Below are 56152 nucleotides of genomic sequence, written 5' to 3'. Positions count from 1 at the left end.
TGTTTCACGGTGCCAAAACCCTGTTCGGTGCCTGGCGCGGTGGCATGGCATTGGCAGCGGTAACATCGTGCGGCATTTTCTCTGCGATCTCCGGTTCTTCACTGGCAACCGCCGCGAGCATGTCGAAAGTTGCCTTGCCGGAAATGAAGAAGAATGGCTACGCCGATTCTCTGGCCACTGGCACTCTGGCCGCAGGCGGCACCCTGGGCATCATGATTCCGCCTTCCATTGCCTTGCTGCTGTATGGCCTGTTGACTGAACAGTCTGTCGGCGACATGTTCATTGCCGGCATTATTCCCGGCTTTATGGGCCTGTTGTTGTACATGGCTGCCATTGCGATAACGGTAAAAATATTTCCGCATCTGGCGACGCCCGGTGAAGCCACAACACTGCGACAAAAACTGTCGGGCCTTAAAGGGCTTATCCCTTTCGGTGGTATCTTCGCACTGATTATTGGTGGCATTTACGGTGGTATTTTCACCCCCACCGAAGCTGCTTCAGTAGGTGCCTTCGGTGCCCTGATCATCGCTCTGTACCGGGGCATGAACTGGAAAGATTTTGTCGATGCCGTAGCGGAAACCCTGGTGGTTTCCACAATGATTTTCTTCATGGTGATCGGCGCAGAAATCTTCAGTGTCTTCCTGTCGGTATCTCAGGTGTCGAACAGCCTGGTGAATACGGTCACGGCGCTGGAACTGTCGCCGTTTATGATCCTGCTGTGCATTCTGGCGCTGTACATTGTGCTGGGTATGGTGATGGACAGTATTGCCATGCTGCTACTGACCGTACCCATCGTATACCCGCTGGCGATGGCGGCCGGTTTCGATCCGATCTGGTTTGGCATTGTGACCGTGATCACCGTTGAACTGGGCCTGATTACACCACCCATTGGCATGAACGTGTTCGTCATCAATTCCGTCGCCAAAGACGTGCGCATCACCTCTATCTTTAAAGGGGTTATTCCTTTTGTGCTGTCAGACATCGTGCGTCTTGCATTGATAATCGGGTTTCCGGTGCTGGCACTCGGGTTGTTGTAACTCAGGTTTCAGCGCTCGGGTTTGTTGTGTGCAAGGAGTCCGTGCCGGGTTCCGGGTGAGCCTGGCAGGGGTCGGCGTAAACCCATCCATGGGGCCTAGACCGCATGATATGAATCCCATCCATGGGATTCACCCTTCGGGCTCGCTGCGCTCATGCTAAAACGCTCCAGGCGTTTTAGTCCATGTTGCGGCCTACCCCTGAAAAGCTAACCCGGCACCTGGCACTAAAGTGGGTGCCCTTGCCAAATAAAACAATTCATCGGGGCTGGTTTTTCAGACTCCGGTGCAATGAATAATGGAGGCTACTATGTCTACTTTGTCCCAACCCAACGTTGTTGTACAACACATTGAACGCGCCGACCAGGCGATTATCGACGGTCTGGCTGAATGTGGCGTTGCCACCGTTCATGAATCCCAGGGGCGCAAGGGCCTGCTGGCCGATTACATGCGACCCATCTACAAAGGTGCCCAGGTAGCGGCTTCTGCCGTTACCATTTCAGCTCCGCCGTGCGATAACTGGATGGTGCATGTGGCCATCGAACAGGTAAAACCCGGCGATATTCTGGTGCTGGCACCGACCTCGCCTTCCAACGCCGGCTACTTTGGTGACCTGCTGGCCACCTCCATGCAAGCACGCGGTGGCGTTGGCCTAATTATCGATGGCGGTGTACGCGACACCAAAGATCTGACCGAAATGAACTTCCCGGTCTGGTCAAAGAATGTGTTTGCACAGGGCACCGTGAAAGAAACTCTGGGTTCGGTCAACGTTCCAGTGGTATGCGCTGGTGAACTGGTCAACCCGGGCGACATCATCGTCGCCGATGACGATGGCGTTTGTGTGGTGCGCCGCGAAGAAGCCGCCGAAGTGCTGGAAAAATCACGCCAGCGCATGGCCAACGAAGAAGCCAAACGCCTGCGTCTGGCCGCCGGAGAGCTGGGTCTCGACATCTACAGCATGCGCGAACGGCTTGCTGAAAAGGGCCTGAAATATGTCTGAGATCGCCTGCATGTGGATGCGCGGCGGCACCTCCAAGGGTGGCTACTTTCTGGCCAATGATTTACCCGAAGATACCGCCAAACGCGACGCCACCTTACTGCGCGTCATGGGCTCGCCCGACCCGCGCCAGATCGATGGCATGGGCGGGGCTGACCCGCTGACGTCCAAGGTCGCCATTGTTAAAAAGTCCGACCGCGACGACTGTGACGTTGAATACCTGTTCCTGCAGGTCTACGTGGATCAGGCACTGGTTTCCGACGCCCAGAACTGCGGCAATATGCTGGCTGGCGTCGGCCCGTTTGCGATTGAACGCGGCCTGGTTAGTGCAACCGGTGATGAAACCGACGTGCGCATCTTTATGGCCAACACCGGTCAGGTAGCCGTCGCCCGCGTCATGACACCTAGCGGCCAGGTCAACTATGACGGCGATGCCGCCATCGACGGCGTACCAGGAACCTCCGCACCGGTTCTGATTACGTTTAAAGACACCGCCGGTTCCAGCTGCGGCGCGCTGCTACCAACAGGCAACCCGTACGACACCGTCGAAGGCACCCGCATCACCTGCATCGATAACGGCATGCCCTGCGTAATTCTGCGCGCCCGTGATTTCGACATCACCGGCACTGAAACCCGCGAAGAACTGGATGCCAACGACACGCTGAAAGCCCGCCTGGAAAAGATTCGTCTGCAGGCTGGCTACCTGATGAACCTGGGTGATGTAACGGATAAAACCGTACCAAAAATGACCCTGGTCAGCGCACCAACACAAGGCGGTGTACTTTCTACACGAACGTTTATTCCACACCGCTGCCACGCCTCCATTGGCGTGCTGGGCGCGGTATCGGTCGCCACTGCCGCCGCCATTGAACACAGCGTTGCACACGAAGTAGCCGAGCTGTCCGGTGATACCATGGCGATTGAACATCCAATTGGCGAGACGACCGTTGTACTGACGCGGGATGAAAAAGGCGACATTGAAAGCGCAGCGATTTTGCGTACCGCCAGAAAATTGATGGACGGCCAGGTGTTCGTTTAACCACCCGGCCAAGGGTCGGGCGCTGGCTTTCCAATAAGGGGGTGTTCGCAGCATGGATGCTGCGACCAAGGCTACAAGGACGTATTCACGCCGACCCCGTTCGGGAAGACAGCGTCCGACCCGACCCCATGCCACCCGAACAACCACGACTGCCAACGAAAGCCGCAGTCAGGAGATCAGACTATGACCATGAGTGAAGGCTATTTGCCGTTTCATCCGAATCCGAAAAAACCAGACTATAAAGCGCCTGAAGGTGCCGTCGATGCGCACTGCCATGTGTTTGGCCCGGCCGATCAGTTTCCCTATGCGCCGGAACGCAAATACACACCTTGTGACGCCGGTAAGGATCAATTATTTGCTTTGCGCGATCATCTCGGCTTCAGCCGCAATGTCATTGTGCAGGCATCCTGCCATGGCAAGAATAACGATGCCCTGGTCGATGCATTGGTCACCGCTGGTGACAAAGCCCGTGGCATTGCCTTTGTAGGTAAAGAAGTCACCCATGAAGAACTGAAAAAGATGGACAAAGCCGGTGTTCGTGGCGTGCGTTTCAACTTTGTTAAACGCCTGGTCGACACCACGCCCTGGGAAGATTTTCTGGAAATCGCCGAGAAAATCAAACCCTTCGGCTGGCACATTGTTGTTTATTTCGAAGCGCCTGATCTTGAAGGCTTGAAGCCGCTGCTGGCTAAGTTCGACACCACCATAGTGGTCGATCATATGGGCCGGCCCGATGTCAGCAAGGGCGTCGACAGTGCCGAGTTTGCATCGTTCGTTGGCTTGCTGGCCGACAACCCGAACATCTGGGTCAAAGTCAGCTGCCCGGAACGCCTGACCATCGACGGACCGCCGTACACTGATGTGATTCCGTTTGCCCGCAAGCTAGTCGAAACTTTTCCCGAGCGCGTGCTCTGGGGTACCGACTGGCCGCACCCGAACATGTCGTCGCATGTACCGGACGATGGCCAGCTGGTCGACGTGATTCCGCATATCGCGCCTACCGAAGAACTGCAGCAAAAATTGCTGATCGACAACCCAATGCGGCTTTACTGGGAACGTTGATTGTTATCCGGACAGACGAGGGAGAAGACCATGAACACGACCGATCTTAAACTCTGTTTCATCGGTTTCGGTGAAGCCGCCGAAGCATTCTGGAGCGGAATGGATCACAGCCCGGTCAGTTCGGTTAGCAGTTACGATGTTTTGACTGAAACACCGGGCACAACAGCACAGCAGGCCATGCAAACCCGGTGCGATGCATTACAAGTACCGGTGTGTGCCAGTCTTGAAGTCGCAATCAGTGAGGCCGATATAGTAATTTCAGTGGTGACGGCCGATCAGGCGTTGGCAGTTGCGAATGCCACTGCACCACTGATGCATAAAGGCACCCTGTTTCTCGACTGCAACTCCTGTGCTCCGCAAACCAAGCAGGCCTCGGCTGGTGTGATTGAAGCTGCCGGAGGACGCTATGTCGACGTCGCCGTGATGGCGCCGGTTAACCCGGCCAGGAATCGTACGCCGTTGTTACTCAGCGGGCCGCATGTCGACGACGCCAAAGTGGTTCTGGACGCCCTGGCGATGAATGCTACGATTGAACCGGGCCCGGTAGGCACCGCATCCTCAATCAAAATGGTGCGCAGCATCATGGTCAAAGGAATGGAAGCCCTCTTTGCCGAGTGTGTACTGGCCGGGCGACTGGCCGGTGTCGACACTCAGGTGCTCGCCTCGCTGGAACATTCCCACCCGGGTTTCGACTGGGAAAAACGCGCCGGTTACAACCTGGAGCGCATGACCCAGCATGGCATTCGCCGCGCCTCGGAAATGGAAGAGGTGTGCCACTTTCTGAACCACCTGGGCCTTGAAGAGCCGTTGTCGGCGAGCACTGTTCGCTGGCAAGACCGCCTGGGACACTCGGGCATCGTTGCTGACCCGGCGAACTACGCCGACACCACCGATGCCATGATCAAGACCTTTCAACTCACTCCCATGAAGGAGGTTCAACGATGAAAATTTGTATCGCCGGTGCCGCCGGTGCCTTTGGCATGAAACACCTGGATGCAGTCCGTAAGATCGACGGCATTGAAGTTCATTCGGTCGTTGGCCGCGACGCAGAAAAGACGGCAGCATTCGCTAAAGAGCAGAACATCCCCCATTCATTCACCGAACTGGGCGATGCCCTCGCTCAACCCGAGTTGGATGCCGTTATTCTGGCCACACCAACCCAGGTTCACGCCAGCCAGGCGATTGCCTGCTTGAAAGCCGGTAAGCACGTCATGGTCGAAATCCCGATGGCCGATAACATCGACGACGCCCGCGAACTGGTCAAAGTCCAGAAAGAAACCGGGCTGGTTGCAATGGCCGGTCACACCCGCCGCTTTAACCCCAGCCACCAGTGGATTCACGATAAAATCCAGAAGGGTGAGCTGAAGGTTCAACAGATGGATGTGCAGACCTATTTCTTCCGTCGCAGCAACAAGAATGCGCTGGGCCAGGAACGCAGCTGGACCGACCACCTGCTGTGGCACCACGCTTGCCACACCGTCGACCTGTTCCAGTATCAGGTTGGTGAACGCGCCAGCAAGCTGCAGGCATTGCAGGGGCCGATTCACCCGACCCTGGGCATTTCGATGGACATGAGCATCGGCATGAAGGTGCCCAGCGGCGCCATCTGCACCCTGTCGCTGTCGTTCAACAACGATGGTCCGTTCGGCACTTTCTTCCGCTATATTTGCGACAACGGCACCTACATTGCCCGTTACGACGATCTGGTCGACGGCAATGAAAACCCGGTCGATCTGAGCGGTGTTGCGGTATCGAACAACGGCATCGAACTGCAGGACCGTGAGTTCTTCGCCGCCATCAAGGAAGGCCGGGAACCCAATGCCAGCGTCGAGCAATGCCTGCCAGCGATGGAATCGCTGCACACTCTGGAGCAGTTGCTCGAAGCCGAGTAAACGCCAGCCAGATCCTACCACTCAGCGGTGACCTTGTTCGAAAACCAAGGTCACCGCAAGTTTTGTTACCCCATCGCCTGAACCCGCGAGGGGAGGTAGGATTGCTCTCCCAATATTCTTTTAGTTAGTCAGTCAGGCAGCCATTCCTGCCTAGTTCGCCAAATCAGGTATGATTAGCGCCTGTTTTTGGTTTCAGGTTGAGAGTGCATGTTAGCGTCCCCCGACTGGCTGAGTAGCCTTTCCCGCCGCATAGGCGCCCTGGTCATTGATGCCGCTGTGCTGGTTTCGGTTGGTTTTGTGCTGGGCTTGGTATTCGAATCCTATTTTGTCGAGCTGTCTGTCTGGGCTCGCGCCATTGGCTTTGTGATTGCGCTGCTGCATTTCGGCATACTAAACAGTGAACTGAACAACGGCCAGACGATTGGCAAGCGCCTGCTGGCGATTCGCGTGGTGAATCTGCACAACGAGAGCGTCAAACTCGATGTCTCGCTATTGCGCAGCCTGATTCTGATCACCCCGTTTTTTGTACAGGGCTCCGGCCTGCCTTCGGCCCTGCTGCCCACGCTGTGGATCTATCCGCTGTCCCTGATACTGTTCGGTGGCCTGGTATCAACAGCTTATCTGATGCTGTTCAATCGCCGCACCCGCCAGGGCCCACACGACTGGATTTGCCGCACCTTTGTCGTCAATCTGGAAAGCGACCCGAACCGGCCGGAACCCATCTGGCTTGGCCATTCGGTTGTGGTCGGTTTTATTCTGGTACTGGCGTTGTCGTTGCCGGCGGCGGTGCTGCAATCCAACATCGCCCAGCCACAACCGGACCTGGACCGCAGCGCGGAGCTGCTGATGCGTCTGGACACCATTAGTCGTGTGCAAATGACCCGGGTAGACGCCGGACGGGGTGATGGTGATGCTGAAAATCGTTTTACCAGTGTGCAGGTAATGCTGACTGAAAACCGGGTGAACGATGCAGACCTGGCCGCCGCCATCGCCGAGCGTTTATTACAGGAGAATGATCGAGTTCGGACCCAGGGGCCGTTGATGATTAATCTGACGTATGGCTATGACATTGGAATTTTCAGTCGGTGGGACAGCCGGATGCATCGGTTTAATGTGGCGGAGGATTGACCACCCGTGGCACATAACCCGTAGGAGGGCAGTCCTCTGCGCGACCTGAGAGAATCCTGGCCGGTGTAAAAAACCATTGGCAATGGTCAGTTTCACCGGTTGGTTTTGCTACCGATCGCCCAGAGGACCGGACTCCTACAAAAGACTCCCTTAACTCAACCACTGCCAGAACGCTTCAGTCATCGCTCTGGGTTGTTCCATGGTACTCATATGGCCCGCGTTCTCGATGATCTCGATTCGACTGTGCCGCACCTGATCCGCCATCGCCTGATGCTGCTCAGGCGTGCTCCAGGCATCCTGTCGGCCGACGATGAAGGTGGTTGGGCAGTCGATGCTGGCCAGTACCGGCGTTGCATCCGGGCGCTCTATTAACGCTTTGATCTGGGCTTCGAAAATCGCCGGGTTTTTGCGATCGAACATGGTGATGATGTCGTTGATCAAAGCTGTGTCGTTAAGCCTGTCCGGGTGGATCATGCCAGTCACCCAATCGCGGGCCATAGCAGCCACCCCCTGATCATGAGCGGTTTTTACCCGGGCCATCCGGCCTTTCACTTCTTTCTCACCTGCCTCACCTTCTGCCAGTGCCGCATAGCCGGTATCGAGCAGCGCCAGGCGCTGTACTTTTTCCGGGGCCAGGCGCATCACTTCCAGCGCGACGCGTCCGCCCATGGAGTGACCTGCCATGGCGAAGGTATCCGGAGCCTGGTTAAGCACGCGTTTGGCCATGGTGACCAGGTTATCGTCGCTTTCGTAGTCGACAACGATGCAATCCCAGGCTTCACTTAGTGCCGCGATCTGGTCTTCCCAGACGGTGTGATCGCACATCAGCCCAGGCAGTAACATAAGGGTCGGTTTCATGGTTGCTGACTCGCTATCGGTTGATTCAGAACAAACAGCGCCCGGCGTTCCTGCAAACGCCAGCCGGCGTCGGTTAACACACAGCGGTCATGGTACTCGCCAACGAGACTGCGGTGAACCGGTGCACCGAAGACCTCGGATTCCAGTTCACCGGCTTCACTCGAATACAACGTTACATAAGCCAGTGAATCTGCCTCGGTTTCGGACACCAGTGTGACTCGCTGGTTGGTTACCAGGTGGCGGTTCAGTCGGTTTGGTGGGTTCTTCAGATAGGCCTGCAGTATCGCCTCTCGCCCGATCAGTGGGTCGGGCGTGGTGGGCCGGTAGAGGCGACCCTCGGGCGTAAACAGTTGCACAAAATATTCAAACTGTTTGGTATCCAATGCATGCTGGGCATCGAGTACCAGGCGGTGAATGGCGTGCTCTGCCAATAAAGTGTTCAGCACTGCCGGGTCGGTTGTCATTACGAAAACTCTCTCAGGTAATCATGGTGTTGGGTAAAAACAAAACGATCTGCGGGAACATCACGTAGAGTGCGATAGCTACCAGCATCATCAGCCAGAAGGGTGCAACGCCGATGAAAATATCACCCAATGGTACTTTAGGCGCCACTGATTTGACGATAAACACATTGATGCCCACCGGTGGACTGATCAGCCCCATTTCCAACGTCAGTACCACCAAGACACCAAACCAGATCGGGTCGAAGCCCAGGGCGGTAATCACCGGAAAAAAGATCGGCATGGTCAGCACCAGCATGGCAAAGCCTTCCAGGAAACAGCCGAGCACCAGATAGGTTAGCAGAATCAGCAACAGTATGCCGTAGGGCCCCACGTCGAGCCCCATCAGCATCTCACCAACAGCGGTCGGAATATGGCTCAGCGCCAGAAACGGGTTAAGCATGTGGGCGGCAATCAGAATCAGCATGACGGTCGTGGTGGTAATCACCGCACCACGCGTGGAACGCCACAAGGTGCCCGGCGTCAGAGTTCGCGTTGCAAACCCATAGACAATAACCAGGCCCGCACCGACAGCCGCGGCTTCAACCGGCGAAAAAATCCCGCTGTAAATGCCACCGATAGTCAGCATAATCACTACAGTAATGGGAATTGCGCCCAACAGACCTTGCGCCTTTTCCTGCAGGTTGGTTTTTGGACCCTGCGGTGCTAGCTGGGGTTTTATAAACGCCAGAAAGGTGATCATCAGCACAAACAACGACATGAGTACCAGGCCTGGAATAACGCCAGCCAGAAACAGCTTGCCGATCGATTGCTGTGTCAGAATCGCATAGATCACAAAGCCCGTTGAAGGCGGAATCAAAATACCGAGTGTACCGCCTGCGGCCACGGCCCCGGTCGAGAGTTTCGGACTGTAATTGAAGCGTTCCATCTCACCAATGGAAACACGGCCCATGGTCAGTGCAGATGCAACCGACGAACCGCACAACGCCGAAAAACCAGCACAGCCGACGACCGTAGCCGATGCAAGGCCGCCGCGAATTGAACCAATAACCGCGTAAGCCGCGTCGTATAATTTACGGCTCATACCGGTTTCGGTGGCGACATTGCCCATCAGAATAAACAGCGGGATGACAATCAGTTCGGCATTGGACGCAACGGTGTAGGTTTCACTGGCCAACAGGCTCAATGCATTACCCGGCGACGCCAGGATAGACACCCCGACAAAGCCCACGGCAAAGATCGCGAACGCAACCGGTATGCGCAATAACAACAGCACAAGCAACGCCAGAACACCCAGCCCGCCGATTAATTCATTACTCATTACAAATCCCCTGGCAGGGTGTCCAACACCCGGTCACGACCGAGCAAAATTAAAGCCACTCGCAACACCATTGATAGGCCCGCTAGTATTGAAAAAGCAGCGATGATGTATTGAAACGGTGCTTTTGGAATGTTCAGAATGTTGGTACTTAAATTGAGCATCGAGGAGATGGCCGCACTGTCGACCATGGTCCAGGCGATGCCGAAGAAAATCAGGGCGCCGGTCAGGCGACCCACTACGGTCAGCAGCAGATTAAGCTGTGGAGAAAACTGATGTTCCAACAGGTCGACGGCAACGTTAGCGTCTTTGCGGTCCACCATGGCGACCGATCCAAAGATAATAATGATCAGCGCCATCTGCACCAGATCCTGGGTGCCCCTTAGCGGGGCCCCCATCAGGTTTCTGCCGGCGACATCGAACAGAATGGTAGCGACGATACCGATCAGGGCCAGAGCGGCGATGACCGCAGAGAACCTGACCAGGTGATCGGTCCAGACTTGCAGAAACCTCAGCATGACAGCTATTCCTCAGCTCAGCGGTTTTGCATATCGTTCAGTACATCGCGCGTCTGGTTAGACGACAACTGACGGCTCAGGAAGGTTCCCGCAACATTTTCAAACGCGGCCACTTCGTCTTCGCTCAAATCAATCACCGTATTGCGGCTGTCGGCACGCACGCTTTCCAGAGTGCTGTCAGCCAGTGCATTCCAGGTTTCCTCACCGCTCTGCGACAAACCACGACCGCTGTTGGCATCTATAATGGCCTGATGTTCAGCGGACAAGCCATCGTAGCGTTGCTGGTTCATCACCAGGTAAAACATGATGTGGCCCAACGGGGCGCCCAGCGTATAGCTGTTCGCCACCTCATCCAGTTTAAAGTCAGTAATGGCACTGGAACCGGTGATGATGCCGTCGATCAGGCCGGTTTGCAGGGCGTTATACATTTCACCAGCAGGCATCTGCACCGGGGTGCCGCCCATTTCATTGACGAATTCACCCGCCACACTGCCGGATACCCGGATTTTCAAACCGCTCAAATCCGACGGCGAGCGAATCTCGTGATCTTTCATAATGAACACATTGGGCTCACTCACCCACAACGCCAGCGGCTTGGTGCCGGGGAACTCACTCTTCAGGCTCGTATCGTAAGCGTTCCACAGCATGTCGTAGCCGGTCATGCCTTCGGGAATCGCACCCGGCAATTCCACCACCATCGACTTGCCAAATTGCGATGAGGTATAGCCCGCCAGGCCCCAGGTAATGTCAGCTACGCCCTGCAGTGCGCGCACATACTGCTCCATCGGGCCAGCACCCAGTTCGCCACCCGGATACACTCGGACCGTCAGCTCACCGTTTGAGTCGGCTTCGATACCGGTTTGGAACGGCTCAACAACGGCACTGGTCACCACGTGGGCCGGTGGTACAAAGTGGGCAAGTTTCAATTCTTCTTCTGCATGCACGGACAGAAACGGAGTGGTCAGGGCGAGAGTAGCAGCAACGGCCTTAACGCCGTTTCGCAATGAATGGGCCATAGAGAGCCTCCTGTGATCGTAATCATTGTTGGTTTTATAGTGGTATCAAGGTCGATCTGCTGTCTTTATGAAACAGTGATTCATACGACAGTGCTTGTGCTTGTGGATCCCAAGATAGTAATTACCTTGACTATGGTCAATGAAATTTAATTTTATGGATCCACAAATATCGAGTATGGTGATTTCATCGATTGCCCGCCCAACCACAACAACTGCCGGGGCAGTCGGCATTTTCAGGGGTACCAGGGCATGAGTCAGGTTAATCAGTCGGTCATTTCACAGCTGCGACGCTTTATTCGAGACGGAGCGTTCCAGCCCGGCGCCAAGATGCAGGAGCTACCCATTGCCGAGCAATTCGGGGTCTCCCGCACTCCGGTCAGAATGGCGTTTCGTGTGCTCGAACAGGAAGGCTTGCTGGAACGCAGCGGGAAAAAAGGCTTTGTCGTACGCAGCATTTCCCAAGAGGATGTAGTCTGTGGCATCGAAATACGCGGCGTACTTGAAGGCCTGGCGGCGCGGCGCATGGCGGAAAAACCAGTCACTGAGCAGCATCGTCAGCAGTTAAACGCCTGCTTGCAAGACAGCGAAGTCCTGGTGCGAAAAGGGGATTTCACAGAGGCGCTGATCGCTGACTGGAGCGACATCAACCAGCGCTTTCACAGCATTATTCTCGACGGCGCCGGCAGCCGCGCAATTGCCGATGCCATAGCGCGCAACAACCACCTGCCCTTCGCCTCGGCTGATTCGATCATCATGGACACCCAGCATCCGGATGCCGAGTTCAGAAAAGTGGAAATCGCTCACCTACAACACCAACTGATCGTTCAGGCAATCTACGAAGGCGACAGCGTGCGCGCAGAAATGCTGATGCGGGAGCATGCCTACATAGGCATCAAGTACGGCCAGTTTCTGGGGTAAGGCAGTAAGCCTTTTTCAACAACCTGTTAAGAGACTCGCCAACACCCTCAGATCAACCGTAGCCGAGAAGGTAATGCATTTCGAGCCAGGCCAACCGTCGCTCATCAGCGCCGTGTTTACCTTACCCAGCCTTCGAGCCCGTCTAAACAGCCTTCCCAGCCTGCCTTATGCTCTGCAACAGCCGCTTCACTGCCAATCCGTTCATGGATTACAATCACTTCAGTACCTTCATTCATCGGTTTGAAGTGAACAATCACTCGCTCGGGCGCCGGTTGCTGGTCACTCGATACCCATGAATACACCAGCTTTTCATCCGGTACGATTTCCTCAAAGGTCCCCTCTATCCACAACCAGCGACCATCGGGCATTTCGTTGGCAATGCGGTATTGCCCGCCAACAGTCAGATCGATTTGTGCATCCGGGCAGCCAATGCCTTTTGGCCCCCACCATGACTTCAGCGCCTCGGGCGTTGTCCAGGCGGTAAAGACCCGACTGGGGCTGGCTTTAATGTGGCGCCGCGTGATGAGACTCAGGTCAGCATCGGTCATGTAGAGTCGTCTTCGAGGTAGTGTTGCAAGCCATCCAACTGATTGTTCCAGAAGCCCCGGTAATGCTCCAGCCAAACATCGGCGTCAGCCAGTGCACCCGCCTGCAGGGCACAGTGCTGCACCCGGCCGGATTTCGTGCGCTTGATAAGAGACGCATTTTCCAACACGCGAAGGTGCTTGGAGGCTGCCGGCAATGACATCTGTAACGGCGCGGCCAATTCGCTGACCGACGCCTCACCCTGGGCCAGTTCAGCCAACAGTCGGCGTCGGGTTCGATCCGACAGTGCTTTAAAAAGCAGATCGAGCTGGTCGTCGTCCAGCGCCTGCGGTGGAATAGTCGTTTGCGTCATCATGCGAGAATTGTTAACCATTTAGTTTAGCATTGCAATAGTTAACCATCTGGATTAACATTCACTTACTAAACCAAATGGTTTAGCAAAATAACGAACCCCCGACCGATCCAGAAGGAGCCCGGCCATGACCGCGTTACAACAAGACATCGTCTTCAACACCGACCCCGCGACGCTTTACAACGCTTACCTGAATGCCGACCAACACAGTGCCTTTACCAAGGCACCGGCCACCATAGAACCAACCGAAGGCTCCGCTTTCAACCTGTATGGCGGTGGCGTGGAAGGCCGCAACATCGAATTGGTAGAGAACCAGCTCATCGTCCAGGCCTGGCGGGGCGCCGACTGGGCCAGCGGCCACTACTCACTGGTGACCTTCGAACTGACACCGCACGAGGGTGGCACCCAACTGCGCCTTACTCATACCGCCTTTCCAGAAGGTGCCGGTGACCACCTGGAAGGTGGCTGGCATAAAATGTACTGGGAGCCGATGAAAGCCTGGCTCGCATCGACCAACTGATCGGCTGACTTCCATGATACCGGGCTACTCGGAGCATTGAGTGGTCCAGGCACACTACAAACACCCCTCTGATCAGCGAGCAATTCGGGTGCATCCCGGGATGCTTAGACAACATCACAGGCCTGTCGCAAATCCTCGATCCCATGTCGTGCCCGAGCAGATCAACTGTCGTCAACGGGCTTACCATCGCTGTTACCCCTTTTAATAACCCATGCCTGGTTCGTCAGGTTTGTTTTCACTACCCGGGAATCGCAGCCATGTTCAGCAAAACCAAAACACTGTCCTCTTACGACGAAACCCTCTGGGCGGCCATGCAGGACGAAGCCGTTCGCCAGGAAGACCATTTGGAGCTGATTGCCTCCGAAAACTACACCAGCCCCGCGGTGATGGAAGCCCAGGGCTCCTGCCTGACCAACAAGTACGCCGAAGGTTACCCGGGCAAGCGCTACTACGGCGGTTGCGAACACGTCGACCGGGTTGAGCAACTGGCCATCGACCGGGCCAAGGCATTGTTCGGTGCCGACTACGCCAATGTTCAGCCGCATTCCGGCTCCCAGGCCAACGCGGCAGTGTATATGGCGCTGCTAAACCCAGGCGACACTGTTCTGGGCATGAGCCTGGCCCATGGTGGTCACCTGACCCACGGCGCCCACGTCAGCTTCTCCGGCAAGATTTACCACGCAGTGCAATACGGTTTGAACGAGGCTAAAGGCGAGATTGATTACGACCAGGTCGAAGCCCTGGCAAAAGAACACAAACCGGGCATGATCGTCGCCGGCTTCTCGGCCTACTCCCGCGTCGTTGACTGGGCGCGTTTCCGCGAGATCGCCGATATGGTCGGTGCCTATCTGATGGTCGACATGGCACACGTTGCCGGTCTGGTCGCTGCGGGCGTCTACCCCAACCCGCTGCCGCACGCCCATGTGGTGACCACCACCACTCACAAAACCCTGCGCGGGCCGCGTGGCGGTCTGATTCTCTCGTTAGGCCAGCCAGACCTGGAAAAGAAGTTCAATTCAGCGGTATTCCCGGCCGGCCAGGGTGGCCCGCTGATGCACGTCATCGCCGCCAAGGCCGTTGCGTTCAAGGAAGCCGCCGAGCCAGAGTTCAAGAGTTATCAGCAGCAGGTTGTTCGCAACGCCCAGGCCATGGCCGGGGTGTTGATTGAACGCGGTTACGACATCGTCTCCGGCGGTACCGACAACCACCTGTTTCTGCTCAGCCTGGTCAAGCAGGGACTGACCGGTAAAGAAGCAGATGCCGCCTTGGGTGAAGCACACATCACCGTCAACAAAAACGCGGTACCGAACGACCCGCAATCGCCCTTTGTAACCTCGGGCCTGCGCATCGGCTCACCGGTGATTACCACTCGTGGCTTGAAAGAGCCTGAATGCCGCGAACTGGCCAGTTGGATCGCCGATATTCTGGATGCCTTGCAAGCCGGTGATGCCAGTGCGGCCATCAGTGAGGTTCGTGACAAGGTCAGTCAGCTGTGCCGGGATTATCCGGTTTACGGGTGAAGTGCAAGCAGAGAGCTCTTAACTCAAGTTTTGGAGTTCGCTGGCAAAGGATTAGCACCGGATGCCAGGTAGGGCTATCGAGGGTGGTCCGCAGCAAGGATGCTGCGGTCCAGGCCCCATGGATGGGTTTACGCCGACCCTCGATAGCCCTACCTGGTGGCCGGTGCGGGCGACTGGCAACATTGCCAACCGCGAACTCCGAAACTTGAGTAAAGAGTTCGCAGCTCAAAACTCAAAAAACTTTAAGAGAGAATACCCGTGGCCATCAGTCTGTTTGATATGTTGAAAGTCGGTATTGGCCCCTCCAGTTCCCACACGGTAGGGCCGATGCAGGCGGCCCGTCGCTTTGCATCGGGTCTGAAAAAAGCCGGGCAGCTCGGCGAGGTCGCTCGCATCGACATTCAGTTGTACGGTTCATTGGGTGCGACCGGCAAGGGCCATGGCACTGGCCCCGCAGTGGTGCTCGGGCTCGAAGGCCACCGCCCGGATACCATCGACCCGGCCATTCTGATCCCCAGAATGGAGGAGATTCGCGCTCAGCAAGCACTGAATTTAAACGGGGAACATCGCATCGCCTTCATTGAGGCGACCGACCTCACTTATCACCGCAAGGAATCACTGCCCTACCACCCGAACGGCATGATGTTTACCGCCTTCGATGCCGAGGGAGAAACCGTGCGTCAGCGCACTTACTACTCCGTCGGTGGCGGTTTCGTGGTCGACGAGAAAGCGGCGGGTGCAGACCGGATCGTGGAAGACAAGACGCCCCTGCCCCATCCGTTCAAAAGCGGCGTCGATCTGCTGGTTCAGTGCAAGACGCACGGCCTGTCGATTGCAGGCGTGATGATGGCCAATGAGCAAGTCTGGCGCAGCGAGGCCGAGGTACGGCAAGGCATCTTGCACATCTGGCAGGTGATGCAGGAGTGCGTGCAAAACGGCATCAGCAACGAGGGCATTCTGCCCGGCGGTCTCAAGGTTAAACGGCGGGCGGCGAGGCTCCACGCCTCGTTAATGGACATCAACCGGCAAGACCTGATCTCGCCCTCGCTGAGCGCCATGGACTGGGTCAATCTCTATGCACTGGCGGTGAATGAAGAAAACGCCGCCGGTGGCCGTATGGTCACCGCCCCGACCAACGGCGCTGCGGGAATTATCCCGGCTGTGTTGCACTACTACTGGAACTGGTGCCCCAATGCCAACGAAGACGGCATCATCAATTTTCTGCTAACGGCGGCGGCCATTGGCATTCTGTTCAAGGAAAACGCCTCGATTTCCGGTGCCGAAGTCGGTTGCCAGGGTGAAGTCGGCTCTGCCTGTGCCATGGCGGCCGCTGGCCTGGCGGCGGTAACAGGTGGTACTCCGGAGCAGGTCGAGAACGCGGCAGAAATTGGCATGGAACATCACCTCGGGCTAACCTGCGATCCCATTGGCGGGCTGGTACAGGTACCCTGTATCGAGCGTAACGCAGTCGGCGCGGTCAAGGCGATCAACGCCGCCATCATGGCGCTGCGCGGCGATGGCGAGCACTTCGTGTCTCTGGACAAGGTCATCCGCACCATGCGCGATACCGGCCGGGACATGCTGGATAAATACAAAGAGACATCCCGCGGCGGCCTGGCAGTCAACGTAATCGAGTGCTAAACAAACTTCGGAGTTCAATTTCCCATTGGTGCCAGGAGTCCGTGTCAGGCACCGGGTAACCCTATCTGGGGTCGGCGTGAACCCATCCATGGGGCCTAGACTGAAGCATCCATGCTTCAGACTTCCCCAGATAGGGTTACCCGGCACCTGACACTTAGCTGGTTGCGAACTCTGAAACTTGAGTTAAAAGTGTTTGGAGCATGAACCATCCACCTCAAGCACTGATATGAACAGCCGATGTTGATCCCACGTTTTCTCCCTGTCGCAAATCTTCACCCTGGTGTCGTGGCTAAGCAGGTGTAACCAGAGGCGTGGGCCTACCATCCTAGCAACTTGTCCCATACCCCAGCCTCGGGGCATAGTGGGACCTATTTATATACGTCGAACACTGATTCATCCCTGGCATCCGCTTAACCGATGACCACCTGAGAGGACCCGAACATGCAGAAATACTCCGGTTTCGGACTGCTGAAACATGCCCTTACCTACCATGAGAACTGGCAGCGGGTCTGGCGCAATCCCAAACCGAAAAAGAAGTACGATGTCATCATCGTCGGTGGCGGCGGCCACGGCCTGGCGACGGCCTTTTACCTGGCCAAGGTGCACAACATCACCAATGTAGCGGTGGTCGAAAAGGGCTATCTGGGCGGCGGTAATACCGCGCGCAACACCACCATCGTGCGCTCCAATTATCTCTGGGATGAAGCGGCGCTGTTGTACGAGCACGCCATGAAGCTGTGGGAAGGCATGTCGCAGGAGCTGAACTACAACGTCATGTTTTCCCAGCGCGGCGTGCTGAACCTGGGCCACACCCTCCAAGACATGCGCGATATCCAGCGCCGGGTGAACGCCAACCGCCTGAACGGCATCGACAGCGAGGCGCTGGACACCCGGGGCGTGCAGGAGATCGTGCCGATTCTGGATTGCTCGTCCAACGCCCGTTACCCGATTCTGGGCGCCTCCTGGCAGCCCCGTGCCGGTGTGGCCCGTCACGATGCGGTGGCCTGGGGCTATGCCCGCGCCGCCGATGCCATGGGCGTGGATTTGCTGCAGCAATGCGAAGTCGACGACATCATCACTGAAGACGGTGCCGCCGTCGGTGTCAGCACCAAACAGCACGGCGTCATCTACGGTGACCGTATTGGTTGCGTGGTGGCCGGTAATTCCGGTGTGCTGGCCAAAATGGCCGGTTTCCAGTTGCCGATCGAATCACACCCGTTGCAGGCGCTGGTCTCCGAACCGATTCGGCCGATTCTGGATACCGTGGTCATGTCCAACCAGGTGCATGGCTACATCTCCCAGTCCGACAAGGGCGATCTGGTGATCGGCGCCGGTATCGACGGCTACAACGGTTACGGCCAGCGCGGCTCCTACCCGACCGTCGAGCACACCCTTCAGGCCATCGTCGAGATGTTCCCGATGTTCAGCCGGGTGCGGATGAACCGCCAGTGGGGCGGCATCGTCGATACCTGCCCGGATGCCTGCCCAATCATCTCCGATACCCCGGTTGAAAACCTGTTTTTCAACTGCGGCTGGGGTACCGGCGGTTTCAAGGCGACGCCGGGGTCCGGTCACGTTTTTGCGGCCACCCTGGCCAGGGGCGAGGCCAACGAATTGGCCAAACCCTTTTCCATGTTCCGCTTTCATAACGGGGCTCTGGTCGATGAACACGGCGCCGCTGGCGTGGCGCACTGAGCGAGGTAACGCATCATGTTTTACATTTTTTGCCCCTATTGCGGCGAACACCGGGAAGAAGAGGAGTTCCACCCCAAGGGTCAGGCACACCTTGCGCGCCCCGAAAACCCGGACGACTGCACCGACGAGGAGTGGGGGAACTTCCTCTATTTCCGCTCAAATCCGCGCGGCCTGCACCATGAGATGTGGGTACACGCTATTGGCTGTCGCAAGTTTTTCAACGTCACGCGCGACACCCTGACCTACGAGATAAAGGAAACCTACCGGATGGGTGAATCCCCGCAGGTCACTCAACCCTCCGATGCTCACACCTCCAATTTCCGGCAGTCTTCAGAGGCGACGTCATGACACAATCCAACCGTCTCAACACCGGTGACCGCATCGATCGCGCCCAGCCGGTCAGTTTTCAGTTCAACGGCCGTACCTACCAGGGCTACCGGGGTGATACCCTGGCTTCCGCATTGCTGGCTAATGGTGTCGATGTCGTCGGCCGCAGTTTCAAATACGCCCGGCCGCGCGGCATTGTCGCGGCCGGTGCGGAAGAGCCCAACGCCATTTTGCAACTGGGGGCGACCGAAGCCACCCAGGTGCCCAATGTGCGCGCCACCCAGCAGGAACTGTTCGATGGCCTGGTCAGCCAGCCTACCAGTGGCTGGCCGAGCCTGGAGTTCGATCTGATGGCAAACTTCAGCAAAGTCTTCGGGCGCGTGTTGCCGCCCGGGTTTTACTACAAGACCTTCATGTTTCCGCAGGCGGCCTGGGAATTCTATGAAAAGTACATCCGCAAAGCGGCCGGTCTGGGTCGCTCGCCCAAGGTCGCGGATGCCGATACTTACGATCACCTGAACCAGCATGCCGATGTGCTGATCGTCGGTGCGGGCCCTTCCGGTCTGGCGGCAGCCTTGTCGGCGGCTCGCGCTGGTGCGCGCGTCATATTGGCCGACGAACAGGCTGATATGGGCGGCTCTCTACTGGGCACCCGGTCCGAACTCGATGGTCAACCCGCCACCGACTGGGTCCGTGCGACACTTGAGGAACTGGCCGGTTACGACCACGTTCTGCTGCTGCCCCGGTCTACCGTCAACGGCTATCACGACCACAACTTCCTGACCATCCACGAGCGTCGCACCGACCATCTGTCGGACCAGGCACCGGCCAATACCTCGCGCCAGCGCCTGCATCGGGTGCGGGCAAAATGGGTGGTGCTCGCCACGGGCGCACATGAACGTCCGCTGGTGTATGGCAACAACGACCTGCCCGGCTGCATGCTGGCCTCGGCCGTTTCCACCTACATCAACCAATACGCCGTGGTACCGGGTCGGCGCCTGGTGGTGATGACCACCAACGATCAGGCCTACCGCACCGCGTTCGACTGGCAGGATGCCGGGCGGGAGGTGGTTGCCATCGTCGACACCCGACACTCGGTCAGCGGCGCCTACCAGGATGAAGCCCGGCGTCGTGGCATTAGATTGCTAAACGGTCAGGGCGTGATCGAAGCCCAAGGCAGCAAGCGGGTAAACGGTGCCGTGGTGACCCCCCTTAACGAGCAAGGCGACCGTGTCACGGGTAACAGCAAGACGCTCAGTTGCGACACCATCGCCACTTCCGGCGGCTGGAGCCCGGCGGTGCACCTGTCTTGCCACACCGGCAGCCGGCCAGTGTGGAACGATGATGTTATCGGTTTCGTACCAGGTGACACCGTGCAGAAGCAACTGGTCGCGGGTGCCGTGGCCGGTACCTTCAACCTGAACGACTGTCTGATTCAGGGAGCCCAACGCGGCGCCGAAGCCGCTACCAAGGCGGGCTTTGCGGCTGAAGCCGCGGCGGTGCCTCAGGCTAACGACCTGCCTGAAACCAATGCCATGGCCCTGTTCAGCATACCGCATGAAAAACGCACCAGCCGGGCACCGAAGCAGTTTGTCGATTTCCAGACCGACGTCACCGCCGCCGGCATCGAGCTGGCAACCCGCGAAGGGTTTGAGTCGATCGAGCACGTGAAGCGCTACACCGCCATGGGCTTCGGCACCGACCAGGGCAAGCTGGGTAACATCAACGGCATGGCCATCGCCGCCCAGTCGATGAACAAAACCATTCCCGAAACCGGCACCACCATTTTCCGGCCGAACTACACGCCGGTAACCTTCGGCGCCATTGCCGGGCGCCACTGCCGCGACCTGTTCGACCCGAAACGCTACAGCGCCATGCACGAATGGCATGTTAAACGCGGCGCCAAATTCGAGGACGTCGGGCAGTGGAAGCGCCCCTGGTATTTCCCCCAGCCCGGCGAAACCATGCAGCAGACGCTGGATCGTGAATGCGTCGCCACCCGTGAAAGCGTGGGCATTCTGGACGCCTCGACACTGGGCAAGATCGACATTCAGGGCAAGGACGCGCGCGAATTCCTCGGCCGCATCTACACCAACGCCTGGGCCAAACTGCCGGTGGGCAAATGCCGCTACGGCCTGATGTGCAAGGAAGACGGCATGGTGTTCGACGACGGCGTTACCTCCTGCCTAGGCGAAAACCACTTCCTGATGACCACCACCACCGGTGGCGCGGCCGGGGTACTGGAATGGCTGGAGCTCTACCACCAGACCGAGTGGCCCGAGCTTGAGGTCTACTTCAATACGGTCACCGACCACTGGGCTACCATGACCGTTGGCGGACCGAATGCGCGCAAATTGCTGGCCGAACTGACCGACGACATCGATCTGGATAAAGACAGCTTCAAGTTCATGGACTTCCGCCAGGGCACCGTCGCCGGTGTGCCGGCACGGGTGTTCCGCATCTCCTTCACCGGGGAGCTGTCTTACGAAATCAACGTTCAGGCGAATTACGGCCTGCACGTCTGGGAAAAGCTGTTTGAACACGGCGAAAAATACAACCTGACGCCCTATGGCACCGAAACCATGCACATTCTGCGCGCCGAGAAAGGCTTCATCATTGCCGGTCAGGATACCGACGGCTCGGTTCACCCTTACGACCTGGGCCTGAGTTGGGCGGTGAAGGAAGACAAGCCGTTCAGTTTTGTCGGCAAGCGCGGCATGAAGCGCGAAGACTGCATGCGTGAAGACCGCAAACAGTTGGTCGGTCTGAAAACCAAAGACCCCAGGGCGGTGTTACCGGAAGGTGCCCAGGCCGTGGACGACCCGAACCAGCCGATTCCGATGAAGATGTTGGGGCATGTCACCTCCAGCTACTACAGTGCTAACCTGGGGCGCTCCATCGCCATGGGCGTGATCAAAAATGGCCACAAGCGAACCGGCGATACCGTCTACTACCCGCTGGTCGACGGCCGCGTCATCGAAGCCGAGATCTGCAACACCATTTTCCTGGATCCGAAAGGGGAACGCCAAAATGTCTGAAGTCATGAACGAACAGGCCAGTGCCAGCGGAATAGCCATCATGGATCAGATTCCCTCTGCCGATGTTCCCGCGCGCAGTCCGCTGCATCATGTCATCAAGAAGCCAAACCAAACGGACCAGCCAAACCCCGGCGTCCACCTGTGGGAAGACGCACTGAAAGCGCATTTGGCGCTCAGAGGCGATGCCGACAACACCGACTTTCGCCAGGGCATCGAAGCGGCCACCGGGCTGGCGCTGCCGGGGGCTCTGCACAGCGTTCACAACGAGCAATGGTCGCTGAGCTGGATCAGCCCCGACGAATGGTTGCTGGTGGGCCCCGGTGACCAGGCCTTCAACATGGAACTGACCCTGCGCGAGCACCTCAGCGGTCACTACTCGGTGATCAACGTCAGTGGTGGTCAGACCCTGGTGCGCCTGGCCGGCGCTGAGGCTCGCGCGGTGCTGATGAAAAGCTGTCCCTACGACGTGCACGATCGCAACTTCCCGGTCGGCAAGGTCGTCACCACCGTGTTCGCCAAATCCCAGGCGACAGTTCGACGCCTGGCCGAGAACGACTGGGAGCTGGTGATACGCCGCAGTTTTGCCGACTACGCCTGGCGCTGGCTGGTGGATGCCAGTCAGGAGTATGGTGTGCAGCTGAGCGTACCGGCGGCACAGACCCAAGCCTCCAAACGCCACACCAACCCGGTTGCAGGGTGAGAGGGCAAACCATGGGCACCAAAGAAAAACTCTGGATACTGACGGCACAATGTCCCAGCCGTCTGGGCACGGTAGACGTGGTAACCCGCAGCCTGGCCGAGACGGAAAACTACATCGTCGCCATGAATTCGTTCGACGACAAGGAAACCGAAAGCTTCTGCATTCGGGTTGAATTCAGGCCAATCAACGGCCAGTCATCATTGAACGACTTCCGGGAACTGTTCGAATCCCGGGCGTCGGGGTTCGACATGCAGTGGCAGTTAACCGAGCCTTATCACCGCACCCGGGTGGCGATTCTGGTGTCGAAATACGACCATTGCCTGAACGACCTGCTGTACCGTTACCGCACCGGCGAGCTGGCCATCGATATTCCGCTGATCATCTCCAACCACCCGGATCTGAAACATCTGGCCGACTGGCACGGCATCCCCTATTTCCATTTGCCGATCACCGCGGACACCAAGCCACAGCAGGAAACTGAAGTGTGGCGGCTGATCAATGAATTCGACTGCGAACTGGTCGTGCTTGCGCGGTACATGCAAGTGCTGTCGCCGGCAATGGCCGCCCGGCTCGATGGCAAGGCGATCAACATTCACCACTCGCTGCTGCCCGGCTTCAAGGGCGCCAAACCCTACCACCAGGCCTGGGCCAAGGGCGTTAAACTGGTGGGCGCCACAGCGCATTACATCAACGACGATTTGGATGAAGGGCCGATCATCGCCCAGGGGGTTCAGGCCGTCGATCACAGCCACTACCCGGAAGATCTGGTGGCACGCGGCCAGGACATCGAAAGCCAAACGCTGGCCAGCGCGGTTCGCTACCACACCGAGAAACGCGTCTTCCTGATCGGTAACCGTACGGTGGTGTTTAAAGATTAAGCGTTAACGAATGACCGGCTCAAGGATCGAGCCGATTCGAAGTCGTTGTGCCCTTCTTCCGCAACCTTTCCCCGGTTGACAGCACCTTACAAAACACCGCATTCTCTTTATTCAATAACTCCAGTTTCAGCGTTCGATGAGTGGCCATGGTCCGCGTCGGTTACCGGTGGTACCTCTGCGGGGTCGGCGTAAATCCGTCCGTGGAGCCTAGACCGCAGCATCCATGCTGCGGACTCCCCCGCAGAGGTACCACCGGCATCCGACGCTCGCGTTGTGCGAACTCCGAAACTTGATTCCGTTAGCACACTGGTTAGGAGTGTAAGTACCATAGTGTGTTCGTCCTCTACCTCTAGTAGTACAGGCACAGCCTCCACCACCCAGACGCCCTTACGCGTCGGTTTTATCCTGCGCGAGCACTTCTCCATGGTGGCTTTTACGGCAGCCGTTGATACCCTGGTCACCACCAATCTGGTTACACCTGAGCCAGCCTTCGTACACTTCACCATCGGCGCTGAAGGGCGCAACACCCTGAGCGACCTGGGCATCGAAGTCGCCACTCGAATGACGCTGAGTGCATTCAAAGCCAAGCCCGAGCATGTCGACATGTTGGTGATTTGTGGCGGCTATCGCAGTCAGTTGGAGCCCGAACCGCACCTGCTGAGCACTCTGAAATGGGCTGACCAGAACGGCATTCGGCTGGCCGGTTTGTGGAACGGGGGTGTCGCCCTGGTTCAAGCCGGCCTGATGGACCACCAGGCCTGCGCCCTGCACCCGGACAATCACGCCTATGTGCGCGAGCATTATCCGGCGGTTAAGGTCTCCGCCAACGCCTATGAGATCGACAACGAACACGCCACCTGTGCCGGCCCGGTCAGCGCGCTGGAGATGATGCTGAAGTTGATTGGCCGCTTGCTGGATAACCCACACATCGTGCGAGCCGTGCGTGAGATTCTCAGTTGCGACCAGGTCTCCGAGCAGGTCGGCCCGATGCCATTGAACCTCGGCGACGATCCAACCCTTCCCGAATCGTTGCAAACCCTGCTCGCTCTGATGCGGGCCAATATTGAAGAACCGCTGACCCTGCCGGAACTGGCGCATTGCGCCAACATCTCCCGCCGACAGGTGGAGCGCCTGTTCCAGACACATCTAGAGACGTCACCGTCGCGCTACTACCTTGAACTCCGACTGGTCCATGCCCGGCGCCTGCTGATGCAAACCAACCGGAGCATTGTCGATATCTCCCTGGCCAGCGGTTTTGTCAGCAGCAGCCACTTCAGCAATTGCTTCAGAGACTATTATGGCATTGCCCCCTCGGCCGCAAGACAACAACGCCAGTAATAAAAACGCCATCCAAACCAGTTGTCCTACAAGTCTTTAACCAATCTCAGCGCATCGTAAATGGCCGCATGTGTATTGCGTGATTCGACCGCATCGCCGATCCGGAACAGCTGGAAGCGACCGTCTTCGTTACGCACCACGTTTTGTGCTTTACCCACAATCAGGTCATCGTAATTGATTTCCCCGCCGTTGCTGGAATGTGGTTTCAGCTCGAAATAGATGTCGGCCATGGGTGTGATGCCGTAATTGACCACCACCTGATCGATGTGGCGTTCATGGTCCAGGTCGAGGTAATCGCTGGTGATTTTGGCCAGCAGTTTATCGCCATTGCGCTCCACTGATTTCAAGCGATACGTGGGTGTAAAAGTCACATTCGGGCGCTGCAGGGCTCTCATGTAGGGCACCAGATTCATCGCCATAATCTCGGCCGAAAACGACCGGTCCGGCGTCATAATTTCCAGTTCGGCACCGGCTTTGGCAATGATTTCCGCAGCCTGCAAAGCGGGGTGATCGCAGGCGTCGTCGAACAACAGTACTTTCTGTCCGGGTTTGATGTGCCCGGAGAGAATATCCCAGGTGTTCACCACCAAGTCGTTGCCGATGTTCGGTTTATCTTCAATGGGGTAACCGCCCGTGGCGACGATGACGACGTCCGGGTTCTCCTGCCGTACCTCATCTGCTTCTGCCCAGCAGTTATAGCGGATCTCGACGCCCATTTTTTCGCACTGCGCCAAACGCCAGTCGATAATGGCGATCATCTCGCGCCGGCGTTCGCTTTGCGCCGTTAACCGCACCTGGCCACCCGCCTGGCTCATGGCCTCCATGACCACCACATCATGCCCGCGCTCGGCCGCGACGCGGGCCGCTTCAAGCCCGCCCGGTCCGGCACCGATGATCACGACCCGACGCTTCCGGTCGGCTTTGGGAATATCGTGCGGCATGGTGGTTTCACGACCGGTGGCGGCGTTGTGAATGCAATAAGCAGCACCGCCCTGGTAGATGCGATCGAGACAATAATTGGCACCGACGCAAGGGCGTATCTCTTCCTCGCGCCCTTCCATGATTTTTCTGACAATGTGCGGGTCGGCCATGTGTGCCCGGGTCATGCCGATCATATCGACCTTGCCGGATTCGATGGCGTACCGGGCGGTACCAACGTCCTGAATCTTGGCGCCGTGGAAGGTGGGGAAATCGACCTGGCGTTTTATCTCGCCGGCGAAATCCAGGTGTGGGGCACTGGGCATGCCCTGAACGGGAATCACATCAGTCAGGCCCGGATCGGTATCAATGTGACCACGCACCACATTGAGAAAATCGACCATACCGCTGTCTTTCAGACGCCTCGATATATCGAGACCTTCACTGGCGTTCAAACCACCGGGCAGTTGCTCATCGCCGGTGTAACGCACGCCCACTATAAACTCAGGCCCGACCCGCTCGCGAATGGCCTTCAGTACATCGAACGTGAATCGCAGCCTATTATCCAGACTGCCGCCATAAGGCCCGTCGAGGGTGTTGGTCAACGGCGACCAGAATTGATCCATCAGGTGGCCATAGGCTTGCAGTTCAATGCCATCGAGCCCGGCGGCATGCATGCGTTCAGCCGCGTCGGCGTAGTCGCGAATCAGACGGTCGATGTCCCAGTCTTCAACCTGTTTGGGGAAAGCACGATGCGAGGCTTCGCGGTTATGGGAAGAGGACACAGCCGGCAACCAGTCGGATTTATCCCAACGGGTGCGGCGGCCAAGATGGGTCAACTGAATCATCACGGCGGTGCCGTGCTCGTGGCAGGCATCGGTTAGGTCGCGCAGCCAGGGCACCACTTCGTCTTTGTAGGCCAGAATATTGTTGAACACGGGCGGGCTGTCTTTCGCGACGGCGGCAGACCCGGCGGTCATGGTCAGGCCGAGGCCGGCTCTGGCCCGCTCGACATGGTAAGCCCGGTACAGCTCCGTAGGCATGCCATCGACCGGGTAGGCGGGTTCATGCGCAGTCATCATCAGACGGTTCTTTATGGTCAGATGCTTGAGCTGGAAGGGTTGCAACAACGGGTCTTGAGCCATGGTCAGTCTCCTGTCGAATACCGGCTGGATTCTCACGCTAACGATCATGTACACTTGTGTCAATTAAAATGACATAGATGTACAATTATTTAATTGCAGACCATTAAATCGCTCACCAACTTCAGAGAGATAGCATGACAACCGATACTGACAAAGGCCGTGCGGAAGACTGGCTCGATGCCGCCTACCGCCTGCTGATCCAATCCGGTGTGGACGCCGTGAAAATACTGCCACTGGCCAAGGCTCTGAACACATCCCGCACCAGCTTCTATTGGTTTTTCAAAGATCGGGAGGCCCTGCTCGACCGCCTGATCGACCGGTGGAAGGCTCACAACACCGATGGCTTCATTCAACAAACCGAACGCTATGCCGGTACCGTGGTTGAAGCCACACTCAATGTGTTCGATTGCTGGTTGGATGAGCAATTGTTTGACTCGGAATTCGAATACGCCGTGCGCAACTGGGCCATGCAGAACGCCAACGTGGCCAAAGAAGTCGCCGCCGCCGACGAACGCCGGCTAGAAGCCCTGACCAGGATGCTACAGCGCTTCAACTACCCACCCCATGAAGCCAGCGTCCGCGCACGCACCATTTACCTGACGCAGATCGGCTATATTTCGATGCACACTCACGAAACCAAAGCCGAGCGCATCGGCCGCTTTGCCGACTACATCCTGATTTTCACCGGCCACCCCTGCGAGCGGTCGGACCTGGAGCGGTTTGTGTCGCGTCACGCACCCAACCTGCAAGACTGGTTGCAGGCCTACGATCAGCGCAAAACGGCTGAACGCTTGAAATAATTGTCGGCGTCGACCAGCGTAGATTTATACCGCCCTTCCCACAAAGTACCGGTTCGGCTATGCGTGAAGTTGAAGTGCTGAACGTATTTTCGGCCCAGTGCTTGCATCATCCGGCTTGTACCCTGCTCGCTGCCAGGCGTTATCAGTAAATGGACATGATTAGTCATCAGAACAAAGGCGTGAATGGCTACCTGATATTTGGCTGCTGCATCCTTCAAAAACGACAAATAAGCTTTGTAATCCGCCTCGCTGTAAAAGCAGGCTTCCCGATTGTTACCTCGCTGGATAACATGTTGACTGCAACCGGGAAAATATAGTCGGGGCAAACGAGCCATTGCCTTCTCCATGAGTCTCAAGGTGGAATTAGGTGCAACTTATCCAAAAATCAATGACTCTGACCCCTTTGATTGCGGCGAGAGTCTTTTGCCGGGAGCTTTTTGGACTGAGCGGCAGGCTAATTGTTGATGTTAGGAGTTAAACATTAATCTAGCTCAACAAAAAACATTAAGAAATTTATCAAAGACATGAAAGAGAAGATTACTGCTCCAAAAATATAGCTGACACCCAATACCCTTGATTTTCCAGGGCTGTTCACTTCATGCGCAATAACTTGCCCTTTTTTCAATCCCCTAAAAGCAATTACAGCGCAAACGGCCAATCCAGAAAATACTAAAGCAGCAATTAATCTTCCCACCTATCCTCTCCTATTGCTTACACATGTATCCATTTGATCCGTGTGGATCTGTACCTTTACGACCGTCACGAGAAGCACTTCATCCGCTATTTCATAGATGTTCCGATAGACACCCTGACGAATCCGGTATCGCTCCTGCCCTGAGAGTTTCTCACTGCCTACTGGCCTCGGATCTTCCTGCAGCGACTCGATACGCTGAACAATCCGGGCTACATCGTCGTTTGGAATTGGCCGCAGATCTTTGGCAACAGACTTTTTGAAGGCAAGTTTATATTTTGCCATGGGCCTTCAGATCGTCCAGCAACGCCTCATAGCTCATGGTCGGCTCGGCGACTCTGTCTTCAAACGCCGCCAAATCTTCCTGATCCTCAGCAAGTGCCGCACGAACCGCATCATTAACAATATCGGACAGAGAGCGGTGCGTATGGGCGGCCTTGAGCCTGAGGGCAGCATGCAATTGAGGGTCGAAATAGACCGTAGAACGCTTTGATGACTCGCCCATGGTGTTCTCCAGTGATGGGAGGGAACTGACATTATAGCGTCAAAACGTTATAACATCTAACGAAGGCCCCTATCAGCCCTCACAACAAAATCAGTTCCTCAACCAAGCAGTGCGCGCAGCTGCAGACTACCGGTATCCAGTGGGAAGGTTGCTTGTCGGTATCCAGGTCACTGCCACAGGCCGTTGCGGCCGTCTGATGTGAGTGTCTTAAGAGTTGCTGATCTTATTAATTCAACTGCCAAACCTTATACCCCCAGCTTCTCTTTTAGCCGGTCGGTGGTCAGGTGCTTGGCGACGTCGAACGGCTCGCACTCCCCGCTGGCCGAGGTGAACTCGATTGGCCCCACCTGCCGCGCCACCTTCAGAGCCGCTTCGTTCAAGGCAGCACTGCGCTTTCCAATCCCCATAAGCGCCGTACCCATAGACAGACGGACCTTTTCCGACTCACTACCGATCGTCTTTGCGATGCGCTCGACCTGGGCGAAGAAGAACGCCTCACTCGGTGCCTTCCTGCCCGAGAACTTCGACGCTTCATAGAGCAACCCGTAACCGCACTCGCGGCGCACGGCGTCTTCGCTCCGAACCCACTGTTCGGCAAGCTCGACCACGAACGATGTTTTTGCCAATGTTGCATCGCAGGAGGCAAACACATGCGCCAACATACCTCCGGCCAATTCCTCCACCTGTTTCTCGGCCTGATCACGCGTGATGTGCGCGGGATCGTCGATGAGCAAGGCGATGACTCTGGCCTCGTAGGTGTCGGTCTGCCAGAGTGCGTGCGCCAGTTCCGAGTTGCGCCCGACCTGCCTGGCAAGCTTGCGCAGCCGCGTGAGCCCGATTCCGTAACTCTTCATCCCCGCTGTGCCCGAGCCCAGCTTTTCCCAGTTTCTTATGCCCCGTTCATCACGTTCAGCCTCGAGCAAAGCAAGAACTTCGGAAACAGTCATCGGAGGTATCCTCTGTCAGTGATAGTGTGTTTTGGTCCAATGGCGCCCGGCTTTTGTCCGGTGTTTGCATGCGTCATTCCTCCAGTTCACCAACAGTCAATGCACATAGTAATATCGATCGGCATTACCAGGCTGTCAGAACCTCAGCTTGATACTGAAGCCCATGGTGGCCTCAATGGTGGTGTCATCCTACGGAGGGGTTCCTTTGGCTTCAACGTCAACAACCGTCTCGTCAGCACGCAGGTACTGGCCAATTTCACGATCATTGTGCACCTGCAACTGCAGTACTCTGACGTCGGTGTTCTGATCATCACCCAAATAGGCGACCCGGGTTCTGGTGTTTCCATCGCCGATAAAAACCTCCATGCCGTCGATAAAGGATAACGTCTGGCCGTCCGGATCGGTCACCTCAAGTGCAAACTGAGTAACGTAAGAATCACCGATGTTGTCCCGATTGGCGTCATTGTTCTGGAAGGTTTGGGAACTGGACACATCGAAAGACGCAAATTCACTAAAGCCCAGCTCCGAGAAGGTTCCGCCAAGCGGACCTCCACTCTGTACAGTGGTTTCTGAGACCACCTCGACATAAACCGTTCTAAGTGCATCGCAGCCAGTCATCAGAATGAGGGCCATAGCTATCATCAAAAAACGCACCTTACCTCCGGTGTGAATGGTTCCAAACGGTGAACTCGGGTTCGCTGAGAAGCCTACTTACCCCTGCCTTGCATTGAGTTCCCGGTTACTATTCGTTATAACCCTATTATCGCATTGTGGATCAGGGCTCGATCAGGGCAGGGTAATTGATCTGGAAACAATATCAATCTCTCTGACTCAATCGCTTTTAAGAACGCTAACGGCGACATGGCCTCTATAACCGCGCTCAATGCCGCCTAACCAGGCCAGATAGCCCATGAAAAACAAGCCCAAGACATTTTTCGAACAGCAATTGGAGCAAGTGGCCGAAAGCTCGCCTTTAAAAGCCTACCACTACGTACACGTCCGGCAGTCCAGAGCGTTTATTGAGCAATACTACTCAGAGCGAGTCGAACTTGAAAAAATGGCCGCTGCAGCTTTCATGTCACGCGCTCACTACATAAGAATATTTCAGCAAATATACGGTGTGACCCCAAGGCAGCATATGAGGAGTGTTCGAATCGAGAAAGCAAAGGAACTGCTGAAAGCAGGACTTTCTGTTGCCGAGGTTTGTTTCGAGGTTGGCTATGAGAGTTTGCCTACCTTCTCAAAGGTATTTAAAAGCGGTACCGGGTATTCTCCGAGAGCGTATCAAAAAGCCAATAAAAGCAATCCGGAATAAGTAATTAACACTGGCTGTTGCTATATTTGCCTTACATTCATGGTAATCACACGCAAAGAGGCTAAACCAATGATCAGAATCCATGTAACCAGTGTTCCTGTTGATAATCAGGAAAAAGCATTGGCCTTTTATACCGAGAAACTGGGGTTTATTAAAAAAACGGAAATTCCGGTGGGTGAGCATAAATGGCTAACGGTGGTCTCTCCAAAGGAGCAAAACGGAGTAGAGTTATTGCTCGAACCCATGGCATTTGAACCCGCCAAAGTGTATCAAAAAGCACTCAGCGATGCTGGAATCCCCTGGACCTCCTTTGCCGTAGAGGATCTTGAAAGTGAGCACCAACGGCTTTCGGAACTTGGGGTTCAATTCACAATGTCACCAAAAGTAGTAGGCCCAGTGATGATGGCCGTTCTGGATGACACCTGCGGAAACAACATTCAATTGGTGCAGATGCTCTGATCGACCAGAGCGTTTGCACCAATAGAGCCGGAATCAATTAACCATTATGGTCAAAGTCGTCAATTTCGGCGGTCTCTCTGGTGTCTGCCGAACCAGGCTCTAGCTCGGGCGAGATCACCACCCCGAGCCTTTTCACCCCAACACGTAATCAATTGCTGCACATACAGCAGCGACCTGGGCGGCATTGCATTGCGCCGAGGTCGCACGGGGGCTATCGGGGTAAACCTCGGTGGTGGTTTTGTAAGGCGCGCTGGTAAAGCCGGCACACAAGCCAAGCTGCCTGAGTGGGTACTGAATAACACCCCGAGCAATCACGGGTGATCCTATAATCTCGCCGCTATCATCAGCCGGAGCAATATGCGTGACTTGCTCCACCGCGTTGATTACCGCCTGCTGGAACTCAGGCTGCGGGTTCTCGCTGTCATCGACCAGATAGAAACCATCGGGAATCTCGCCTGGCTTAAACGGCTCGCCGTCGCGCGACGCCAGCGCCGGTCGAAACTCGGTTTCGTCGGTATCGGTGGTCTCGTGCAGATCGATATGCATCAGCACCCGTTCGCGTAGGGGCGCTACCAATTCCATCAGTGCCGCAGACTCTTGAGCCGGGCTGTCGTCGCGGAACGACCGGTTCGGGTCAATAGCGTTCGGGTTCCAGCGATGAATGCGCTCATACGCCCAGGGGCTGACACAGGGCACAACCAGCCAGTTAACGCGACCCGCATAGTCCGCCGCATATCGATCAACGAACTGCAGCGCACCGTGCACACCACTGGTTTCGTAACCGTGTACCCCACCGGTTATCAACACAACGGGCAAATCATCACGCCAGTCGCGACTGCGAATCGCCATCAGCGGATACCGTTCAGCGCCATAGTCCAGACAGCCATACTCTTCCACATCGAAGCGCGTGCGCAGGCCCTCGATCACACTCAACACTTCGGCCTCGTAGCTGCGCTGCTGGGTTTGTGCTGCCAACCACTCAGCGCGTTCAGTGTCGCCCCAGGGGGTGCCGGGAGTGCCGATTGGGTAAGGTGTGAGAGTGGTGTTCATGGTGGTTGTTCTCCAGGGATAGACAGTGCAGACAGCGAACTCTAACACGCACGGTAATGTTCGCAATCAGACTTGCTGCAGAGCCGCACAACGACATTACTAAGACGCCTGTCCTATGCGGTCAATGTGGTCTGGTTAGCTGTTCACAAGCATGAAGGCACGAAGCTGTCGCTCCTCTCGCATGACATAAAGGACAAGAACTCGCTTTTCATCTTCGCGATAAAAAATGCGACACGGTGGAATCACTACCTCCCTGTATACCGAATTAGGGAGCTCTGGAGGAATTCGCCCTGATTGGGGGAAATTTTCTAAACGTTCGGTCTTATCAAAAACAGCTCGGACCAGATGACTTGCGGCAACCGGATTATCCAGTGCAATGTACTCAGCAATGGCATCCAACTCTTGAAGTGCAGGCTCCGTCCATATTACTTCAACCATTTGCTCATTTTCTCTTTGGCCTCACTTTGGCTGTACGTTCTTCCCTCAAGTACAGCACGCTCTCCCCGCGAAAGCCCCTCAAGCAGCTCTAGGCGACGCTGCATAAACTCGTAATCCTGCACATCGACAAGGTATGCGGATGGCTGACCATGTTCAGTAATCAGTATCGGTTCTTTAGACACATGCAGATCTGCCAGAATCTTAGTAGCTTGGCGCTTTAGGTTCGTTACAAGCTCAACTTTCATTGGGTCCCCCTTAATCAAACCATTAGTATCACTATAGTATCACTTTCCAACAATGGCAACGACTATGAGCACCGGCACGGTTGGAGTGAAAACCGGATAACCGAGCTGACCAACACTACAGTGCCTGTCCTATTTGGTTCCAAAAAACAACTGGCAAAGACCTGAATCAGAAACAACCGGGAAACTGGGACACCCACCCCTATATCATCAACCAAAGCTATCGTGACCTAACCTTTGATAGCTATCTAATTAACTCTGAGGGTCGCGGTAGGAATGCCGGTCGCCCGGCAGGCACCCCCCGCACAGATCCGAACCGCACTGCTGTGCCTGTCCATTGTGGCTCGTTGCTATTGATTTGCTATGGCCTGGCCGATAAGATGTACGGAAACACCGTACAATTGAGGAAAACCCAATGGACTCTGTCAGCGTAAACCAATTCAGAGACAACCTAAAAACTTTTGTAGAACAAGCAGTTAGCAACCATACCCCACTGAAAGTGACTCGTCGCTCCGGCGAAGCGTTCGTGGTAATGAGCGCCGACGACTGGGAGCGGGAACAAGAAACTTTGTATGTACTTCAAAATACCAGCCTGATGCGCCAGTTGTCAGAATCGGCAGCCACCCATGCCCGAAGCGCTGGGTATACCCCCAAGGATGAGGAAATCAATGAGATCACTGGTCTTTGAAGACAGTACCTGGGCTACCTATGAACAGCTCCGAGAACAGGACAAGAAGCTGCACAAATCGCTCTGCAAACTATTAAAAGAAATGCTCCGCGCCGACCCCGCAACAGGCTTGGGAAAGCCCGAGCAACTAAAGCATAGCCTTACTGGTTTTTGGTCCCGGCGAATCTCCCAAAGAGATCGTGTGATTTACAAATTTGACGATCACTACGTCTATACCTTTGCCATTGGAGGCCATTACGACCAAAAGCCATAACGCCAGTCAGCAGGCGCTGCTATGGAATGGAGGCTACTGAGCTGATCTGACACCCGTCTCATACAGTGGCTGGGCAATCTCGGTCATCGGAGCAAAAAGAAGGTCATTGACGCCATTCCCCATCTGGCGAAAGATCTTCTTCCTGGTTTACAACCGTGGTTGCATGATTTACATTTCCGATGAATCATTGATTTTCGGATATATACCGTGGCTCGTCTTTCTACTCCCCCCCGAACGTAATACCGGAAACAGAAAGCGTTACACGTGGGGCGCAAAACTTTTAATAGTCTCACTGGCCGCAGGTTGCGTCGTCTCACTCTATGCGTTAATCGCAGTGATAACGGGAGATCTGTAATGTCCGATACCCGGCCTTCTTACGATGACGAAATCGACTTGTTTGAACTTTTCGAAACCCTATGGGATGGAAAGTGGTGGATTCTCGGCTGTGTTGCTATCGCCATTTCAATGGCTTTTGGATACACCCAGTTAGCATCCGTCAAATACAGTATCAGTGCTTCTTATTCCATCAATGTTCATTCCGTGGGCAGCCTACAACTGTGCGAGCAAAGCCCAGGGGTAGCGGGATGCTTAAACTCCGAAGGTTCACAACGTGTCCTCAAGGTTGCAGGTTCGGATTGGAGCAAAGGCCAAAACAGTACCCTGATTCAAACCACCCTGAATCCGGACAGCATGGAAGAGTACGAACAGACCCTATCTGGATTTGAAGAATCTGTCACTGAAACTGTCCTGAAACAAGCGAAGGCAGAACTCAACGTCATTCAAAATGAACTTACACCCGCATTGCTTGGTACCGAAAGAGTGGCAGCCAACATGCTGAATGCAAAACGAGTTATTGCAGCGATTGAAGAAAATGACATCAGCGCCGTATCCTTTGACAACCTCTCAATCTCAAAATCCTCCCCGAATATAGCGCTGATTCTGGTCATGTCTGTTTTCCTGGGTGGAATGGTTGGCGTTTTTTACGTACTCATTCGCAATGCGATTTATAAGCGCAAAAAACAACTGGCAAAGACCTGAATCAGAAACAACCGGAAAACTGGGACACCCACCCCTATATCATCAACCAAAGCTATCGTGACCTAACCTTTGATAGCTATCTAATTAACTCTGAGGGTCGCGGTAGGAATGCCGGTCGCCCGGCAGGCACCCCCCGCACAGATCCGAACCGCACTGCTGTGCCTGTCCATTGTGAGCGATGTCTATCCCCGCTGTTTGCCTAACCAGGTTTCATTGGGCTACCCTGAGCGGCTCATCAAACCTGTCAACGACGACCAGCGAGCCCGAGCATGCCCGAAAATCCCCTGAAAATGCTATCTGATGCAGCCAGCGATGCCCATGCTCGCATCCAGGCCAGTCACGAACACATCAACCCGGTCATTGGGGTCCGCCGCAAAATGCGTGACGCCGGAATTCCGGCAGATGTACTGACCATTGACTGTCACCGGACACGTCGCCGTATCATGCTGATTCTCCATGACGAGCAGCCCGGCCAGTTGTTGTATCAGTTTATTACGATCGAACAGGAGGCCGGTGATGATTTTCAGAGTATGGCGTTGTCCGAATTGGACACCCGGAAACTGGTGCAGTGGATGGAGGACTATTTTGGCTGAGTCTCGACATTAAGTGGAGGATTGTTTTCGAACTCGACTGTTGGCTGCCGGCCTCAATCAAGGGAGGTACCGGCCGGCCGCTGTAACCTACACAGGGATTCCTGTGGTTTTCTGACGAATGCTTTACTTCTCCCGCAGAACCTATTTTCGCTAGCTCGCCAACCTGTTTCCATTCGCTTTCAGACTTTTAAATAAGACTGGATTTTTCTACTATTCACTAAGGTGCCTGTCCTATGTGGCTAGCGTGAGCGTCTGATGTCGATCAGCTGGTTCATGAAAGCCCTGAATGAAGACATCGCCCGGCAAGCCAATGCAGAAGACGGCTGTACTTGACGCTTCTGGGAAGCCCGGTTCAAATCCCAGGCTTTACTGGATGAAACCGCCCTGGCAACCTGCCTGGCCTATGTAGACCTTAACCCTGTCCGGGCTTGTATGGCCAGCACACCGGAAGCGTCAGAATTCACCTCGGCCAAACAGCGGATCGATACCGCCAAAGAGGAACCGGAAGCCACAGAACCCAAACAGCCGAAACCCTTATTTCCGTTTGTTGGCTACCCTCGGCAAGACATGCCCGAAGGTTTGCCCTTTCGGCTGTAGGACTACCTGGAACTGCTTGATTGGACCGGTCGACAGATCCGCAGCGGCAAACGCGGAAGCATCACACAGACCCTTCCACCCATTCTCGAACGCCTTAATATCGATATCGAGCACTGGGTCTATAACACTCAGCACTTTGAAAGCCAGTTTAAAGCGCTGGTTGGCACTGCAATCTCCATTAAAGCAAAGTGTCAGCAGTTCGGATACCGACGAACGCCCGGATTAGCATTGGCTGCGCAACTTACTTAGCCAGAACCTCCCGCAATATTAAATCACAGGGCTACCTGAGGCACTTACGTGCCTGAAAATCGTGAAAATCTGCCAATTTTACCCAATTTCCCAGACTGACATGAATCGGCGGTACTGTTTTGCAAACTACTGATTCGATGTATGGCTGTTTTCTATTCCTTCACTAAGTTGCCTGTCCATTCTGGTCCATACTATCCCCTTGAAATTTAACGCTCGCAGCATGCGCGCCCTTGCAATGGAGTCGAAGGCGCAATGGAAAGGGCGTCGCTGTGCCTGCGCTGGTTATAATGAATAGCCCCGACAAAGCTGTTTGAGTGCCTGTCCAGCAGGCGTATTGATAATAGGTTTAAATGATCCGAGGGCCTGCTCTGCACGATCACCCAGTTCTTTTGGAACAAAGATCTCACTCGGTAAACTGGTCAAACGATAGAATTCTTTCTCGCAAGCGTCCTTAATGTTGTCAATCCCGTCGTCAAGAAGACCTGGTACGGTAGGATGACCTTTGGAAGCTCTCAGCCGTTCGACAACTAACTCCTTGGTTAACGAATTTACCGCGTCAACCCTGGCTCTTGCTTTTTCTTGTGCTTGATACCGAAAGAGGTCTAAAGCCCAGGCTCGGCAGTCCTCAGCTTGAATGGCAGCCTCGAATGACTGATCGATTGTATCGAAATGCTCCGAAGATAAAGCTCCAACAAATAGGTGTTTGTTCTTTGTCCATGATTCATATGGAAGAATTGGAGGTGCTGTTTCATTGATCAATGAAAAACTGTTTGGCCCATATCTCTGAATCTTCTCGATATTCTTCGCCCTTATTTTTTCTATGGCGTTTTCAGCTGACTTGATCTCTTTGTAAATGGTTGAGGCAAGTCTCGCCTTTTCATCATCCTGCTTTGCATCAAGCCAGAGTCGCTGAGTTGCTTGTTGAGATGCGTAAATCATCAGAGCAACGACAGCCGTTAATATTGTTGCGAGGCTGGGGGCAAGTATCTGAAAGACCCCTAAAAACTGGGAGCCTAGCTGTGCAGTAAAGGCAAAATAGGAAAGCGCCGAAATCACAACTAAAAGTACTGCAGCAGCGCCTGATAAAAACCACCTCATTTCCGATTCTCCGTAGCCTAGGTCCCGACTTCGTTATAACGCCCCTAAGCAGCGGCATATTTTTGCGTTTTGAGCGCAGCGATGCAAAAATATGTCCGCTGGCTTGGCTGGTTATGCACTTTTAACATACTAGTCGCTTCGGATACCTAATATCTCTTACAACCCAAGTTTCTCGAACATCGTCCCATTCTGTTAGATAGCTTACTAAACAGCCTTCACTATGAACAACGCCGCCACCCGAAGTGATTGAAGTAGAGTTAAACCATGCAGAGTTACCATAAGTGCTTACACTGCCGGTTGTTATGGTAGTGGTAGGGACGCGATAAGTTCCTCCTCCCCACCTAAACTGAAACGCACGTACTCCACCTTCCATATCCATTGCGTTCACCGGAGGCCCAGTGTCTAGAACGACCTCTCTAATATCCTTGCCCAAGTACTGCTTCATGTGTGTTGAGACACAACCAAGCATAAGGACACTACACAGGGCTACAAAAGCAAATTTCATCAGAATCCTCGTATATGCATAACGCCGCCAGCACGCGCGGTTTTGTAGTGGAGGCGAAGCCGCAACGAAAAAGCCGTCGCCGTGCCTGGCCTTGCTATAAGACACTTAGAACACTGTTTTAATGACTTATTCTACACCTTCAACAAGTTCAAATACATCCTCTTTCGTTGGATCACGATCTTTGCTGTGATCACATAAATTTCTTAAATCGCCAAGGTGCTGGATAAAACGCCACTTGGGTGTATCAATGATTTCGTTTTCTTTTAGAAGTTGGTAATAGTCGGAAATAGAAGGATGCTTTTTTCGAGACTTATGCCCGTGCATTTCACAAACATGACCAAGGTGCTTTTCCAAAACGACTCCAGCAATGGCACCTCCGCCTCTTACGAAGCCCTTTTTAGCCAGCTCACGAGCTGCTTCAAGTTCGGAATCGAACATATCAGCTTGTAGTACTTCTTGAATATCGAAAAGAGAACTTTCAAATCTCTTTGCCGCAGCTTCTAAAATTGAGTTTTGTATCTGCATCTTGGCAATTGCGGCAGAACCATCCGCGACAACTTCTGAGCCACCATACCTAGTAGTTCTCAACCCTAGCAAATAGTCAGCTATACCATAGGTGAGAAAGTCAATTTCTTTCCTTTTTTCATCTTTATACTGCTTAACGAAATCGACCAGTCGATCTGGTAGCACTTGCTTGATAACAGCATGTGCTTCTGAGTACCAAGTATCGTATTCTGTTTTAAAATTTGGCAGCTTTATCTTTTTTTCTTTAAGCTTCTTCTCTATGTTTTCAGGCAGACCTCGGGTGTCATCAATCATTGCGTAATAGAGAAGGTCACCCTTTGCGACCAAAGCAGCTACTTCTTTTTTCATAGATTCAGGTTTCGAAGTCATGTCCTTATTGCCTTATAACAGCTATTTTTCATCGTCATTTTCGCCACATATTTCGATTAACTCGGAATCCAACGCACCACTTTCAACCCTGCAAAACCCTAGTGTATGGGGCATCCAACCAACATCGACGAACACAAGGACTAAATATCCAATCCGACAAAACCGTCACTACCGACAACTATCCCCGCCATCAGCGTCGTCATTGACACATATCCAGGGTAGATCACGGAATATGCGTCGTGGTTACAGGGTACAGAAATGCAAAATGGGTTGTTTTGACACGATGGCACTCTGTGACAAAATTGGCAAGTAGTTATGTGCCAGGGTGTCATTCGCGCCTCCCTACCCTTCTATGAGCAGGTCTCGGGTTTGGTTTGCTCCCCAAGGGCCTTCGACAGGCTCAGGCCGAACGGGGGGGGTGGGGTTCTGTGGTTAGTTTTGCTTCCTGTCGCGCAGGGGACTGCCCTCCTACGGGTTGGTTTGGTGGCCCTGCGGGGGTGGGATGGCCCTGCGGGGTTAAAAGCAGTGGTAAGCGGTGGGGTTAGCCCCCAGCCGCCACCGGCTTTCGCAGTAGGCAGGGATGCTTGCGGTAGGGCTTGGTGGGGCATCAATGCCCCTGCAAGACCGGGCGAAAGTTGGGGGTGGTTGGGGCGGGTTTGTGGCTGGGGGTGGGTTCAGCGGTTTGGTTATGCTCCCCGAGGGCCTTCGACGGGCTCAGGCCGAACGGGGGTCAGTTGGGTGGTTGCTCAGGCCCGAAACAGATCCTGCTCTATACCTGCGGCTTCGAACAGGTAATCCCGACTGGCTTCCAGCTGACCGCGTAGGTGGTTTACGTCTACATCCACCAGTTTGCCCTGCCATTTACGGATTTTTCCGGCTACCAGCACGGTGTCTACGTTGTTACGTTCCATCAGCGTTACTACGGCACCCGGTACGTGGTTTAGCGGGGTGACGTTAATGGCTTCGGCGTCTAGCAGGACGATGTCGGCTTCTTTGCCTGGGGCCAGGCTGCCTACTTTGTGGTCCAGCTTCAGGCCGCGGGCGCCTTCGAGGGTGTGGAAGCGGATGCAGTCGCGGGCGGTGAGCAGGGCTGGCAGGTTGTCTTCACCGGCGAGGGCGCGTTCGTTAGCGAAGGCGCGTTGCAGCGTCATGGTTGAGCGCATTTGAGTGAAGGGGTCGGCGGTCATAGTGCATTCCACGTCGCTTGAAAGCGAAGGTTGCAAGCCGAGGTCGAGGCATTTCTGGATCGGTGGCATGCCGTGGCGCATGGTCATTTCGATCGGTACCGAGAGCGACACGTGCGCGCCTGCATCGGCGGCGGCCTGCCAGGCCATGTCGCTCATGCCGGTCATGTGAATGAAGATGTTGTCGGAACCGAATTGTCCGTCTCTTGCCAGTTGGTCGAAGGTATCGGCCATGCCGAAGGTGCCAACCACATGCAGCGCGATGGGCAGATTCAGGTCGCGGCCGATGCGCCAGGCTTCTTCGTAGCCCGGCAGATAAATCTCACCGCCCATGACCATGCTGGTCAACTGATCATCCGACGAGAAGTGCTGCTGGCGCAGGCGTGAGGCATCTTGCGGGTATTGGGCACGGTCGCCCCAGCCTTCGAAGTAACCGAACACACCGCGCCGACCGGCGTCTTTCAAGCCGAGTACGGCCGCGTCGGAATGCTCCGGTGAGTGGTGAATCTGGCTTACGTCCATCACCGTGGTTACACCGGCATCGAGTTGTGAAAGACCCGCGAACAGTTCGTTGATGTACACGTCTTCGGTGCGGTAATGCAGCGAGAAGTTCTGCAGGATGGACTCGTAATAGTTGAATTTGCTGTGTGGCTGGCCATCGTTAATCAGAATGCCATCGGCCAGGAAACTGCGCAGTGCGGTTTCGAACTGGTGGTGGTGCGTGTCGATGAAGCCGGGCATCACCACCTTGCCTTTGGCGTCGATTACGGCAACGTCGTCACCCACACTGATGGAAGGCGCGATCTCGATAATGCGCTTGCCTTCGAGCAATACATCACCCACCGGCAGGTCGCCGACGGACGGGTCCATGCTCATGACGGCACCGCCTTTAATCAGGGTGCGACGCGTGGCATTACCGACATTTTCCGGCATTTTGGTCTGGGTCGATTCGCTGTGCGCGGCGGCCTGGGCACCCCCGGCCAGCAACGGCATGGAGGCGGCTACGGCACCGGTGGCGGCGGCCATTTTCAGAAAATCCCGACGGCCTTCGGAATGACCGCTGTTTTTGCTTGCTTCACACAGTCTGCACATTAGAGAGTCCTCTTGTTGTTATTGTCTTGTCGTTGTTTGTTTATTTGTCGCGTTTGCGACGGTGTTTTCATCTATTATTTTTCCAGTTAACGATCGGCTCACAGCAGCCTGCAGCTTTCATCGAAACTCAGGCGCGGGCCGCGCGGGTGTAGCTTGGTTTCGTCGCCGTAGCCAAGGTTGCAAATAAAGTTGCTGCGTAGGTGCGGGTTTTCAGTGCCGAAGAATATCTGGTCGACCTTGTCGTTATCGAACCCGGAGATCGGGCCGCAATCGAGCCCCAATGCACGGGCGGCCAGAATGAAATAGCCACCTTGCAGGCTGCCATTGCGAAAGGCGGTTTCTTCGCGCAAGGGTTCGTTGCCCACAAACAGGGAACGGGCGTCTTTGTTGTGTGGAAACAGCGTCGGCAAGTGGTCGTAAAAGCGGCGGTCGTAGGCCAGTATGGCGGTGACCGGGGCCTGGCTAACTTTCTCTACATTGCCTTCTTTTAATGCCGGTAGCAGTTGTTCGCGCGCTTCGGCGGTACGCAAAAAGTAAATGCGCAGTGGATTGCAGTTCATGCTGGTAGGCCCCAGGCTGACAAGCTCTGCCAGATGGCGCAGCTTGCCGTCATCGACGGGCCGGTCTTGCCAGTAGGAAAAAGTACGGGCACCGAAAAACAGTTGGTTGAGTGCGCAGTCATCCAGCGGCGTGTGGCGCTCTTCGGCCAGTGGTGCAGTAGACAGTGTGGTCATGGCAGCAGTTACCTTTAATACATGTAAGCCAGCGTGGTTGAAAGCGCTGGAAATACCGTCAGCACGAAGAGAGCGAACAGCATGGCAATGAAGAAGGGGGTTACGCCCTTGAAGATTTCTTTTACCGAGACGGTGTCGTCGTTCAGGCTGGCTTTTACCGTATATACCGATATGCCAAACGGCGGTGTTACCAAACCTATTTCAACGGCGACCACGGTAATCACCCCGAACCAGATCAGATCGAGCCCGAAGAACTGGGCAATGGGCAACACGATGGGCAATACGATCAGCATGATCGAGACCGAGTCGATGATGCAGCCCATCAGGATAATGACCAGTAAATACAGGAACAGAAATTCATACACGGCCAGATCGAGCGAGGTGACCCACTGGGCGACAGACATCGGCAAACCGGTCAGTGCCAGCATGCGGCTGTACAACGAAGCCGCCAGTATCAGGAACAGGATTGAGACCGCCACGTGGCCGGTTTCACCCAGTACCTTGTAGAAGGCACCCCAGGTCAGGCGACGTTTTGCCAATGCCAGCACCAGAGCGCCACAGGCACCCACGGCACCGGCTTCGGTTGGTGTGAAGAAACCGGAATACAGACCGCCGAGTACCAGCAGCATGAGAATCAGAATCGGGATCAGTTTACTGGCCAGCGCCAGGCGAGAGGTGTTTTCATCGCCTGGCTCTACAACCGGCTGATGCCCTGCCTGGTTCATGAATGCCGGGAAGGCATAAGCCAGTACCATAATGGTGATGCAAAAGCAGACCGCCAGAATTAATCCCGGAATAATACCGGCGATGAACATGCGGCCCACTGACTGCTCGGCTAGCACACCATACACAATCATCAACAGTGAAGGCGGAATCAGCATGCCCAACACTGAGCTGCCGGCGACCACGCCCACCGAGAATTTCGGGGTGTAACCGTGGCGGCGCATCTCGGGTACGGCAACCTGAGTAAATACAGCGGCCGAGGCAACGCTGATGCCGGTAATCGACGCAAAGATGCCATTGGCGCCCACGGTGGCCAGGCCAAGCCCGCCACGGATTTTGCGCAGCATGCGCTGGAATACATCGAAGGTATCGCGCCCGACGCCGGAGACCACGACGAGCAGGCCCATCAGTACAAACAGCGGCACAACGCCATACAAATAACTGCTCAGTGAATCGTTGGCCGCGGCGGCAACCATGCGCGTGGCCAGGCCGGAATCTCTAAGGGTGGCAATGGCACCAAAGGACACCAGCATCAAAGCAATGCTGATGTGCATGCCAATGTAAATAAGCACCAGCATGACCACGACGGCCACCAGGCCAATTTCCAAACCGGTCATGACGGCGCTCCTGATTGTTGGTCGGCTGTGTTGGTCGTGTCACCGGCTTTGGATGTTGCCGGTGTATTGATCGGTGTGCCCCGGAAAACGCAGATGGCTTCGCGAACGGCGAGTACCAGAAATTGCAGTACGGTCACGGCTGCGCAGAACACAACCACGGTTCGAATCGGCCAGACGGGAAAGGTAAACACACCCTCTACGCCAAAGAATTGATTACGATCGATCGCACGCATCAGCACCGGAACCGTGCCCTGATACACCACCCACAACATGGCGGCACCGGCCAGGTAATAGAGGGTGGTAAGGCTGCGCCCGATGCGGGGAAACGAGACGGTAAAGCCGTAAATAAAAATATCGGCCTGGGCTAAACGGCCGTGGCGGAGTGTGCTCGCCAGTTGCAGAAAAACGATCATCACAATCGAGGCGGCGACCATTTCGGCGACACCGTCGATGGGTTGATTAAACAGATTGCGGGATAAAACATCGGCACAAATCAGTGCCATGATGGCAAAGATCAACAACGACCCGGCGGCGTTCAGGCCGTCTACCAGGTAGCCAAACAGACTGTTACCGGTGCCCTGGCCGAATAAAAGCGATTTAACGTTCATGGCATACTGCTCCAGGGAGTGCCCGTATTAACGGCCGGGCAATTGCCCGGCCGTTGCGTCGAGGTGGAAACCGAACTCAGAGTTCGTCCCAGGCCCGTTCCGGCTGTACGCCGCGCTCGCGAATCGCATCCATATAGGCTTGCAGAATGTCAGCGGCGGGCAGGTTGCGGGCTTCGTTGTTGTCGACCCACTGCTGTGCCAAGTCCGGCATGCCGTCGATCCATTCCTGGCGCTGGGCTGCTGTCAGAGCGGTGACCTGGACCGGGTTGTTGGAATCGGCACTCAGTTCAACCATACGGTCGAGTGAACTCTGGTAGCGCTCTGCCAGGTCACGGCCGTGGGCGGCGGTGTAGACGGCACCGGCTTGCTTCATGGCATCCTGCACAACCTCAGGCAGGCTTTCGAAGCGGTCACGGTTGATGGCAATACCACCGGAGAACACCACGCCCAGGTTCACCTGAGTGATGTACGGAGCCACTTCGTAGATACGCGCCGGCAGTGCACCGGTTGCGAGTGTTACCACGCCTTCAGACACGCCGGTCTGAATGTCGGTGTAGTAGCTGGCCAGGGTGCCATCGACCGGGGTGGCGTTCACCGGGTCGAGCCAGACGCCCAATACGCCCGGGGCGGAAATGCGACGGCCGTCTAGGTCTGAAAGGTCATCGACCGGGAAGTTGGTGTAGATATCGTAAGTGTCCGATGCTGTAGCACCCAGGAAAACGACGTTATTGCCTTCCCACTCGTCGGCCAGTTTCGGCTGCTCGTTAATCAGGTCGACGAACACATCCAGAATCAGTTCCGGGTCGCTGGTGGTGAACGGGGTGTAGGCGCTCAACTGGCTGAGCGGCATGCGCGAGCCTTCGAGGTAGCTGAATACCCAGCCGATGTCGGCAATGCCATCGCCCACCGAGGTCAGCGTCGCGTTGGCACCGTACAACTGGCCAGCGTAGGCTTCGGTCCAGTTCACTTCATACTGGCCGTCTTCAGCCAGAATGCGATCAACTTCGGGAATGAACACATTCGGAATCATGCCCACCCAGGGGATGGTGGTTGGGTGGCTGGAACCGACCGTGAGGTTAATGGATTCTTCGGCGTTCGCCAGTGTGGGCAGGGTAGCTGCCAGGGTTAGAGTGGCCGCCAGAGCGCCCTGTGTAATGGTTGTTTTCATGGCTTCGTCTCTCTCTTGTTTTGTTTTTTGAGTCTTGCGTTTATAAAACGAATTCTTTTTTAAGGGATTGTTTCGATTAAGCGTTAATCGGTGATTGCGGCAAGCGCGATTCACCGGGCGACAGATCGAAGGTCAAATCCAGGGTGCAATAGTCCCCGCTGACATCATCGTCTGGCGCCTTGCCGTCGTTGTGCATCGGGAAGTCGACGGCGAGATCGGCACTGGTAACCCCGAATACACAATCGGATTCCACGAACAGATCGTCTTCCGGAAAGATCTGGGTAATCAGCGTGGCGTGGTCATCGGCCGAGACGGTGAAATGCAGGTGCGCCGCCCGGAACGGGTGCCGGCCCTGGGCGCGCAGCATGTCACCCACCAGGCCGTGGGTCGGGATCGGGTAGCTGGCCGGGCGGATGGTGCGGAAGTGAAACTGGCCGGAGGCATCGGTGCGGAATTTACCGCGCAGGTTGTTGGCCGGCATGGTTTCATCCTGGTTGTCGTACAAGCCCTCGGGTGAGGCGTGCCAGACTTCGACCAGGGCATTGGCCAGTGGTGCGCCGTTTTTATCTTGCACCATGCCACGCACAAACAACGGAATATCGGTGTCTTTTGGCTCATCGCGGGCGATGTTGAAGCCGTTCAGGTATTCCGGGTCTTTGCGGGTGTAAAAAGGCCCCAGCAAGGCAGGCGACATCTGATCCGCATCGCGGTTCTGGTTCAAAATCATAACCAAGGTGGAAAAACCGAGCGCATCGGACATCACCACGGTTTCGTTGTGCTTGCCGACGCTGAGATGACCAAGGCGGGTAACCGCATCCAGCGCCATGGTGAATTCCTCGTCACTCAGTTTCACTTCGCGGCCAAAGGCGTGAAGGTGCTTCACCAGGGCGGTCAGAATTTCACGCAGGCGCGGGTTTTCTGTGCGGCCCATGGCCTTGATGACGATCTCGGTAATGTCATCCGGTGTGGACGGAATACCGTGGTTGAATATGTCTTCTTTTTTCGGCGGTTCAAACATGGGTTGGCCCTCGCTGTTTTTTATTTTTTGCGTGCCTGAAGTTCGGCGACGATGTCGTCGTGGTGTTCGTTCAGTGTCGGCGGTGCGGTAATGCTGACCGGCCGTTCTCCGTCGTAGGATACGGGCGAGCGCACTGATCGGAAGGTTCCCATCTCGGGATGCTGCGTTGAAACTTCCAATTGCAGGTGTTTTACCTGGGCGTCTTCGAGCACTTCGTTCGAGTCATACATCGGCGCGTGCGGCACGTCTTCGGCTTCCAGGCGCTGGCACCAGGTGTCGCGACTCTGCTGTTTGAAGATGGGTTTAAGCACCTCGATCATCTGATCCTGATGCTTGATGCGGCCTTCGCGGGTGCTGAAGCGGTCATCCTGCAGCAGTTCCGGGTAGCCAATGGCATTGGCCAGGCCCTGCCAGAATTTCTCCGGTGACGACATGTGCAGTGCCACCCATTTGCCATCGGCGCATTCCATCACATAACTTTGCGATACCTGCGGGCGGCTGTAGGGCCCCATGATCTCGCCTTCGGAGAAATAGTGGGTGAACGCATCGAGGTTGAAGTGGCACATGGCTTCGAGCATAGACACTTCGACCTTGCGGCCTTTGCCGGTCTGGCTGCGCTCGTAGAGCGCGCCGAGAATGCCGTAGGCGGCGTAAAAACCAGACAGCGCATCGGCCATGGCCGGGCCAACCACACGGGGGTTTTCCGGGTTGATCAGCAGTTTCAGGAAGCCGCTAGCGGCCTGAGCGACGGTGTCGTAACTGGGCCGCGAAGCGTAGGGGCCATCGGACCCGAAGCCGCTGATGGCACAGTAAATTAGGCCTGGGTTGATCTCGCGCAGGCGTTCTTCACCGGCGCCCAGGCGCTCGGCGGCACCGGGGCGGAAATTCTGAATGTAGACATCGGCATCGCGAATCAGGTCGTCAAAAATGGCCAGGTCGTCAGGCTGTTTGGTGTTCAGCGCGATGCTGCGCTTGTTGCGGTTGTAGGTCTGGTAATGCGGGCTGTACAAGCCGCCCTTGAACGCCCGGAACGGGTCGCCGGTGCCCGGCATTTCCACCTTGATGACGTTGGCGCCAAGGTCCGCCAGTAACATGCCAGCGGCGGGGCCGGTGATGAAGGTGCCCTGCTCGATGACGGTGATGCCTTCCAGTACTTTGATCATTGTTGGGTTACCTTGGTCAGTCAGGCACTAAAGCCGTCGGGTGTCTCGCCGGTGTATTCCAGGTTCTGCGTCGCCTGGTAGGAGAGCGCAAAGCCGCTCGGTTGCTCGGCTTCTTCGGACAAATGCGCGATCAGGCTGGCGGTGCGCGCCAGAATCGGGATGCCACGCAGCGCCGAAACCGGGAAATCCACACCCAGTAAGACGGCCGGAATGGCCGCCGATACGTTCAGTTTGAGTTCTTTGCTGATCACCTGCGGAATGGCGCGTTCAACGGCCTCGGCGGTGGCAATAAAATCGAGGTTGGCACCGGCATCACGGGCGACTTTAAACAGCGCATCGACGCGCGGGTCGCGGGACTTGTGCAGCGGGTGGCCATAGCCCGGTATCGGCTGGCGGTCGGCGCGCAAGGCTTTCACTTCGGCCAGGGCTGCGTCGTCGAGGCTGATGCCGTCGTTCATGCGCTCGCGGATGCGCACAAACATCTTGCCGGCGGTTTCCGAAGCGCCGAGGATGACCGAGCCGCAGCCGAGAATGCCCGCTGCAACAGCACCCTGCAGTGCATCCGGGGCGGCGGCGTAAGTCATCCGGCTGGCCTGAACACTGGGCACCAGGCCGTGCTCGGCGATGGAGACCAGGGTGGCATCGACCACTTTACGGGCGGTGTCGGTTGGCTGTTTGCCGGTCAGCAACAGTAGGAAGTAGTCGGTAAAACTGGTCTGGCCGATCAGGTCCTGACACAGGTCCTGGCCACGCACCACAATGGTGTGTTCGTTGGAGGTACAAATGGCCGTTTTCGGCGTGGTTTCGCGCCCTATCTTCATGGTCGGCTCCGGTGCTTATTGTGGTTGTTTTTGTATGACCCCCACCTTAATCTCGCCGTTATATTTACAAAAATGATAAATTTCGATATTAATGATCGATATCATCGATAGTAATTGCCAACACCGAGCCGGAGCCCCCATGGAACTGAGACACCTGCGCTATTGCGTCGCCCTGGCCGAAGTGCAGAACTTCACCCGGGCGGCCGAGCGTACCCACGTCACCCAGTCGACCCTGTCGCACCAGATCAAACAGCTGGAAGATGAGCTGGAGGTCACCCTGTTTAACCGGGATGGCAAATCGGTATCGCTAACCCAGGCCGGGCGCGACTTTGTGGATAACATTACACCGATCCTGAAACAGGTCGATGCCGCCATAGGGGCGTTAAAAGCCTCGCCCGATCAACTAACCGGTGAACTGCGCATCGCCGCCACTCACAGCTTCAACGTGCAGCTGATTCCGCAGTGCCTGGCTACGTTTATGGAAAAATTTCCGCAGGTTAAAGTGATTGTGGAAGAACTGTCAGGTGACCAAATTGCCCAGGGCCTGGAAGCAGGCACTCTGGATCTGGGTGTTTCCTACCGGCCAGCGGTGCCGCGCGGGCTCTGGTTTGAGCCTTTGTTTAACGAAGAATTGAAACTGATCATGAGTCCGAACCACCCCCTGGCAAAACGCAAACGAGTGCGCATGGTTGAGCTCAATGGCTTGCCGCTGGCCTTGTTAACCCGGAACTTCTCGACCCGGCAACTGCTTGATGAGTGCTTTGAAGCAGCTGGTGCCGAGCCGCAGGTGGTGGCCGAATTGAACGCCATTTCACCAATGGTTGAGCTGGTGCGGCGCACCCGCCTGTGCAGCATTGTCTCCGACAACGCCTTAAGTGATGAACCTGATCTGGTCGCTGTCGCACTGGAAAACCCGACGCCGATTCGAACACCTGGCTTACTCTGGAACCGCAATGGTGACCGGCCGCTGGCGACCCGGTATATGGCGAATATCATCCGCGAGCTGTCGCACCGCGGTCAGCCTCGCTGATACCGATGACAGGGGGCGCATTGATCACTAAACTGAACGCACCATCCCACTTTTGACCGGAAGGAGACAGGTATGATCGCCATGATGCGCACAGCATTCACGGGCGGTACGGCCTGGCAGTCCTGCACAGGTCGAGCTTTGGCTATCGACTATACTCAGTCAGCTCCGCAGGTTTCCCAAAACACAAGACCCGCGCCGTCACCACTATAAAAACGATGAGGAGATGCACCATGTTGAAGAAAACGCTCGCCACCCTGGCAACCGCCGCCCTGCTGAGCAGTGGTATGGCCGTGGCAGAAGATCGGGTATCCATTGGCACCGGCGGTACCGGTGGTCTGTTTTATGTAATCGGTGCCGGTATGGCCGATGTGATCAACCGCAACCTCGATGGCACCACCGCCCGCGCTGAAGTGACAGGCGCTTCGGTCGAGAACATTCGCCGCGTTGCCGCCGGGCAAATGACCTTCGGTTTTTCCTCTTCGTCCACCCTGTACGAAGCCACGGTGGGTGAAGGCCCGTTCAATGGTCAGCCGCTGGAAGTCGCTGCCATGGCCTATTTGTACCCGGCCGTTTTGCAAGTAGCAACCGTTGAAGGCACTGGCATTACCGACCTCAGTCAGTTGGCTGGCAAGAGCGTCAGCATGGGCCCCCCGGGCAGCAACGCCGCCGTTCTGGCACAGCGCCTGCTGACCGCTTACGGCGTGTTGGATGATGTTGAGCAACAGTTCCTGTCTTACAACGAAGGCATCAGCGCGCTGAAAAACGGCCAGGTTGAAGCTGCAGTTGTATTGGCCGGTGCGCCAACCGCCTCGCTGATTGATCTGGATGCCCAGGAAGACATGGTGTTGTTGTCGGTCGATGCCGATACCGTGGCAGGCATGATAGAAGACTATCCGTTCTATCAGCTCTATGACGTACCCGCCGACACCTACCCGGACCAAACCGGCCCGGTAACCATGATCAACGACCCGGCGACCCTGTTCACCGCCGCCAATGCAGACGAAGACCTGATCTTCAACCTGACCAGCGCCCTGTTTGACAACCTGGATCAACTGTCGGAAGTACACCCTCAAGCCGCCGCGATCTCTGCCGGGACCGCTACTCAGGTACCGATCGATCTGCATCCGGGTGCGGCACGTTACTTTGAGTGAATGGAAGGGCGAGTAAACCTGAGTGTTTATAAGAGGTAGAACATCTTGATCATTTCGCTGACTCGGCTGGATATTCCAAACAGTCCGCAGTCCTTCTGGGAGACCCGCGTGGTCTCCCTACTGTTTGTGGCCATGGCCGTGTTTACCGCCGGACTGGTTGTCTATGGCGCCTACTTTGGCGGTATTACCGCCCTGCTGTTGCGCGCCCTCTTTTTCTCGGCGGTAGCCTCGGCCGGGCTAATGGCATCGGCACTGAATTTCCGGCGGCTGCCGGTGCGTCTGCTGTTCTATGCCCTGGCGCTGATCGCCTGGATTCCCGGCCCGCATCTGTGGCAATCGTATATGGACATTATTATGCGGGGTGCCATGTCGATAGAGCTGGACCGGTGGATTTTTGTCGGGCTCTTGCTGGTGGTGGTAACCCTGGTTCGGGTGCGTGTTGGCTGGGCACTGGTGATTCTAATGGCGCTGTCGCTCGCCTACGCCACCTGGGGTTACATGATTCCCGGCAAGTATGGTCACGGCGGTTATGATCTGTCGCGCCTGACCTCCACGCTGATGTTGTCGACGGAAGGCGTGTATGGGATCCCCATGGGCGTGGCGGTAGAATACATCTTCCTGTTTGCACTGTTTGGCTCTCTGTTAACCCGCATCGGTACCGGCGAAGTCTTTGTCGATCTGGCTCGGGGTTTGACCGGCCGGGTTCAGGGTGGGCCCGGTTTGTCTGCAGCTCTGTCGAGCGCCATGCTTGGTTCGCTGAACGGCAGCGCTGTGGCCAATGTGGTCACCACCGGCACTTTCACCATTCCGTTGATGAAAAAAGTCGGCTACACCCCAAAACTGGCCGCTGCGATTGAAGCGGCGGCCTCATCCGCCGGGCAAATTATGCCTCCGGTGATGGGAGCCGCAGCCTTTCTAATGGCCGAGATCATCGGCATTCCCTACAGTCAGATTGCGCTCGCCGCCCTGGCACCCGCCTTGCTGTACATTCTTGCGCTGATGATCGCAGTGCGGCTCGAAGCTGGCCGACTCAACCTGGAGCGCGACTCTGCCGGTGGCCTGGTATTTCTTGGCAAGGTACTGAAATCGCGCGGCTATCTGCTGATTCCGCTGTTCATCCTGATCGGTTTTATGGTCGCCGGCGAGTCACCCACCCGCGCCGCCGTGCTGGCGATTGTAGCAGGCCTGCTGATCAGCCCCTGGCACAAAGATACCCGGGTAAAACTGACCGAATTGCTACAGGTATGCCAAGATACCCTCCTCGCAACCCTGCCGATTGTGGCGGCTGTGGCTGCGGCTGGCATTGTCATCGGCGTACTGAACCTGACCGGTATGGGGTTGATGGTATCGGGCCTGATCGTCGATGTTGGCGGCGGCAGTTTGTGGGCGGTTTTGTTACTAACCGCCCTGGCTTCGTTCGTATTGGGCATGGGCCTACCAACCTCGGCGGCCTACCTGCTACTGGCGGTATTGGTGGCACCCGCACTCACCCGCCTGGGCATGCCCGCCTTGTCAGCACACATGTTCATTTTCTACTTCGGACTGGTCTCGGCGATTACACCGCCCGTGGCACTGGCGGCCTACGCCGCCGCCAGCATTGCCGGCTCCTCCCCCAATGAAACCGCCGTGGAATCCATGCGATTGGGCTTTGTGAAACTGCTAGTGCCCTTCCTGTTCGTCACCATGCCGGGCCTGCTGCTGATCGGCAACGCCTGGGAAATTACCGGCGCCATTGTGCTGGCGACCATTGCAACCACGGCGCTTTCAATCGGCCTGGCAGGCTGGCTGGGAAGAGGCATGGCGGGTTGGGAACGCTGGGTGTTCATCATCGCCGCGCTGATGGTCGCCTGGCCCACCAACGTGGCAAACCTGGACCCCGTGATAGTGGCGATTCGGTTGGTGGGGGTTGTTGCGACTGCGGTGCTGGCGGTTCGGTTTTGGTTGGAGCTGCGGGGGCAGCCGCTTAAGACAGCCTGAACCTGTTAGACGGTTCAGGCACAGGCTGGTGCCGGGTTTTAAGGCAGGTAGGGATGCCTGCGGTCGGGGTTGGTTGATGGCGATGCATTTGATTCATCGGTTAGGATTGCGCTTCGATAGCAGTAGGCAGAGCGGAGTAGTGGATCTACTGATCATAGCCGTAGCGGGTTTGGCCGTCTTTTAAGAAATTCTGCGCTGGTTTTACGCTGCTGGTTTGACGTGAAACTCCAACCCCAATGCCTTGGCGACTTTCCAACGTCGATTTTAATTTCCGATTAAGGTTGGCATTTTGGTGACCCATGGAATTTGGCTCCCGGATGCAAAGGGTTCGCGGTGGGGTGTGATCAGGACATAATCGGTATCATTGGGTCAAGCGACCTCGTAATGTCGCCAGTCAACCCCAGTATGCAGTGTTATAAGAACATGGAGGACCTTCATCATGGCGAACGAACTGCCCTTTTCCCAAGCCTGTGAGAACAACAAATCCCCCATCCTGGAAGAACTGCGGGAGGTTTTTGGCTCGCCAGCCAGGGTACTGGAGATCGGAACGGGTACCGGTCAACACGCCGTGTATTTCGCGCAATCAATGCCACACCTACAATGGCAACCCTCTGAACACCCCGATGCCATTCACCACAGCCAACAGCGGCTGGAACAGGCCGCACTGCCAAACATACTCCCCATAGTAGCGCTCGACGTAGCCAGAGAGTCCTGGCCGCTCTCCGCTTTCGACGGGGCTTTTTCGGCAAATACAGCCCATATCATGGCCTGGACTGAGGTCGGGCAGATGTTTCAGGGCGTTGGTGACCGACTGACCGCTAACGGTGCCTTTTGCCTCTATGGCCCTTTCAATAAGGAGGGGCAGTTTACCAGCGAAAGCAATCGACAATTCGATCGGCACCTGAGATCCCGGGCGCCGCAGATGGGCATACGAGACCTGGCTGAGGTGACCGAGCTGGCCAAAGCCTCAGGGCTGTTTCTGGAAAACGACATAGCCATGCCTGCAAACAACAGACTGTTGATATTCAGGCTGTCGGACACCGGCTGACGCTGGTTTGCCTGTTAATGCAAACCAACAGTGCCCAACGGCAACAAAAACTATCAACACAGGCCCAATTATCGATACCCTGCCCAAGTGCTTCAATTCGCCTTGCGGTGAGTGATTCCCTTGCGGCCTTGTGCGAGGCAATCAACTCATACCCTATTTGCCGACATTCAGTAACGTACTTGTCTAACAGCTTAAGCGCGACCTGGTAGACTTCCTCTGCCGGTTGAGGCGCGAGACGAGCTCTATACGCTCGAACTACCGTGCGTAAATCGGGTGTGTAAACGCCAAAGTCACGCTGGGAACTGGGCCGATGCTCCTTCCGAGAGGCACCACCAAGTGCTTTCAAACTCTGGGTAATCTCGTCAGCTATTAATTGAGTATCCGTAGGCCGACCTCTTGAAAAGTAGTAACGTTTGAATCAATTCATAATCCGAACCAACAAACGACGGTTTTATCGACCAAAATGTCGCAATCAGCTTCGAACAAATCTGTCAGCCTGTTAGTTTGACCTGATCATTTATTAATCAGAACAGGGCGAAGCGATGAAGTACTGGCTAGCAATAGGTTGCAGCATATTCTTTGCCTGGGTTCATGCCGATCCCATAAAGCTGGCCACCTCAGGTGGCTTTGCGCCCTTCACCGACCAGAACTGGAAAGACCAGGGCATGGTTATCCAGATTCTCGACCAGGTGATGCGAGTTGCCGATTTCGAACCGGAGGTCATTTTTCGCGATGGCTGGGGAGAGCTAATCAGCGATACCGAGGCAGGTGTCTATGATGCCACCTTCCCCTGGTATTACAGCGAAGAAAGAGCCGAACAGTATCTGCTCTCTGATTCCCTGGCCTCAACGTACGTCATGCCCTACGTTGCCAAGAACAAGGTCTTTTCGGTCACTACCCGGATGGACCTGGCCGGTTACCGGTTATGCCGACCCGCGGGCTACTTTACCCACGATCTCGAAGAGCTGTTTCAAAACCCCAATACCGAGCTGATTCAACCCAACACATTAGTAGAGTGCTTTGAGATGCTGGTGAGCGGCGAAGTCGACGTGGTACCCGTCGACCTGTTCTCTGCCAAAACGGCCATTGCCGATACCTTCACTTCCGGAGACGAAGTACAGCAGCTGGGCATTGTATTTTCACGGCAATCCATGCACCTACTCGTCTCCAGGAACCATCCACGCGGTGAAGAGCTGATTGCCCGTGTAAACCAGGCACTAGCAAGACTGGAGATGAGAGGCATCTTGCAAGCCATTCGCCAGAACCATACCTCCCTCTACCTCAAACAGTTTTAAAATTGAGGTTAACTTCAGCTTGTGCTTTTAACGGAATCACTTTCGCCACATCAACAACTTTGCCTGATGAATGCAATTTTCGCGCTTCATCCGCCGGAATACTCGCCAGGCGGTCGAGCGCTCAGGTAAGCTTCTCCGAACCACTACCACATTGTTCTGCACATCAATGCTGAGAAAGCCAACGCCTGGACCGACACCGAAGTCATTCAACGATGGTACGCCTTGTATGCTGGCAATTTCCTCAGCCACGAATTTCTGGTGGGGAAGGATCTGTATGACGCGCAACTTAAGGTCGTTTCAGAGCTGGTTACAGAGTGGCGTGAGCGCTTAATGTCGATCAGTTGGTTCATGAAAGCTTTGAACGAAGACGACACTTTTCTTTAATCGAGATTGCAGTGCCAACCACGGGTACCGGCGAACTCCCGGATTAGCATTGGCTGCGCAACTGACGTAGCCAGAACCTCCCTCGGTGTTCAATTCACAGGGCTGCCTGAGGCACTAGAGTGCCCGAAAATCGTGCAGTTCAACCAATTTTCCCCAGATTACCACTCTAACGTGAATCGGCAGTGCCGTTTTGCTAACTATTGATTCGATTTATGGTCTGTTTCTGTTTCTGTTTCTGTTTCTGTTTCTGTTTCTGTTTCTGTTTCTGTTTCTGTTTCTCCACTAAGGTGCCTGTCCAATTAGCCTTTTCTCTGTGATCAATATCCAAGCATCCCCCTCAGAACATAACGCCCGGATCACCGAGCAAAATTTTGATGGCGGCTTTTGTGCGTGCTCTTGCACAAAAGGTGACAGCGGAAATTTGTCCGGTGCAGCCGTTTGTTAATTGCATAGCGCCTTATAGAAATAAGTATCGCCATTCTTTTCGTGAGTTATCGAATAACCTTTTTTTAAGTAAAATTTAATAACTTGCGTCCACGTTGAAGTGGTTTCTAAAAATATGTTACAAACCCCAATAGACCGTAGATGCCACTCTAACTGTCTAAGCATTGCCGTACCTACGCCTCGATTTTGAAACCCATTCAAGACCGATACTCTAACAACTTCTACGCACGATTCATCTATAACTTTCCAACCACCGCATGACACCACTACACCATCATAAATACCAATTAACATAGAATCAGAATAGTACTCATATAATGATGAAATATCTGGATTATATGACTCATCATATCGCTCCCAGTGGCTTTCCAACCCACTCTTAAGTAGAGCAATTGTCTGGGATTCAAAATTCCTTGTAAGATTCTGATACTGGATGTTCATAATTGCAATTAACGCCAGACGTCGCCGTGCCTG

At 55.5% G+C, this 56152-nt stretch carries 58 protein-coding genes and 1 pseudogene (1 of these 59 cut by a window edge); 30 read left to right on the top strand and 29 right to left on the bottom strand.

Features of this window, described 5'->3' with window-relative positions; all coding sequences use genetic code 11:
* The 7 genes from WEB54_RS08430 to WEB54_RS08400 form a co-directional block, all read left to right on the top strand.
* On the top strand, positions 1 to 1037 hold the 3' portion of the coding sequence (locus WEB54_RS08430) for a TRAP transporter large permease (protein WP_368055025.1). It extends 250 nt beyond the left edge of the window; 1037 of the gene's 1287 nt are visible here — the last part of the coding sequence; its start codon lies off the left edge, out of view; it ends in the stop codon at positions 1035 to 1037.
* A gap of 307 nt (positions 1038 to 1344) precedes the next feature.
* Entirely contained in the window at positions 1345 to 2034 is a 690-nt protein-coding gene (locus WEB54_RS08425; RefSeq protein WP_368055023.1) for a 4-carboxy-4-hydroxy-2-oxoadipate aldolase/oxaloacetate decarboxylase, read from the top strand.
* Positions 2027 to 3070, top strand: a complete 1044-nt coding sequence (locus tag WEB54_RS08420) for a 4-oxalomesaconate tautomerase (RefSeq protein ID WP_368055021.1) — start codon at positions 2027 to 2029, stop codon at positions 3068 to 3070. Before WEB54_RS08425 ends, WEB54_RS08420 begins: the two co-directional genes overlap by 8 nt.
* Positions 3071 to 3253: 183 nt before the next feature.
* Positions 3254 to 4132, top strand: a complete 879-nt coding sequence (locus WEB54_RS08415; RefSeq protein WP_368055019.1) for an amidohydrolase family protein — start codon at positions 3254 to 3256, stop codon at positions 4130 to 4132.
* 30 nt (positions 4133 to 4162) lie between these two features.
* On the top strand, positions 4163 to 5077 hold the full coding sequence (locus WEB54_RS08410; protein ID WP_368055017.1) for a DUF1932 domain-containing protein: 915 nt from the start codon (positions 4163 to 4165) through the stop codon (positions 5075 to 5077).
* On the top strand, positions 5074 to 6024 hold the full coding sequence (locus WEB54_RS08405; protein ID WP_368055015.1) for a Gfo/Idh/MocA family oxidoreductase: 951 nt from the start codon (positions 5074 to 5076) through the stop codon (positions 6022 to 6024). Before WEB54_RS08410 ends, WEB54_RS08405 begins: the two co-directional genes overlap by 4 nt.
* Before the next feature lie 207 nt (positions 6025 to 6231).
* Complete coding sequence (locus WEB54_RS08400) at positions 6232 to 7152, top strand: RDD family protein (protein WP_368055013.1); 921 nt, start codon at positions 6232 to 6234, stop codon at positions 7150 to 7152.
* 150 nt (positions 7153 to 7302) lie between these two features.
* Here the strand turns inward: WEB54_RS08400 and WEB54_RS08395 are convergent, their stop codons facing one another.
* The 5 genes from WEB54_RS08395 to WEB54_RS08375 are packed head-to-tail and all read right to left on the bottom strand — an operon-like array spanning position 7303 to position 11323.
* On the bottom strand, positions 7303 to 8010 hold the full coding sequence (locus WEB54_RS08395; protein WP_368055011.1) for an alpha/beta fold hydrolase: 708 nt from the start codon (positions 8008 to 8010) through the stop codon (positions 7303 to 7305).
* Entirely contained in the window at positions 8007 to 8474 is a 468-nt protein-coding gene (locus WEB54_RS08390; RefSeq protein ID WP_368055009.1) for a nuclear transport factor 2 family protein, read from the bottom strand. The genes WEB54_RS08395 and WEB54_RS08390 overlap by 4 nt, the downstream gene beginning before the upstream one ends.
* A gap of 13 nt (positions 8475 to 8487) precedes the next feature.
* Complete coding sequence (locus WEB54_RS08385) at positions 8488 to 9792, bottom strand: TRAP transporter large permease (protein WP_368055007.1); 1305 nt, start codon at positions 9790 to 9792, stop codon at positions 8488 to 8490.
* On the bottom strand, positions 9792 to 10307 hold the full coding sequence (locus WEB54_RS08380; protein ID WP_368055005.1) for a TRAP transporter small permease: 516 nt from the start codon (positions 10305 to 10307) through the stop codon (positions 9792 to 9794). Before WEB54_RS08380 ends, WEB54_RS08385 begins: the two co-directional genes overlap by 1 nt.
* A gap of 17 nt (positions 10308 to 10324) precedes the next feature.
* Positions 10325 to 11323 carry a TRAP transporter substrate-binding protein gene (locus WEB54_RS08375; protein WP_368055003.1) on the bottom strand — a complete coding sequence of 333 codons (999 nt, stop codon included), beginning with the start codon at positions 11321 to 11323 and terminating at the stop codon, positions 10325 to 10327.
* A 249-nt stretch (positions 11324 to 11572) separates the two neighbouring features.
* On the opposite strand from WEB54_RS08375, the gene WEB54_RS08370 reads away from it, so the two are divergent.
* Complete coding sequence (locus WEB54_RS08370) at positions 11573 to 12241, top strand: GntR family transcriptional regulator (RefSeq protein ID WP_368055001.1); 669 nt, start codon at positions 11573 to 11575, stop codon at positions 12239 to 12241.
* A 116-nt stretch (positions 12242 to 12357) separates the two neighbouring features.
* Here WEB54_RS08370 and WEB54_RS08365 read toward each other — a convergent pair whose 3' ends face one another.
* On the bottom strand, positions 12358 to 12789 hold the full coding sequence (locus WEB54_RS08365; RefSeq protein WP_368054999.1) for an SRPBCC domain-containing protein: 432 nt from the start codon (positions 12787 to 12789) through the stop codon (positions 12358 to 12360).
* Positions 12786 to 13160, bottom strand: coding sequence for an ArsR/SmtB family transcription factor (locus WEB54_RS08360; protein WP_368054997.1), 375 nt, complete (start codon positions 13158 to 13160; stop codon positions 12786 to 12788). Before WEB54_RS08360 ends, WEB54_RS08365 begins: the two co-directional genes overlap by 4 nt.
* 106 nt (positions 13161 to 13266) lie before the next feature.
* Here WEB54_RS08360 and WEB54_RS08355 point away from each other — a divergent pair, with 106 nt between their 5' ends.
* The 9 genes from WEB54_RS08355 (at position 13267) to WEB54_RS08315 (ending at position 24796) form a co-directional block, all read left to right on the top strand.
* Positions 13267 to 13659 carry an SRPBCC domain-containing protein gene (locus WEB54_RS08355; RefSeq protein WP_368054995.1) on the top strand — a complete coding sequence of 131 codons (393 nt, stop codon included), beginning with the start codon at positions 13267 to 13269 and terminating at the stop codon, positions 13657 to 13659.
* A 257-nt stretch (positions 13660 to 13916) separates the two neighbouring features.
* Entirely contained in the window at positions 13917 to 15179 is a 1263-nt protein-coding gene (gene glyA, locus WEB54_RS08350; protein ID WP_368054993.1) for a serine hydroxymethyltransferase, read from the top strand.
* A 258-nt stretch (positions 15180 to 15437) separates the two neighbouring features.
* The gene (locus WEB54_RS08345) at positions 15438 to 16820 is read left to right on the top strand and encodes an L-serine ammonia-lyase (RefSeq protein WP_368054991.1); all 1383 of its coding nucleotides are present in this window, start codon (positions 15438 to 15440) and stop codon (positions 16818 to 16820) included.
* A 441-nt stretch (positions 16821 to 17261) separates the two neighbouring features.
* Complete coding sequence (locus tag WEB54_RS08340) at positions 17262 to 18515, top strand: sarcosine oxidase subunit beta family protein (RefSeq protein WP_368054989.1); 1254 nt, start codon at positions 17262 to 17264, stop codon at positions 18513 to 18515.
* Positions 18516 to 18530: 15 nt separating this feature from the next.
* Positions 18531 to 18863, top strand: coding sequence for a sarcosine oxidase subunit delta (locus WEB54_RS08335; protein WP_368054987.1), 333 nt, complete (start codon positions 18531 to 18533; stop codon positions 18861 to 18863).
* Positions 18860 to 21880 (top strand): sarcosine oxidase subunit alpha, encoded by a 3021-nt coding sequence (locus tag WEB54_RS08330; protein WP_368054985.1) that lies wholly within the window; start codon positions 18860 to 18862, stop codon positions 21878 to 21880. Before WEB54_RS08335 ends, WEB54_RS08330 begins: the two co-directional genes overlap by 4 nt.
* Positions 21873 to 22580, top strand: coding sequence for a sarcosine oxidase subunit gamma (locus tag WEB54_RS08325; protein ID WP_368054983.1), 708 nt, complete (start codon positions 21873 to 21875; stop codon positions 22578 to 22580). The genes WEB54_RS08330 and WEB54_RS08325 overlap by 8 nt, the downstream gene beginning before the upstream one ends.
* A gap of 11 nt (positions 22581 to 22591) precedes the next feature.
* Entirely contained in the window at positions 22592 to 23458 is an 867-nt protein-coding gene (gene purU, locus WEB54_RS08320; RefSeq protein WP_368054981.1) for a formyltetrahydrofolate deformylase, read from the top strand.
* A gap of 423 nt (positions 23459 to 23881) precedes the next feature.
* Positions 23882 to 24796 (top strand): GlxA family transcriptional regulator, encoded by a 915-nt coding sequence (locus WEB54_RS08315; RefSeq protein WP_368054979.1) that lies wholly within the window; start codon positions 23882 to 23884, stop codon positions 24794 to 24796.
* 26 nt (positions 24797 to 24822) lie between these two features.
* Here WEB54_RS08315 and WEB54_RS08310 read toward each other — a convergent pair whose 3' ends face one another.
* Complete coding sequence (locus WEB54_RS08310) at positions 24823 to 26859, bottom strand: FAD-dependent oxidoreductase (RefSeq protein ID WP_368054977.1); 2037 nt, start codon at positions 26857 to 26859, stop codon at positions 24823 to 24825.
* Positions 26860 to 26993: 134 nt separating this feature from the next.
* Between WEB54_RS08310 and WEB54_RS08305 the strand changes: the two genes are divergently transcribed.
* Positions 26994 to 27659, top strand: coding sequence for a TetR/AcrR family transcriptional regulator (locus WEB54_RS08305; RefSeq protein ID WP_368054975.1), 666 nt, complete (start codon positions 26994 to 26996; stop codon positions 27657 to 27659).
* On the opposite strand, the gene WEB54_RS08300 is transcribed toward WEB54_RS08305, so the two are convergent.
* The 6 genes from WEB54_RS08300 to WEB54_RS08275 form a co-directional block, all read right to left on the bottom strand.
* Entirely contained in the window at positions 27629 to 27994 is a 366-nt protein-coding gene (locus WEB54_RS08300) for a transposase (RefSeq protein ID WP_368054973.1), read from the bottom strand. The two genes, WEB54_RS08305 and WEB54_RS08300, sit on opposite strands and share 31 nt — an antisense overlap.
* Positions 27995 to 28140: 146 nt before the next feature.
* Complete coding sequence (locus WEB54_RS08295; RefSeq protein WP_368054971.1) at positions 28141 to 28353, bottom strand: hypothetical protein; 213 nt, start codon at positions 28351 to 28353, stop codon at positions 28141 to 28143.
* Positions 28354 to 28635, bottom strand: a complete 282-nt coding sequence (locus WEB54_RS08290; protein WP_368054969.1) for a type II toxin-antitoxin system RelE/ParE family toxin — start codon at positions 28633 to 28635, stop codon at positions 28354 to 28356. It lies immediately after the preceding gene.
* A complete protein-coding gene (locus tag WEB54_RS08285) occupies positions 28622 to 28855 on the bottom strand; it encodes a hypothetical protein (protein ID WP_368054968.1) in 234 nt (77 codons plus the stop codon). Before WEB54_RS08285 ends, WEB54_RS08290 begins: the two co-directional genes overlap by 14 nt.
* Before the next feature lie 245 nt (positions 28856 to 29100).
* A complete protein-coding gene (locus WEB54_RS08280) occupies positions 29101 to 29802 on the bottom strand; it encodes a DNA alkylation repair protein (protein WP_368054966.1) in 702 nt (233 codons plus the stop codon).
* 189 nt (positions 29803 to 29991) lie between these two features.
* Entirely contained in the window at positions 29992 to 30444 is a 453-nt protein-coding gene (locus tag WEB54_RS08275; RefSeq protein ID WP_368054964.1) for a hypothetical protein, read from the bottom strand.
* Between the two features lie 268 nt (positions 30445 to 30712).
* Between WEB54_RS08275 and WEB54_RS08270 the strand changes: the two genes are divergently transcribed.
* A complete protein-coding gene (locus tag WEB54_RS08270) occupies positions 30713 to 31117 on the top strand; it encodes a helix-turn-helix domain-containing protein (protein WP_368054963.1) in 405 nt (134 codons plus the stop codon).
* 69 nt (positions 31118 to 31186) lie between these two features.
* A complete protein-coding gene (locus WEB54_RS08265) occupies positions 31187 to 31576 on the top strand; it encodes a VOC family protein (RefSeq protein WP_368054961.1) in 390 nt (129 codons plus the stop codon).
* A gap of 132 nt (positions 31577 to 31708) precedes the next feature.
* Here the strand turns inward: WEB54_RS08265 and WEB54_RS08260 are convergent, their stop codons facing one another.
* The 3 genes from WEB54_RS08260 to WEB54_RS08250 all read right to left on the bottom strand — a co-directional run bounded on the left by WEB54_RS08260 (position 31709) and on the right by WEB54_RS08250 (position 33309).
* Entirely contained in the window at positions 31709 to 32626 is a 918-nt protein-coding gene (locus tag WEB54_RS08260) for a M14 family metallocarboxypeptidase (protein WP_368054959.1), read from the bottom strand.
* Positions 32627 to 32761: 135 nt separating this feature from the next.
* Positions 32762 to 33064 carry a type II toxin-antitoxin system RelE/ParE family toxin gene (locus WEB54_RS08255; protein WP_368054958.1) on the bottom strand — a complete coding sequence of 101 codons (303 nt, stop codon included), beginning with the start codon at positions 33062 to 33064 and terminating at the stop codon, positions 32762 to 32764.
* Positions 33052 to 33309 (bottom strand): type II toxin-antitoxin system Phd/YefM family antitoxin, encoded by a 258-nt coding sequence (locus tag WEB54_RS08250; RefSeq protein ID WP_368054956.1) that lies wholly within the window; start codon positions 33307 to 33309, stop codon positions 33052 to 33054. The genes WEB54_RS08255 and WEB54_RS08250 overlap by 13 nt, the downstream gene beginning before the upstream one ends.
* Positions 33310 to 33721: 412 nt before the next feature.
* Here WEB54_RS08250 and WEB54_RS08245 point away from each other — a divergent pair, with 412 nt between their 5' ends.
* The 5 genes and pseudogenes from WEB54_RS08245 to WEB54_RS08225 all read left to right on the top strand — a co-directional run.
* On the top strand, positions 33722 to 33994 hold the full coding sequence (locus WEB54_RS08245; RefSeq protein WP_368054954.1) for a type II toxin-antitoxin system Phd/YefM family antitoxin: 273 nt from the start codon (positions 33722 to 33724) through the stop codon (positions 33992 to 33994).
* Positions 33975 to 34247: a Txe/YoeB family addiction module toxin gene (locus WEB54_RS08240; protein ID WP_368054952.1), complete on the top strand. Its 273-nt coding sequence runs from the start codon at positions 33975 to 33977 to the stop codon at positions 34245 to 34247. The genes WEB54_RS08245 and WEB54_RS08240 overlap by 20 nt, the downstream gene beginning before the upstream one ends.
* Before the next feature lie 354 nt (positions 34248 to 34601).
* Positions 34602 to 35285, top strand: a complete 684-nt coding sequence (locus WEB54_RS08235; protein WP_368054950.1) for a Wzz/FepE/Etk N-terminal domain-containing protein — start codon at positions 34602 to 34604, stop codon at positions 35283 to 35285.
* A 269-nt stretch (positions 35286 to 35554) separates the two neighbouring features.
* Complete coding sequence (locus WEB54_RS08230; protein ID WP_368054948.1) at positions 35555 to 35878, top strand: hypothetical protein; 324 nt, start codon at positions 35555 to 35557, stop codon at positions 35876 to 35878.
* 243 nt (positions 35879 to 36121) lie between these two features.
* Positions 36122 to 36724 (top strand): annotated as a pseudogene (locus tag WEB54_RS08225) (alpha-amylase family glycosyl hydrolase); the annotation flags it as partial.
* Positions 36725 to 37006: 282 nt separating this feature from the next.
* Here the strand turns inward: WEB54_RS08225 and WEB54_RS08220 are convergent.
* From WEB54_RS08220 to WEB54_RS08175, 10 genes are all read right to left on the bottom strand, one after another.
* Positions 37007 to 37822 carry a hypothetical protein gene (locus WEB54_RS08220; RefSeq protein ID WP_368054946.1) on the bottom strand — a complete coding sequence of 272 codons (816 nt, stop codon included), beginning with the start codon at positions 37820 to 37822 and terminating at the stop codon, positions 37007 to 37009.
* Between the two features lie 631 nt (positions 37823 to 38453).
* Positions 38454 to 39221, bottom strand: a complete 768-nt coding sequence (locus tag WEB54_RS08215) for a hypothetical protein (RefSeq protein ID WP_368054944.1) — start codon at positions 39219 to 39221, stop codon at positions 38454 to 38456.
* 746 nt (positions 39222 to 39967) lie between these two features.
* Complete coding sequence (locus WEB54_RS08210; RefSeq protein ID WP_368054942.1) at positions 39968 to 41497, bottom strand: amidohydrolase family protein; 1530 nt, start codon at positions 41495 to 41497, stop codon at positions 39968 to 39970.
* A gap of 98 nt (positions 41498 to 41595) precedes the next feature.
* Positions 41596 to 42231, bottom strand: coding sequence for a malonic semialdehyde reductase (locus WEB54_RS08205; protein WP_368054940.1), 636 nt, complete (start codon positions 42229 to 42231; stop codon positions 41596 to 41598).
* 14 nt (positions 42232 to 42245) lie between these two features.
* Positions 42246 to 43571 carry a TRAP transporter large permease gene (locus WEB54_RS08200; protein ID WP_368054938.1) on the bottom strand — a complete coding sequence of 442 codons (1326 nt, stop codon included), beginning with the start codon at positions 43569 to 43571 and terminating at the stop codon, positions 42246 to 42248.
* Positions 43568 to 44179: a TRAP transporter small permease subunit gene (locus WEB54_RS08195; protein WP_368054936.1), complete on the bottom strand. Its 612-nt coding sequence runs from the start codon at positions 44177 to 44179 to the stop codon at positions 43568 to 43570. The genes WEB54_RS08200 and WEB54_RS08195 overlap by 4 nt, the downstream gene beginning before the upstream one ends.
* 76 nt (positions 44180 to 44255) lie before the next feature.
* Positions 44256 to 45347: a C4-dicarboxylate TRAP transporter substrate-binding protein gene (locus tag WEB54_RS08190; RefSeq protein ID WP_368054934.1), complete on the bottom strand. Its 1092-nt coding sequence runs from the start codon at positions 45345 to 45347 to the stop codon at positions 44256 to 44258.
* A gap of 76 nt (positions 45348 to 45423) precedes the next feature.
* Positions 45424 to 46365 carry a dioxygenase gene (locus tag WEB54_RS08185; protein ID WP_368054932.1) on the bottom strand — a complete coding sequence of 314 codons (942 nt, stop codon included), beginning with the start codon at positions 46363 to 46365 and terminating at the stop codon, positions 45424 to 45426.
* Between the two features lie 20 nt (positions 46366 to 46385).
* Positions 46386 to 47528, bottom strand: coding sequence for a CaiB/BaiF CoA transferase family protein (locus tag WEB54_RS08180; RefSeq protein ID WP_368054930.1), 1143 nt, complete (start codon positions 47526 to 47528; stop codon positions 46386 to 46388).
* Positions 47529 to 47548: 20 nt separating this feature from the next.
* Complete coding sequence (locus WEB54_RS08175) at positions 47549 to 48349, bottom strand: citryl-CoA lyase (RefSeq protein WP_368054928.1); 801 nt, start codon at positions 48347 to 48349, stop codon at positions 47549 to 47551.
* A gap of 139 nt (positions 48350 to 48488) precedes the next feature.
* Here WEB54_RS08175 and WEB54_RS08170 point away from each other — a divergent pair, with 139 nt between their 5' ends.
* The 4 genes from WEB54_RS08170 (at position 48489) to WEB54_RS08155 (ending at position 53555) form a co-directional block, all read left to right on the top strand.
* The gene (locus tag WEB54_RS08170; RefSeq protein WP_368054926.1) at positions 48489 to 49379 is read left to right on the top strand and encodes a LysR substrate-binding domain-containing protein; all 891 of its coding nucleotides are present in this window, start codon (positions 48489 to 48491) and stop codon (positions 49377 to 49379) included.
* Between the two features lie 215 nt (positions 49380 to 49594).
* The gene (locus WEB54_RS08165) at positions 49595 to 50530 is read left to right on the top strand and encodes a TAXI family TRAP transporter solute-binding subunit (RefSeq protein ID WP_368054924.1); all 936 of its coding nucleotides are present in this window, start codon (positions 49595 to 49597) and stop codon (positions 50528 to 50530) included.
* A 45-nt stretch (positions 50531 to 50575) separates the two neighbouring features.
* Complete coding sequence (locus WEB54_RS08160) at positions 50576 to 52507, top strand: TRAP transporter permease (protein WP_368054922.1); 1932 nt, start codon at positions 50576 to 50578, stop codon at positions 52505 to 52507.
* Between the two features lie 439 nt (positions 52508 to 52946).
* The gene (locus WEB54_RS08155; RefSeq protein WP_368054920.1) at positions 52947 to 53555 is read left to right on the top strand and encodes a DUF938 domain-containing protein; all 609 of its coding nucleotides are present in this window, start codon (positions 52947 to 52949) and stop codon (positions 53553 to 53555) included.
* Here WEB54_RS08155 and WEB54_RS08150 read toward each other — a convergent pair.
* Positions 53533 to 53901 carry a DNA alkylation repair protein gene (locus WEB54_RS08150; protein WP_368054918.1) on the bottom strand — a complete coding sequence of 123 codons (369 nt, stop codon included), beginning with the start codon at positions 53899 to 53901 and terminating at the stop codon, positions 53533 to 53535. The two genes, WEB54_RS08155 and WEB54_RS08150, sit on opposite strands and share 23 nt — an antisense overlap.
* Before the next feature lie 196 nt (positions 53902 to 54097).
* On the opposite strand from WEB54_RS08150, the gene WEB54_RS08145 reads away from it, so the two are divergent.
* Entirely contained in the window at positions 54098 to 54850 is a 753-nt protein-coding gene (locus WEB54_RS08145) for a substrate-binding periplasmic protein (protein WP_368054916.1), read from the top strand.
* Between the two features lie 825 nt (positions 54851 to 55675).
* On the opposite strand, the gene WEB54_RS08140 is transcribed toward WEB54_RS08145, so the two are convergent.
* Positions 55676 to 56152 (bottom strand): GNAT family N-acetyltransferase (locus tag WEB54_RS08140; protein ID WP_368054914.1); only part of this gene is annotated, 477 nt, incomplete at its 5' end.

Source organism: Saccharospirillum sp. (assembly GCF_040881935.1).
In the GTDB taxonomy this organism is placed as follows: Bacteria; Pseudomonadota; Gammaproteobacteria; order Pseudomonadales; family Natronospirillaceae; genus Saccharospirillum.
Note: the sequence above shows the minus strand (reverse complement) of the source record. Positions and strands in the feature narration are given on the sequence as shown.

What these genes read in the sequence shown, in the direction of transcription:
- WEB54_RS08425 (WP_368055023.1), top strand. Translation starts at nt 1,345, where the DNA reads ATGTCTACTTTGTCCCAACCCAACGTTGTTGTACAACACATTGAACGC.
- WEB54_RS08420 (WP_368055021.1), top strand. Translation starts at nt 2,027, where the DNA reads ATGTCTGAGATCGCCTGCATGTGGATGCGCGGCGGCACCTCCAAGGGT.
- WEB54_RS08415 (WP_368055019.1), top strand. Translation starts at nt 3,254, where the DNA reads ATGACCATGAGTGAAGGCTATTTGCCGTTTCATCCGAATCCGAAAAAA.
- WEB54_RS08410 (WP_368055017.1), top strand. Translation starts at nt 4,163, where the DNA reads ATGAACACGACCGATCTTAAACTCTGTTTCATCGGTTTCGGTGAAGCC.
- WEB54_RS08405 (WP_368055015.1), top strand. Translation starts at nt 5,074, where the DNA reads ATGAAAATTTGTATCGCCGGTGCCGCCGGTGCCTTTGGCATGAAACAC.
- WEB54_RS08400 (WP_368055013.1), top strand. Translation starts at nt 6,232, where the DNA reads ATGTTAGCGTCCCCCGACTGGCTGAGTAGCCTTTCCCGCCGCATAGGC.
- WEB54_RS08395 (WP_368055011.1), bottom strand. Translation starts at nt 8,010, where the DNA reads ATGAAACCGACCCTTATGTTACTGCCTGGGCTGATGTGCGATCACACC.
- WEB54_RS08390 (WP_368055009.1), bottom strand. Translation starts at nt 8,474, where the DNA reads ATGACAACCGACCCGGCAGTGCTGAACACTTTATTGGCAGAGCACGCC.
- WEB54_RS08385 (WP_368055007.1), bottom strand. Translation starts at nt 9,792, where the DNA reads ATGAGTAATGAATTAATCGGCGGGCTGGGTGTTCTGGCGTTGCTTGTG.
- WEB54_RS08380 (WP_368055005.1), bottom strand. Translation starts at nt 10,307, where the DNA reads ATGCTGAGGTTTCTGCAAGTCTGGACCGATCACCTGGTCAGGTTCTCT.
- WEB54_RS08375 (WP_368055003.1), bottom strand. Translation starts at nt 11,323, where the DNA reads ATGGCCCATTCATTGCGAAACGGCGTTAAGGCCGTTGCTGCTACTCTC.
- WEB54_RS08370 (WP_368055001.1), top strand. Translation starts at nt 11,573, where the DNA reads ATGAGTCAGGTTAATCAGTCGGTCATTTCACAGCTGCGACGCTTTATT.
- WEB54_RS08365 (WP_368054999.1), bottom strand. Translation starts at nt 12,789, where the DNA reads ATGACCGATGCTGACCTGAGTCTCATCACGCGGCGCCACATTAAAGCC.
- WEB54_RS08360 (WP_368054997.1), bottom strand. Translation starts at nt 13,160, where the DNA reads ATGGTTAACAATTCTCGCATGATGACGCAAACGACTATTCCACCGCAG.
- WEB54_RS08355 (WP_368054995.1), top strand. Translation starts at nt 13,267, where the DNA reads ATGACCGCGTTACAACAAGACATCGTCTTCAACACCGACCCCGCGACG.
- glyA (WP_368054993.1), top strand. Translation starts at nt 13,917, where the DNA reads ATGTTCAGCAAAACCAAAACACTGTCCTCTTACGACGAAACCCTCTGG.
- WEB54_RS08340 (WP_368054989.1), top strand. Translation starts at nt 17,262, where the DNA reads ATGCAGAAATACTCCGGTTTCGGACTGCTGAAACATGCCCTTACCTAC.
- WEB54_RS08335 (WP_368054987.1), top strand. Translation starts at nt 18,531, where the DNA reads ATGTTTTACATTTTTTGCCCCTATTGCGGCGAACACCGGGAAGAAGAG.
- WEB54_RS08330 (WP_368054985.1), top strand. Translation starts at nt 18,860, where the DNA reads ATGACACAATCCAACCGTCTCAACACCGGTGACCGCATCGATCGCGCC.
- WEB54_RS08325 (WP_368054983.1), top strand. Translation starts at nt 21,873, where the DNA reads ATGTCTGAAGTCATGAACGAACAGGCCAGTGCCAGCGGAATAGCCATC.
- purU (WP_368054981.1), top strand. Translation starts at nt 22,592, where the DNA reads ATGGGCACCAAAGAAAAACTCTGGATACTGACGGCACAATGTCCCAGC.
- WEB54_RS08315 (WP_368054979.1), top strand. Translation starts at nt 23,882, where the DNA reads ATGGTGGCTTTTACGGCAGCCGTTGATACCCTGGTCACCACCAATCTG.
- WEB54_RS08310 (WP_368054977.1), bottom strand. Translation starts at nt 26,859, where the DNA reads ATGGCTCAAGACCCGTTGTTGCAACCCTTCCAGCTCAAGCATCTGACC.
- WEB54_RS08305 (WP_368054975.1), top strand. Translation starts at nt 26,994, where the DNA reads ATGACAACCGATACTGACAAAGGCCGTGCGGAAGACTGGCTCGATGCC.
- WEB54_RS08300 (WP_368054973.1), bottom strand. Translation starts at nt 27,994, where the DNA reads ATGGCTCGTTTGCCCCGACTATATTTTCCCGGTTGCAGTCAACATGTT.
- WEB54_RS08290 (WP_368054969.1), bottom strand. Translation starts at nt 28,635, where the DNA reads ATGGCAAAATATAAACTTGCCTTCAAAAAGTCTGTTGCCAAAGATCTG.
- WEB54_RS08285 (WP_368054968.1), bottom strand. Translation starts at nt 28,855, where the DNA reads ATGGGCGAGTCATCAAAGCGTTCTACGGTCTATTTCGACCCTCAATTG.
- WEB54_RS08280 (WP_368054966.1), bottom strand. Translation starts at nt 29,802, where the DNA reads ATGACTGTTTCCGAAGTTCTTGCTTTGCTCGAGGCTGAACGTGATGAA.
- WEB54_RS08275 (WP_368054964.1), bottom strand. Translation starts at nt 30,444, where the DNA reads ATGATAGCTATGGCCCTCATTCTGATGACTGGCTGCGATGCACTTAGA.
- WEB54_RS08270 (WP_368054963.1), top strand. Translation starts at nt 30,713, where the DNA reads ATGAAAAACAAGCCCAAGACATTTTTCGAACAGCAATTGGAGCAAGTG.
- WEB54_RS08265 (WP_368054961.1), top strand. Translation starts at nt 31,187, where the DNA reads ATGATCAGAATCCATGTAACCAGTGTTCCTGTTGATAATCAGGAAAAA.
- WEB54_RS08260 (WP_368054959.1), bottom strand. Translation starts at nt 32,626, where the DNA reads ATGAACACCACTCTCACACCTTACCCAATCGGCACTCCCGGCACCCCC.
- WEB54_RS08255 (WP_368054958.1), bottom strand. Translation starts at nt 33,064, where the DNA reads ATGGTTGAAGTAATATGGACGGAGCCTGCACTTCAAGAGTTGGATGCC.
- WEB54_RS08250 (WP_368054956.1), bottom strand. Translation starts at nt 33,309, where the DNA reads ATGAAAGTTGAGCTTGTAACGAACCTAAAGCGCCAAGCTACTAAGATT.
- WEB54_RS08245 (WP_368054954.1), top strand. Translation starts at nt 33,722, where the DNA reads ATGGACTCTGTCAGCGTAAACCAATTCAGAGACAACCTAAAAACTTTT.
- WEB54_RS08240 (WP_368054952.1), top strand. Translation starts at nt 33,975, where the DNA reads ATGAGATCACTGGTCTTTGAAGACAGTACCTGGGCTACCTATGAACAG.
- WEB54_RS08235 (WP_368054950.1), top strand. Translation starts at nt 34,602, where the DNA reads ATGTCCGATACCCGGCCTTCTTACGATGACGAAATCGACTTGTTTGAA.
- WEB54_RS08230 (WP_368054948.1), top strand. Translation starts at nt 35,555, where the DNA reads ATGCCCGAAAATCCCCTGAAAATGCTATCTGATGCAGCCAGCGATGCC.
- WEB54_RS08220 (WP_368054946.1), bottom strand. Translation starts at nt 37,822, where the DNA reads ATGAGGTGGTTTTTATCAGGCGCTGCTGCAGTACTTTTAGTTGTGATT.
- WEB54_RS08215 (WP_368054944.1), bottom strand. Translation starts at nt 39,221, where the DNA reads ATGACTTCGAAACCTGAATCTATGAAAAAAGAAGTAGCTGCTTTGGTC.
- WEB54_RS08210 (WP_368054942.1), bottom strand. Translation starts at nt 41,497, where the DNA reads ATGTGCAGACTGTGTGAAGCAAGCAAAAACAGCGGTCATTCCGAAGGC.
- WEB54_RS08205 (WP_368054940.1), bottom strand. Translation starts at nt 42,231, where the DNA reads ATGACCACACTGTCTACTGCACCACTGGCCGAAGAGCGCCACACGCCG.
- WEB54_RS08200 (WP_368054938.1), bottom strand. Translation starts at nt 43,571, where the DNA reads ATGACCGGTTTGGAAATTGGCCTGGTGGCCGTCGTGGTCATGCTGGTG.
- WEB54_RS08195 (WP_368054936.1), bottom strand. Translation starts at nt 44,179, where the DNA reads ATGAACGTTAAATCGCTTTTATTCGGCCAGGGCACCGGTAACAGTCTG.
- WEB54_RS08190 (WP_368054934.1), bottom strand. Translation starts at nt 45,347, where the DNA reads ATGAAAACAACCATTACACAGGGCGCTCTGGCGGCCACTCTAACCCTG.
- WEB54_RS08185 (WP_368054932.1), bottom strand. Translation starts at nt 46,365, where the DNA reads ATGTTTGAACCGCCGAAAAAAGAAGACATATTCAACCACGGTATTCCG.
- WEB54_RS08180 (WP_368054930.1), bottom strand. Translation starts at nt 47,528, where the DNA reads ATGATCAAAGTACTGGAAGGCATCACCGTCATCGAGCAGGGCACCTTC.
- WEB54_RS08175 (WP_368054928.1), bottom strand. Translation starts at nt 48,349, where the DNA reads ATGAAGATAGGGCGCGAAACCACGCCGAAAACGGCCATTTGTACCTCC.
- WEB54_RS08170 (WP_368054926.1), top strand. Translation starts at nt 48,489, where the DNA reads ATGGAACTGAGACACCTGCGCTATTGCGTCGCCCTGGCCGAAGTGCAG.
- WEB54_RS08165 (WP_368054924.1), top strand. Translation starts at nt 49,595, where the DNA reads ATGAGGAGATGCACCATGTTGAAGAAAACGCTCGCCACCCTGGCAACC.
- WEB54_RS08155 (WP_368054920.1), top strand. Translation starts at nt 52,947, where the DNA reads ATGGCGAACGAACTGCCCTTTTCCCAAGCCTGTGAGAACAACAAATCC.
- WEB54_RS08145 (WP_368054916.1), top strand. Translation starts at nt 54,098, where the DNA reads ATGAAGTACTGGCTAGCAATAGGTTGCAGCATATTCTTTGCCTGGGTT.